Annotated in this window: 74 protein-coding genes and 1 pseudogene (2 of these 75 running past the window's edge); 68 read left to right on the top strand and 7 right to left on the bottom strand. The window is 43.2% G+C overall.

The annotated features are described in order from the left end of the window. The 5 genes from frlB to frlD form a co-directional block, all read left to right on the top strand. A protein-coding gene (gene frlB, locus ACZ07B_RS13190; RefSeq protein ID WP_015251278.1) for a fructosamine deglycase FrlB crosses the window boundary here: on the top strand, positions 1-243 show its 3' end. The gene continues 744 nt to the left of window position 1, outside the view; the window shows 243 of its 987 coding nt (coding positions 745-987); the start codon falls outside the window, past its left edge; its stop codon occupies positions 241-243. 80 nt (positions 244-323) lie between these two features. Further along, positions 324-1,592 (top strand): ABC transporter substrate-binding protein, encoded by a 1,269-nt coding sequence (locus ACZ07B_RS13185; RefSeq protein WP_464877302.1) that lies wholly within the window; start codon positions 324-326, stop codon positions 1,590-1,592. Between the two features lie 57 nt (positions 1,593-1,649). Further along, entirely contained in the window at positions 1,650-2,528 is an 879-nt protein-coding gene (locus ACZ07B_RS13180) for a carbohydrate ABC transporter permease (RefSeq protein ID WP_014477910.1), read from the top strand. Between the two features lie 3 nt (positions 2,529-2,531). Next, a complete protein-coding gene (locus ACZ07B_RS13175; RefSeq protein WP_014477909.1) occupies positions 2,532-3,434 on the top strand; it encodes a carbohydrate ABC transporter permease in 903 nt (300 codons plus the stop codon). A 13-nt stretch (positions 3,435-3,447) separates the two neighbouring features. Then, on the top strand, positions 3,448-4,302 hold the full coding sequence (gene frlD, locus ACZ07B_RS13170; RefSeq protein WP_406900938.1) for a fructosamine kinase FrlD: 855 nt from the start codon (positions 3,448-3,450) through the stop codon (positions 4,300-4,302). A 24-nt stretch (positions 4,303-4,326) separates the two neighbouring features. Here frlD and frlR read toward each other — a convergent pair whose 3' ends face one another. After that, a complete protein-coding gene (gene frlR / locus ACZ07B_RS13165; RefSeq protein WP_217002927.1) occupies positions 4,327-5,055 on the bottom strand; it encodes a transcriptional regulator FrlR in 729 nt (242 codons plus the stop codon). A gap of 181 nt (positions 5,056-5,236) precedes the next feature. Between frlR and ACZ07B_RS13160 the strand changes: the two genes are divergently transcribed. Further along, positions 5,237-6,340 carry an ABC transporter ATP-binding protein gene (locus tag ACZ07B_RS13160; RefSeq protein ID WP_216995492.1) on the top strand — a complete coding sequence of 368 codons (1,104 nt, stop codon included), beginning with the start codon at positions 5,237-5,239 and terminating at the stop codon, positions 6,338-6,340. A 33-nt stretch (positions 6,341-6,373) separates the two neighbouring features. On the opposite strand, the gene ACZ07B_RS13155 is transcribed toward ACZ07B_RS13160, so the two are convergent. After that, a complete protein-coding gene (locus tag ACZ07B_RS13155; protein WP_042974677.1) occupies positions 6,374-7,240 on the bottom strand; it encodes an endonuclease I family protein in 867 nt (288 codons plus the stop codon). Between the two features lie 132 nt (positions 7,241-7,372). Continuing rightward, positions 7,373-7,442, bottom strand: a pseudogene (locus ACZ07B_RS13150) (hypothetical protein); the annotation flags it as partial. A gap of 244 nt (positions 7,443-7,686) precedes the next feature. Between ACZ07B_RS13150 and allC the strand changes: the two are divergent. From allC to pucE, 7 genes are all read left to right on the top strand, one after another. Continuing rightward, entirely contained in the window at positions 7,687-8,925 is a 1,239-nt protein-coding gene (gene allC / locus ACZ07B_RS13145) for an allantoate deiminase (protein WP_014477903.1), read from the top strand. A 16-nt stretch (positions 8,926-8,941) separates the two neighbouring features. Then, positions 8,942-10,192, top strand: coding sequence for a (S)-ureidoglycine--glyoxylate transaminase (pucG, locus tag ACZ07B_RS13140; protein WP_024571888.1), 1,251 nt, complete (start codon positions 8,942-8,944; stop codon positions 10,190-10,192). A 226-nt stretch (positions 10,193-10,418) separates the two neighbouring features. Continuing rightward, positions 10,419-11,411 (top strand): XdhC family protein, encoded by a 993-nt coding sequence (locus ACZ07B_RS13135; protein WP_464877301.1) that lies wholly within the window; start codon positions 10,419-10,421, stop codon positions 11,409-11,411. Beyond that, a complete protein-coding gene (gene pucB, locus ACZ07B_RS13130; RefSeq protein ID WP_216995490.1) occupies positions 11,408-12,025 on the top strand; it encodes a xanthine dehydrogenase accessory protein PucB in 618 nt (205 codons plus the stop codon). The genes ACZ07B_RS13135 and pucB overlap by 4 nt, the downstream gene beginning before the upstream one ends. Further along, the gene (gene pucC, locus ACZ07B_RS13125; protein WP_464877300.1) at positions 12,022-12,855 is read left to right on the top strand and encodes a xanthine dehydrogenase subunit C; all 834 of its coding nucleotides are present in this window, start codon (positions 12,022-12,024) and stop codon (positions 12,853-12,855) included. The genes pucB and pucC overlap by 4 nt, the downstream gene beginning before the upstream one ends. Beyond that, positions 12,856-15,099 carry a xanthine dehydrogenase subunit D gene (gene pucD, locus ACZ07B_RS13120; RefSeq protein WP_464877299.1) on the top strand — a complete coding sequence of 748 codons (2,244 nt, stop codon included), beginning with the start codon at positions 12,856-12,858 and terminating at the stop codon, positions 15,097-15,099. It begins immediately after the preceding gene. After that, the gene (gene pucE, locus ACZ07B_RS13115) at positions 15,090-15,611 is read left to right on the top strand and encodes a xanthine dehydrogenase subunit E (RefSeq protein WP_464877298.1); all 522 of its coding nucleotides are present in this window, start codon (positions 15,090-15,092) and stop codon (positions 15,609-15,611) included. The genes pucD and pucE overlap by 10 nt, the downstream gene beginning before the upstream one ends. An 11-nt stretch (positions 15,612-15,622) precedes the next feature. Here pucE and ACZ07B_RS13110 read toward each other — a convergent pair whose 3' ends face one another. The 4 genes from ACZ07B_RS13110 to ACZ07B_RS13095 all read right to left on the bottom strand — a co-directional run bounded on the left by ACZ07B_RS13110 (position 15,623) and on the right by ACZ07B_RS13095 (position 18,815). After that, positions 15,623-17,083, bottom strand: a complete 1,461-nt coding sequence (locus ACZ07B_RS13110; RefSeq protein ID WP_464877297.1) for a recombinase family protein — start codon at positions 17,081-17,083, stop codon at positions 15,623-15,625. After that, entirely contained in the window at positions 17,080-17,586 is a 507-nt protein-coding gene (locus ACZ07B_RS13105; RefSeq protein WP_342412323.1) for an ImmA/IrrE family metallo-endopeptidase, read from the bottom strand. Before ACZ07B_RS13105 ends, ACZ07B_RS13110 begins: the two co-directional genes overlap by 4 nt. A gap of 107 nt (positions 17,587-17,693) precedes the next feature. Continuing rightward, a complete protein-coding gene (locus ACZ07B_RS13100) occupies positions 17,694-18,356 on the bottom strand; it encodes a hypothetical protein (protein ID WP_464877296.1) in 663 nt (220 codons plus the stop codon). A 42-nt stretch (positions 18,357-18,398) separates the two neighbouring features. Continuing rightward, the gene (locus tag ACZ07B_RS13095; protein ID WP_464877295.1) at positions 18,399-18,815 is read right to left on the bottom strand and encodes a helix-turn-helix domain-containing protein; all 417 of its coding nucleotides are present in this window, start codon (positions 18,813-18,815) and stop codon (positions 18,399-18,401) included. Positions 18,816-18,937: 122 nt separating this feature from the next. Here ACZ07B_RS13095 and ACZ07B_RS13090 point away from each other — a divergent pair, with 122 nt between their 5' ends. From ACZ07B_RS13090 to ACZ07B_RS12820, 55 genes are all read left to right on the top strand, one after another. After that, a complete protein-coding gene (locus ACZ07B_RS13090; RefSeq protein ID WP_342412326.1) occupies positions 18,938-19,171 on the top strand; it encodes a helix-turn-helix transcriptional regulator in 234 nt (77 codons plus the stop codon). Between the two features lie 31 nt (positions 19,172-19,202). After that, positions 19,203-19,370, top strand: coding sequence for a hypothetical protein (locus tag ACZ07B_RS13085; protein WP_342412327.1), 168 nt, complete (start codon positions 19,203-19,205; stop codon positions 19,368-19,370). A 91-nt stretch (positions 19,371-19,461) separates the two neighbouring features. Continuing rightward, the gene (locus ACZ07B_RS13080) at positions 19,462-19,728 is read left to right on the top strand and encodes a helix-turn-helix domain-containing protein (protein WP_342412328.1); all 267 of its coding nucleotides are present in this window, start codon (positions 19,462-19,464) and stop codon (positions 19,726-19,728) included. A 1-nt stretch (position 19,729) separates the two neighbouring features. Further along, positions 19,730-19,960, top strand: coding sequence for a hypothetical protein (locus ACZ07B_RS13075; RefSeq protein WP_464877294.1), 231 nt, complete (start codon positions 19,730-19,732; stop codon positions 19,958-19,960). Continuing rightward, positions 19,961-20,125, top strand: coding sequence for a hypothetical protein (locus ACZ07B_RS13070; protein ID WP_342412330.1), 165 nt, complete (start codon positions 19,961-19,963; stop codon positions 20,123-20,125). 409 nt (positions 20,126-20,534) lie between these two features. Next, positions 20,535-20,720, top strand: a complete 186-nt coding sequence (locus ACZ07B_RS13065) for a hypothetical protein (protein WP_342412331.1) — start codon at positions 20,535-20,537, stop codon at positions 20,718-20,720. Beyond that, positions 20,717-22,705, top strand: a complete 1,989-nt coding sequence (locus ACZ07B_RS13060) for a hypothetical protein (RefSeq protein ID WP_464877293.1) — start codon at positions 20,717-20,719, stop codon at positions 22,703-22,705. The genes ACZ07B_RS13065 and ACZ07B_RS13060 overlap by 4 nt, the downstream gene beginning before the upstream one ends. Further along, positions 22,702-22,953, top strand: coding sequence for a hypothetical protein (locus tag ACZ07B_RS13055; protein ID WP_010330164.1), 252 nt, complete (start codon positions 22,702-22,704; stop codon positions 22,951-22,953). Before ACZ07B_RS13060 ends, ACZ07B_RS13055 begins: the two co-directional genes overlap by 4 nt. Then, the gene (bet, locus tag ACZ07B_RS13050; RefSeq protein ID WP_044430512.1) at positions 22,946-23,686 is read left to right on the top strand and encodes a phage recombination protein Bet; all 741 of its coding nucleotides are present in this window, start codon (positions 22,946-22,948) and stop codon (positions 23,684-23,686) included. Before ACZ07B_RS13055 ends, bet begins: the two co-directional genes overlap by 8 nt. Next, positions 23,683-24,384, top strand: coding sequence for an MBL fold metallo-hydrolase (locus ACZ07B_RS13045; protein ID WP_464877292.1), 702 nt, complete (start codon positions 23,683-23,685; stop codon positions 24,382-24,384). Before bet ends, ACZ07B_RS13045 begins: the two co-directional genes overlap by 4 nt. Positions 24,385-24,590: 206 nt before the next feature. Further along, positions 24,591-25,400 carry a DnaD domain-containing protein gene (locus ACZ07B_RS13040; protein ID WP_464877291.1) on the top strand — a complete coding sequence of 270 codons (810 nt, stop codon included), beginning with the start codon at positions 24,591-24,593 and terminating at the stop codon, positions 25,398-25,400. Between the two features lie 73 nt (positions 25,401-25,473). Further along, positions 25,474-26,169 (top strand): ATP-binding protein, encoded by a 696-nt coding sequence (locus ACZ07B_RS13035; RefSeq protein ID WP_464877405.1) that lies wholly within the window; start codon positions 25,474-25,476, stop codon positions 26,167-26,169. A gap of 11 nt (positions 26,170-26,180) precedes the next feature. Next, positions 26,181-26,363, top strand: a complete 183-nt coding sequence (locus ACZ07B_RS13030) for a hypothetical protein (RefSeq protein WP_464877290.1) — start codon at positions 26,181-26,183, stop codon at positions 26,361-26,363. 31 nt (positions 26,364-26,394) lie between these two features. Beyond that, positions 26,395-26,589: a Fur-regulated basic protein FbpA gene (locus ACZ07B_RS13025; RefSeq protein ID WP_464877289.1), complete on the top strand. Its 195-nt coding sequence runs from the start codon at positions 26,395-26,397 to the stop codon at positions 26,587-26,589. A gap of 100 nt (positions 26,590-26,689) precedes the next feature. Further along, on the top strand, positions 26,690-27,145 hold the full coding sequence (locus ACZ07B_RS13020; RefSeq protein ID WP_019713086.1) for a RusA family crossover junction endodeoxyribonuclease: 456 nt from the start codon (positions 26,690-26,692) through the stop codon (positions 27,143-27,145). Beyond that, positions 27,118-27,810 carry a hypothetical protein gene (locus ACZ07B_RS13015; RefSeq protein ID WP_225494314.1) on the top strand — a complete coding sequence of 231 codons (693 nt, stop codon included), beginning with the start codon at positions 27,118-27,120 and terminating at the stop codon, positions 27,808-27,810. The genes ACZ07B_RS13020 and ACZ07B_RS13015 overlap by 28 nt, the downstream gene beginning before the upstream one ends. 108 nt (positions 27,811-27,918) lie before the next feature. Beyond that, positions 27,919-28,122, top strand: a complete 204-nt coding sequence (locus tag ACZ07B_RS13010; RefSeq protein WP_225494313.1) for a hypothetical protein — start codon at positions 27,919-27,921, stop codon at positions 28,120-28,122. A gap of 69 nt (positions 28,123-28,191) precedes the next feature. Then, complete coding sequence (locus tag ACZ07B_RS13005) at positions 28,192-28,395, top strand: XtrA/YqaO family protein (protein ID WP_017696757.1); 204 nt, start codon at positions 28,192-28,194, stop codon at positions 28,393-28,395. A gap of 40 nt (positions 28,396-28,435) precedes the next feature. Further along, the gene (locus ACZ07B_RS13000) at positions 28,436-28,915 is read left to right on the top strand and encodes a hypothetical protein (protein WP_464877288.1); all 480 of its coding nucleotides are present in this window, start codon (positions 28,436-28,438) and stop codon (positions 28,913-28,915) included. Between the two features lie 17 nt (positions 28,916-28,932). Beyond that, the gene (locus tag ACZ07B_RS12995; protein WP_017696759.1) at positions 28,933-29,220 is read left to right on the top strand and encodes a hypothetical protein; all 288 of its coding nucleotides are present in this window, start codon (positions 28,933-28,935) and stop codon (positions 29,218-29,220) included. After that, entirely contained in the window at positions 29,217-29,489 is a 273-nt protein-coding gene (locus ACZ07B_RS12990; protein ID WP_464877287.1) for a hypothetical protein, read from the top strand. The genes ACZ07B_RS12995 and ACZ07B_RS12990 overlap by 4 nt, the downstream gene beginning before the upstream one ends. A 32-nt stretch (positions 29,490-29,521) precedes the next feature. Further along, positions 29,522-30,142: a hypothetical protein gene (locus ACZ07B_RS12985; protein WP_464877286.1), complete on the top strand. Its 621-nt coding sequence runs from the start codon at positions 29,522-29,524 to the stop codon at positions 30,140-30,142. Next, positions 30,139-30,339 carry a hypothetical protein gene (locus tag ACZ07B_RS12980; protein ID WP_464877285.1) on the top strand — a complete coding sequence of 67 codons (201 nt, stop codon included), beginning with the start codon at positions 30,139-30,141 and terminating at the stop codon, positions 30,337-30,339. Before ACZ07B_RS12985 ends, ACZ07B_RS12980 begins: the two co-directional genes overlap by 4 nt. 11 nt (positions 30,340-30,350) lie before the next feature. After that, positions 30,351-30,749 carry a hypothetical protein gene (locus ACZ07B_RS12975; protein ID WP_464877284.1) on the top strand — a complete coding sequence of 133 codons (399 nt, stop codon included), beginning with the start codon at positions 30,351-30,353 and terminating at the stop codon, positions 30,747-30,749. Positions 30,750-30,830: 81 nt separating this feature from the next. Next, positions 30,831-31,217 (top strand): ArpU family phage packaging/lysis transcriptional regulator, encoded by a 387-nt coding sequence (locus ACZ07B_RS12970; RefSeq protein WP_326214751.1) that lies wholly within the window; start codon positions 30,831-30,833, stop codon positions 31,215-31,217. A gap of 70 nt (positions 31,218-31,287) precedes the next feature. Then, positions 31,288-32,049, top strand: a complete 762-nt coding sequence (locus tag ACZ07B_RS12965) for a hypothetical protein (RefSeq protein WP_343311247.1) — start codon at positions 31,288-31,290, stop codon at positions 32,047-32,049. Then, positions 32,021-32,506, top strand: a complete 486-nt coding sequence (locus ACZ07B_RS12960; protein WP_464877283.1) for a hypothetical protein — start codon at positions 32,021-32,023, stop codon at positions 32,504-32,506. The genes ACZ07B_RS12965 and ACZ07B_RS12960 overlap by 29 nt, the downstream gene beginning before the upstream one ends. Positions 32,507-32,543: 37 nt before the next feature. Then, positions 32,544-32,711: a hypothetical protein gene (locus tag ACZ07B_RS12955; RefSeq protein WP_010330145.1), complete on the top strand. Its 168-nt coding sequence runs from the start codon at positions 32,544-32,546 to the stop codon at positions 32,709-32,711. A 94-nt stretch (positions 32,712-32,805) separates the two neighbouring features. Next, positions 32,806-33,150, top strand: coding sequence for a structural protein (locus ACZ07B_RS12950; RefSeq protein WP_464877282.1), 345 nt, complete (start codon positions 32,806-32,808; stop codon positions 33,148-33,150). A gap of 65 nt (positions 33,151-33,215) precedes the next feature. Continuing rightward, positions 33,216-33,692 (top strand): hypothetical protein, encoded by a 477-nt coding sequence (locus tag ACZ07B_RS12945; protein WP_464877281.1) that lies wholly within the window; start codon positions 33,216-33,218, stop codon positions 33,690-33,692. A 55-nt stretch (positions 33,693-33,747) separates the two neighbouring features. Continuing rightward, the gene (locus ACZ07B_RS12940; RefSeq protein WP_019712756.1) at positions 33,748-34,269 is read left to right on the top strand and encodes a ParB N-terminal domain-containing protein; all 522 of its coding nucleotides are present in this window, start codon (positions 33,748-33,750) and stop codon (positions 34,267-34,269) included. Positions 34,270-34,279: 10 nt separating this feature from the next. Next, positions 34,280-35,299: a DNA cytosine methyltransferase gene (locus ACZ07B_RS12935; protein WP_464877280.1), complete on the top strand. Its 1,020-nt coding sequence runs from the start codon at positions 34,280-34,282 to the stop codon at positions 35,297-35,299. A 135-nt stretch (positions 35,300-35,434) separates the two neighbouring features. Then, complete coding sequence (locus ACZ07B_RS12930; RefSeq protein WP_044430449.1) at positions 35,435-35,683, top strand: hypothetical protein; 249 nt, start codon at positions 35,435-35,437, stop codon at positions 35,681-35,683. 47 nt (positions 35,684-35,730) lie between these two features. After that, complete coding sequence (gene terS, locus ACZ07B_RS12925; protein ID WP_464877279.1) at positions 35,731-36,621, top strand: phage terminase small subunit; 891 nt, start codon at positions 35,731-35,733, stop codon at positions 36,619-36,621. Next, entirely contained in the window at positions 36,618-37,925 is a 1,308-nt protein-coding gene (locus ACZ07B_RS12920; RefSeq protein ID WP_464877278.1) for a PBSX family phage terminase large subunit, read from the top strand. Before terS ends, ACZ07B_RS12920 begins: the two co-directional genes overlap by 4 nt. Positions 37,926-37,929: 4 nt before the next feature. After that, positions 37,930-39,462: a phage portal protein gene (locus ACZ07B_RS12915; protein ID WP_044430443.1), complete on the top strand. Its 1,533-nt coding sequence runs from the start codon at positions 37,930-37,932 to the stop codon at positions 39,460-39,462. Next, positions 39,459-40,376, top strand: a complete 918-nt coding sequence (locus ACZ07B_RS12910) for a phage head morphogenesis protein (RefSeq protein ID WP_464877277.1) — start codon at positions 39,459-39,461, stop codon at positions 40,374-40,376. Before ACZ07B_RS12915 ends, ACZ07B_RS12910 begins: the two co-directional genes overlap by 4 nt. A 34-nt stretch (positions 40,377-40,410) precedes the next feature. After that, positions 40,411-40,614 carry a hypothetical protein gene (locus ACZ07B_RS12905; RefSeq protein WP_342412351.1) on the top strand — a complete coding sequence of 68 codons (204 nt, stop codon included), beginning with the start codon at positions 40,411-40,413 and terminating at the stop codon, positions 40,612-40,614. Positions 40,615-40,681: 67 nt separating this feature from the next. Then, positions 40,682-41,863 carry an XkdF-like putative serine protease domain-containing protein gene (locus ACZ07B_RS12900; protein WP_464877276.1) on the top strand — a complete coding sequence of 394 codons (1,182 nt, stop codon included), beginning with the start codon at positions 40,682-40,684 and terminating at the stop codon, positions 41,861-41,863. Between the two features lie 31 nt (positions 41,864-41,894). Further along, a complete protein-coding gene (locus ACZ07B_RS12895) occupies positions 41,895-42,830 on the top strand; it encodes a phage major capsid protein (RefSeq protein ID WP_217020819.1) in 936 nt (311 codons plus the stop codon). Positions 42,831-42,840: 10 nt separating this feature from the next. Next, the gene (locus tag ACZ07B_RS12890; RefSeq protein ID WP_464877275.1) at positions 42,841-43,158 is read left to right on the top strand and encodes a YqbF domain-containing protein; all 318 of its coding nucleotides are present in this window, start codon (positions 42,841-42,843) and stop codon (positions 43,156-43,158) included. A gap of 5 nt (positions 43,159-43,163) precedes the next feature. Continuing rightward, positions 43,164-43,556, top strand: coding sequence for a protein YqbG (yqbG, locus tag ACZ07B_RS12885; protein ID WP_464877274.1), 393 nt, complete (start codon positions 43,164-43,166; stop codon positions 43,554-43,556). Continuing rightward, positions 43,553-43,915 (top strand): YqbH/XkdH family protein, encoded by a 363-nt coding sequence (locus ACZ07B_RS12880; RefSeq protein ID WP_264240445.1) that lies wholly within the window; start codon positions 43,553-43,555, stop codon positions 43,913-43,915. The genes yqbG and ACZ07B_RS12880 overlap by 4 nt, the downstream gene beginning before the upstream one ends. Next, complete coding sequence (locus ACZ07B_RS12875; protein WP_048655172.1) at positions 43,912-44,415, top strand: HK97 gp10 family phage protein; 504 nt, start codon at positions 43,912-43,914, stop codon at positions 44,413-44,415. The genes ACZ07B_RS12880 and ACZ07B_RS12875 overlap by 4 nt, the downstream gene beginning before the upstream one ends. A 12-nt stretch (positions 44,416-44,427) precedes the next feature. Beyond that, the gene (locus ACZ07B_RS12870) at positions 44,428-44,865 is read left to right on the top strand and encodes a phage tail terminator family protein (protein WP_464877273.1); all 438 of its coding nucleotides are present in this window, start codon (positions 44,428-44,430) and stop codon (positions 44,863-44,865) included. Beyond that, a complete protein-coding gene (locus tag ACZ07B_RS12865; protein WP_464877272.1) occupies positions 44,862-45,053 on the top strand; it encodes a hypothetical protein in 192 nt (63 codons plus the stop codon). Before ACZ07B_RS12870 ends, ACZ07B_RS12865 begins: the two co-directional genes overlap by 4 nt. After that, a complete protein-coding gene (locus tag ACZ07B_RS12860) occupies positions 45,054-46,454 on the top strand; it encodes a phage tail sheath family protein (protein WP_464877271.1) in 1,401 nt (466 codons plus the stop codon). A 1-nt stretch (position 46,455) separates the two neighbouring features. Next, positions 46,456-46,899, top strand: a complete 444-nt coding sequence (locus ACZ07B_RS12855) for a phage tail tube protein (protein ID WP_019712741.1) — start codon at positions 46,456-46,458, stop codon at positions 46,897-46,899. Positions 46,900-47,522: 623 nt separating this feature from the next. Further along, complete coding sequence (locus ACZ07B_RS12850; RefSeq protein ID WP_464877270.1) at positions 47,523-47,972, top strand: phage tail assembly chaperone; 450 nt, start codon at positions 47,523-47,525, stop codon at positions 47,970-47,972. 41 nt (positions 47,973-48,013) lie between these two features. Beyond that, the gene (locus ACZ07B_RS12845) at positions 48,014-48,151 is read left to right on the top strand and encodes a hypothetical protein (protein ID WP_180960774.1); all 138 of its coding nucleotides are present in this window, start codon (positions 48,014-48,016) and stop codon (positions 48,149-48,151) included. Between the two features lie 2 nt (positions 48,152-48,153). Next, positions 48,154-53,490 (top strand): phage tail tape measure protein, encoded by a 5,337-nt coding sequence (locus ACZ07B_RS12840; RefSeq protein WP_464877269.1) that lies wholly within the window; start codon positions 48,154-48,156, stop codon positions 53,488-53,490. Continuing rightward, on the top strand, positions 53,483-54,142 hold the full coding sequence (locus ACZ07B_RS12835) for a LysM peptidoglycan-binding domain-containing protein (protein WP_101514127.1): 660 nt from the start codon (positions 53,483-53,485) through the stop codon (positions 54,140-54,142). Before ACZ07B_RS12840 ends, ACZ07B_RS12835 begins: the two co-directional genes overlap by 8 nt. A 12-nt stretch (positions 54,143-54,154) precedes the next feature. Then, positions 54,155-55,135: an XkdQ/YqbQ family protein gene (locus tag ACZ07B_RS12830; RefSeq protein WP_464877268.1), complete on the top strand. Its 981-nt coding sequence runs from the start codon at positions 54,155-54,157 to the stop codon at positions 55,133-55,135. Next, positions 55,132-55,398 carry a DUF2577 family protein gene (locus ACZ07B_RS12825; RefSeq protein WP_010330118.1) on the top strand — a complete coding sequence of 89 codons (267 nt, stop codon included), beginning with the start codon at positions 55,132-55,134 and terminating at the stop codon, positions 55,396-55,398. The genes ACZ07B_RS12830 and ACZ07B_RS12825 overlap by 4 nt, the downstream gene beginning before the upstream one ends. 12 nt (positions 55,399-55,410) lie before the next feature. Further along, positions 55,411-55,671, top strand: the 5' portion of a protein-coding gene (locus ACZ07B_RS12820) for a DUF2634 domain-containing protein (protein ID WP_464877267.1). It continues 165 nt past the right edge of the window; 261 of the gene's 426 nt are visible here — the first part of the coding sequence; the start codon lies at positions 55,411-55,413; its stop codon lies beyond the right edge, outside the window.

The following is a 55,671-nucleotide window of genomic DNA, read 5'->3' as shown; positions in this document are numbered from 1 at the left end:
CTCGGTTTAGATGAAACAAGACCTCTTGAAGAGCGGGCGCTTACCTTCTCGAAAAAGTATGGCAAAAAGCTCACTGTGCTTGATGCTGCATCTTACGACTTCACTGCAATTGACGATTCAGTTAAAGGCTATCTTGCTCCGCTCGTTCTCAATCGTGTGCTGAGAAGCTATGCAGACGAGCTGGCAGAGGCGAGAAATCATCCTTTATCTCATAGAAGATACATGTGGAAAGTTGAGTATTGATCTGAAAATGAGGAACCATTATGCATTAGACTATAATGTTATATAACATTATAGTCTAATGTCCAGAGGAGGCCAACCCTTTGAAGAAAATGTTGTTGTTCTTGATCATTGCAGCTGTCAGTATGTTCACCATTGCAGGCTGTTCGAGCCAAAGCAGTTCAGCGGACGGAAAGGTGACATTGAAATTTTTCCACAGATGGCCGAAGGAGCCGGAAAAAAGTTATTTTGAAGAGGTTGTTAAGGAATTTGAAAAAGAACACCCAGATATCGATATTCAAATTGAAGCCGTTTTAAATGACTCCTATAAAGATAAAATTAAGGTCATGCTGGGAACCACCAGCCCTCCTGACATTTACTTCTCTTGGAGCGATGAGTTTGCTTTTAAATTTATCAGAGGCAATAAAGCACTTGATCTCTCGTCCTACTACAAAAATGACACCGATTGGTCATCACAGCTCGTTCAATCGCAAATTACACCATTTACTTATGAAAACAAGCAATATGGCGTACCGTGGCAAATGGACGCTAAATCATTCTTCTATAATAAAGACATTTTCCAAAAGCTGAATCTTGATCCCCCGAAGACGTGGGATGAATTAATCGATGTGTCAAAAAAGCTGAAAGAACATGGCTACACACCGATCAGCTTTGGAACAAAGGCGACTTGGACAATCTCGCACTATATCGGCACGCTTAATCAGCGGATGGTCGATGAAAAAACACGGGAAAAGGACTATAACGCCAAAACGGGTGAATTTACTGATGAAGGCTACGTAAAAGCACTTGAAAAGCTTCAAGAGCTGATGCCTTACTTTAATAAACATGTAAACTCCGTCGACCACGAATATGTGAGACAGCAATTTAAGAGCGGAAAGTCGGCGATGATATATGCGGAAACAGCGGAAATCAAGCTGGTTGAACCGGTTAATCTCGGGATGTTCCCATTTCCTGAAATCAGCGGGAAAAAAGGATCTTCAGAAGCGTTAACGGGAGCGCCGGAAGGATTCATGATTTCCTCAAGAACAAAACATCCGAAGGAAGCGATGGAATTTTTGCAGTTCTTGACGTCGAAAAAAATGGGCGAAAAGCTCGTGAAAGATGTCGGGAAATACAGTGCAGTGCAAGGTACGGCTACTGAAGAAAATGCAACAGCTATTCAGCGTGAAGCCGTTCAGCATATCGTTGATGCCAAATCAATGGTTCCATGGTTTGATATGGATGTCGATGTTGAAGTCGCAGATGCGTACCTAACAGGCGTCCAGCAAATGCTTGGCGGCGACATGACACCGCAGCAGGTGATGAAAGCCGTTCAAAAGGCAGCAAAGCAGGTGAGGGCGTCAGCTGAATAAATCAAAGAAAAGGTGAAGCTTCGCACCTTTTCTTTTTATAAAGGAGATGAGATACCCTTGGTCAATCAGAATAAAATAATCCCCTATTTGTTTTTGGTGCCCGCTCTCGTTTTTTTACTTTTCGTTTATATCCCGATTTTTGAGAATGTATTCCTCAGCCTGTTTCAGTGGAGCTCATTTTCTCCGGAAAAAACGTTTATCGGCTTAAAAAACTATGTTGAATTATTTCATGATCCTGTCTTCTATCAGGCACTTACCAATAATGTGCTTTATGCAGTGATCTCAATTGTATGCCAGGTATTTGGCGGTTTGATTTTGGCGGCGGTGCTTGAGGATAAGCTGGTCAGAAAATGGTCGCCGTTTTTTCGTACCGTTTTCTTTTTGCCGGTTGTCATCTCAATGACTGTGATCGCGCTTTTGTTTGATTTTATTTACAATCCGGAGACAGGGCTTTTGAATCAGCTGCTTCAGGCCATCGGTCTTGATCAGCTGACGAGGGCCTGGCTCGGGGATGACAGCACAGCTATGCTTTCTGTCATTTTTGTGTCCCAGTGGCAATCTGTCGGTTATATTGCGATGCTGTACATTGTGTCGATTCAAAAAATACCGGATGAACTGTATGAAGCGGCCCGGCTTGACGGCGCGGGTAAAATTCAGCAGTTTTTTCATATTACTGTTCCCCAGACGAAAGAGATGTCTTTTGTTGCGGTGGTCATGACGCTGACCGGGGCCTTTACGGTCTTTAATGAGCCGTACATTTTGACAGGCGGCGGGCCGGGAAACGCGTCAGAAGTCTTGAGCACGTTTTTATATAAAAGCGCCTTTACAAAGGATATGATGGGCTACGCCTCAGCGATTGCCACTGTCGTGTTAATCATTACGCTTGCATTATCGCTCATGCAAATGAAGTTCTTTAAAACCGGAAAGGAGGAGTAACTGATGCTGCCTCAGAAGAAGACAGATTCGTTCAGGTTGGAGCCTGTGCCTGACCAGCACATTGAGGTGAAAAGAAAGCCTAGACGAAAATGGTATATCGGAGAAACGTCTGTGTGGGTTTTTCTGTTTCTATATCTGATTGCGATTGCCTATCCGCTTCTCTGGATGGTGATGAGCGCCTTTAAAAACTCTGACGATATTTTTGAGCACAGCTGGTCGCTGCCGTCTTCGTGGCATCCGGAAAATTTTGTTTCCGCCTGGAACCAGGGGATTTCTTCTTATTTTATGAACAGTGTCATCGTTACGGCGCTGACGTGTGTGATCACTGTCTTTATCAGTGCATGGGCAGCGTATGGCCTTTCCCGGTTTGAGTTTAAAGGAAAAGGATTCTTCTTGGTGCTATGTCTCGGCGGATTGATGCTGACGCCGCAGGTCAGTCTTGTGCCGCTTTATTCTATTATTCAGTCGCTTGGCCTGTACAATACGTATTGGGCGTTAATCCTGCCGTATGCGGCTTATCGGATCCCATTCACCATCATTTTGATCCGCTCTTATTTTCTTTCTATTTCCAAAGAATTGGAGGAGGCGGCCTATTTGGATGGGTGTACAAGTTTTGGAGTATTTTTCAGAATTTTCTTACCAATGAGCGTGCCGATTTTGGTGACATCCGGCATTTTGACAGCTTACCATACATGGAATGAGTTTATGTTTGCGATTATTTTCATAGATGATGAGAATTTGCGGACCATTCCAGCCGGGCTGATGCAGTTCAGAGACGCGCTGCAGACAGACTGGGGTGTCCTGCTGGCGGGGTTAACGATTTCAGCCGCGCCGATTATTATTCTATTTTTATTGATGCAGAAATATTTTGTCCGCGGGATTGCAAGCGGCAGTGTAAAAGGATAAAGGAGGAAGCGCTATGAAATTGATTGCGGTTGGAGATAACGTTGTAGATTATTATCAGGACCAAGAAACATTCTACCCGGGAGGAAATGCCCTAAACGTCGCTGTGCTTGCCAAGCGGCTCGGGCATGAGTCTTCCTATATCGGAATCGTCGGCAATGACGAAGCCGCGGCACATCTGTTGAACGTTCTCAAGCTGGAGCAGGTCAATGCAGATTATATCCGCCAGGCGCACGGGGAAAACGGGATGGCGATTGTCACCCTTGATGAACAGGGGGACCGCATTTTTGTCAGGTCAAATAAAGGCGGCATTCAGTCCCGGCTTCGGCTCGTGTTCCAGGAGAAAGATATAGCCTTTATCAGCGGACATGATCTGCTGCATACGAGCGTGTACAGCAGGCTTGAGAACGATCTTCCGCAGCTGTGCGGGCTTGTCCCGGTCTCATTTGATTTTTCAACCAATCGGGAGGATAATTATTTGAGGAGGGTCTGTCCTTATGTGACGTATGCGTTTTTTTCAGGAAGCGATTTGAGTGAGTCGGAATGCGGCGAGCTTGCCAAAACAGCTCATGGGTACGGAGCCAAAATGGTTTGTATGACCCGAGGGGGCCAAGGAGCAATCCTGTCTGCGGGTGATCGAATCTATCATCAGCCGATTGTGGAAACTGATATAATAGATACACTTGGAGCGGGAGATTCTTTTATAGCAGGCTTTTTGACTGCCTTTTGCGTGAAGCAGGATATAACGTACGCTTTGCGCCAGGCCGCCGAAACGGCTGCGAAAACATGCGGTGTGTACGGAGCTTTCGGCTATGGCTATCCTTATCGCTTGGAGGACGGGGGAAGCAGTGAAAAAACGAGAATACTATAAGCAGTGTCTCGTTTTTTATGCCTGTTATGTGTAGGGGCTGTTGATGGTAAAAGTGACACGGTTTGTGTGCATCAAAAACAATGAGCAATAGATTGGCTGGTCGTTTGATGTAAAAGCCGTTTTATCAATTTCAAACAGCGCATCCCCGATATCGCAATCCAGGTATTTGCTTTCCTCCTGTTGGGCATATACAACGTTTAATAGCTTCGTATTGTGCGTGGGTACAACTTTGTATTGCTGTTTCAAAATATCATGCATGGAGACGCCGTCAGCAATAAAGGTATCAATGCCGGGAAACAAATCAAGCGGATAATGCGTCACTTCAAAGGTGAGAGGCTGATCATCATTATATAAAATCCGTTTTAATTCAACCACAGGGCTCTCGGGTTGGATTTGAAGCTTTTCGGCGATGGGTTTTGACGCTGGAATGATGTCATGGGACAGCACATGATGCTTCGGTTTTTTGCCGGTTGATTCCATAAATTCCGAGTAGCCGTTTACAGCGATCAGCTCTCGTTTTAATTTAGGGCTTTTAACGAACGTTCCCTTTCCCTGCTGCCTGATCAGATAGCCTTCATCGACTAAATCGAGAATGGCTTTCCTGACGGTGATGCGGCTGACGTTATACTTGCTGCAAAGTTCGTTTTCGGTAGGCAGCTTGGCGGTTGGGGAATACACGCCCTTTTTGATGTCATCAGTGATGATTTGTTTTAGCTGAATGTATAAAGGTGTAGAACTTCCGTTGTTTAACAAAGGGTAGCCTCCTTTTAACCTATTATTTATATTATAATGTATTATGACGTTATAATACAAATTTACATTTTTTATTTTAGAGATATAGCAAAAATGGGAATCGATTACTCTAAAAATAACAGAAAGACCAAGTTGTTTCCAGTGACGAAATAACGGGTCAAAAGATAGGGGGACTTTTCTGATGGCTTCATTAACATTTGAACACGTCAAAAAATCATATCACTCACAATTAACCGTGAAGGACTTTGATTTAGATGTAAAGGATAAGGAGCTTTTGGTGCTGGTGGGGCCGTCAGGATGCGGAAAATCAACAACGCTGCGGATGGTGGCTGGATTAGAAAGCATTTCTGAAGGAAATCTTCTTATTGATGGGGAGCGGGTCAATGATCTTCCGCCGAAAGAACGTGATATTGCGATGGTATTCCAAAACTATGCGCTTTATCCGCATATGACGGTTTTTGATAATATGGCGTTTGGATTAAAGCTCAGAAAGATGGCGAAACAGGAAATTGCCGAGCGGGTTCATGCGGCAGCTAGAATTTTAGAAATTGAACATTTGCTGAAGAGAAAACCGAAGGCGCTCTCCGGCGGGCAGCGGCAAAGGGTGGCGCTTGGCAGATCGATTGTGAGGGAGCCGAAGGTCTTTTTAATGGACGAGCCGCTTTCTAATCTGGATGCAAAACTAAGAGTGACGATGCGGACAGAAATCAGCAAGCTGCACCAGCGATTAGAGGCAACGATCATTTATGTCACGCATGACCAGACCGAAGCAATGACTATGGGAGATCGGATTGTCGTCATGAATGAAGGGGAAATTCAGCAAGTGGCAAAACCTCATGACATTTATCATTACCCTGCCAATTTGTTTGTCGCAGGCTTCATTGGCTCTCCTGGGATGAACTTTTTGAAAGGCATCATAGAACAGCAGCATGGCGAGCTGTTTTTCACAAATTCTTCGATCCGGCTTCATATTCCTGAGGAAAAAGCAAAGCGGCTGAAGGAAAAGGGATATGCCGGAGAACAGATGATTGCCGGTGTACGGCCGGAGCACATCACACAAATGACAGGAAATGAACAGTTGTTTGATTCAGTGTTTCAAGCGAAGGTGGAGGTGAATGAAAATCTGGGCTCGGAGCTCATAGTGCATGTCATGGCTGGGGACGAGCGGCTCAAGGTCCGTCTGGACGGAAACACGCGAATCGATGCAGGCGATTTAATCCAGCTCTCAGTGAAAATGGACCACGTCGTCTTTTTCGATGCGGAAACGGAAGAGGCTGTGTATTAGAAAAAGGTGCTCCTAAAAAGGAGCACCTTTTTCTTACGGCCAAATCTCATCCGCCCATTCAGGGTGGTCGATAAATGGATTGCGGTTGTGCTGATATTTTTCATAAATGATTTCATTTCTTTTCCGCTCGCGGTCGTCAACCGGATCCTGCTTATTCCATTCGAGCAGGACAGATTGTTTGCCATGATAAGGAGCTGAGCCGTTGCCTGTCTTATCATTAAGCTCAAGATCAGGATAGCCGTCATCACCCTCGTAACGGACAGCCATGTAAAACAGCATGCGGGCAACATCGCCTTTCACATCATCGCGGGGCTCCCATGAATCGCCGTCATAATAATTTCCGGGTGCCTTCGCATATTCAGTGCCGCCATTGTCAAAATCCATATTTCCTCTGGCGCTGTTAACTTGAACATCAGCCGGGCGCAAATGATGAATATCAGTACCAGGTCCCTTGCTCGTACCAAAATCGCCATGGGATTTCGCCCAGACATGCTCGCGGTTCCAATCGCCGACATTCCCGCCGTTCAGGTTTTTGGACCGCGATTCTTTCGTATAGAGCAGGATGACGTTATTCGGATTTCTCGGATCTTCATCCGTTTCTTTCAGCGCGTTCCACACTTCGCTGTAGGACAGCATCGTGTGTCCGCTGATAATACGGTGCAGGGTGCTTTTTAGCGAGTCTCCTGTTTTACCTTCAGCCCCTTCATAATAGGTATCTGTGTCAGCATAGGGTGCAGCGGGGGCGGCTAATGAGAGAAGGCTTCCTGTTCCTGAAGGGGAAGACGCCAATCGGTCATTGAGGCTTAATGCGGTTTGCGCGCTTGCTGAAGCTGCCGGCGCAAGCCATCCGGAAATCAGTAATACACAGACGAGCGGCAGAAACCATGCTTTTTTTGTCATCACTTGCCCTCCTTTTATCAGATCATGTCTATTATCTAAAATTGAAATAAAGGATAGAAGTGTCATTTTGTATATTTTTCATTAAAATTGTAAATTAGTCCCTTTGGAGGAGGCGGAAATCTCCTGTTCCTATATCTTTAGGTCCTGTTTTTTGCGAGCTGCCGGCATTTCCGTTTTCATCCGTTCCGCAAACATCGCCTCTCCGGCAAGCTTAGCTTGTTCATATGAAAGGCATTTTGACCCGCTCTTTCACTCTTGTTGGCTCTCTTCCTTACCGTGTTTTCTTTTGACCTTTACATCAAAATAGTTGTGACATGTAGGGTGAATCTGGTTGCTGGATGGATACTGTGACTAAAAAATAAACGTTTTTTTGGTTAATCTGTCAATGAACTATCATGTTGCTCCTTCTATAATGAAGTCACCATAGCGGCCAGAGGGGGGAGTACATGGAAAAGCAGAAGCTTTCAGTAAAAAACAGCATCACAGATTATATTGAATGGCTCGCCCAATACGGTGCGTCTGCGGATGGCGGCGTAACGAGGCTTTTATACACAAAAGAGTGGATGGACGCACAGCTTGCTGTGAAAACGGAAATGTCTTCTTTCGGGCTTGATACAAGATTCGACGATGTCGGCAATGTGTTTGGAAGGCTTTCGGGCACCCAGTCTCCGGATGAAGTCATTGTAACCGGTTCACATATCGATACTGTCATCAATGGGGGAAAATACGACGGCGCCTATGGTGTTCTGGCGGCAATGCTTGCGATAAAGCGGCTCAAAGAGACATATGGAGCGCCGAAAAAAACACTCGAAGCGGTATCCTTATGTGAGGAGGAGGGCAGCCGTTTTCCAATGACCTATTGGGGATCAGGGAATATGACGGGTGTTTTTTCATTACAGGATGGAGCAGAGCCAAGAGACGAATCAGGAGTCTCGCTGCAACATGCGATGCATGAGAACGGTTTTGGCAAAGGTGTGTTTCAGGCAGCATATCGGACAGATATCAGCGCTTTTGTTGAGCTCCATATTGAACAGGGACAGACATTGGAAATGTCAGGACGGGATCTCGGGATTGTGACAAGCATTGCGGGGCAGAGGCGATATCTCGTCACGCTGGAGGGGGAATGCAATCACGCGGGAACTACCTCCATGAAATGGCGCAAGGACCCGCTCGCAGCCAGCAGCCGTATCATTCATGAGCTGCTGCTGCGGTCGGAGGAGCTGCCGGAGGAGCTCCGTCTGACATGCGGAAAAATAACGGCAGAGCCCAATGTAGCCAATGTCATACCGGGCCGCGTCCAGTTTTCAATCGATATTCGCCATCAGCATCAGCATGTGCTGGAACAGTTTCATCAAGACATGGTTGCTTTGATCAACGGCATTTGCCTACAAAAAGGAATTCGCGCCGTGATTGATGAATATATGCGGATAGAGCCTGTGCCGATGGACGAAAGGCTGAAGGCTGCGGCTTTTGAAACAGCATTAGAAAACGGCTTCAGCTGTGAGGAAATGGTGAGCGGAGCAGGGCATGACGCGCAAATGATCGGAAGGCGCTATCCTGCTTGTATGCTGTTTGTGCCGAGCCGAGGCGGCGTCAGCCACTCACCGAAGGAATATACGTCAGCCAGACAGCTTGAGATCGGCGTCCGCGCACTGACTGATTTATTATATAAACTGGCTTACTGATAAAGGAGGAATGGCTGTGTCAGGCAGAAGAGAATTATGCACCCCATTAAGAACGATTATGACGCCGGGGCCTGTTGAGGTTGATCCGCGTGTATTAAGAGTAATGAGCACCCCGGTTGTCGGCCAATTTGATCCGGCGTTTACAGGTATTATGAATGAAACGATGGAGATGCTTCGGGAGCTGTTCCAAACAAAAAACCGCTGGGCATACCCGATTGACGGCACTTCACGGGCGGGAATTGAAGCAGTGCTGGCTAGTGTGATAGAGCCGGAAGATGATGTGCTCATTCCCATTTACGGCCGTTTCGGTTATTTGCTGACTGAAATCGCCGAGCGATATGGGGCAAATGTTCATATGCTGGAGTGCGAATGGGGAACGGTTTTTGACCCAGAGGACATCATACGGGAGATAAAAAAGGTGAAGCCGAAAATTGTGGCCATGGTGCATGGAGAAACATCGACAGGACGGATTCACCCGCTGAAAGCCATCGGCGAAGCCTGCCGCACCGAGGATGCATTGTTTATCGTCGATGCAGTCGCAACGATTGGGGGCTGCGAGGTAAAAGTCGATGAATGGAAGATTGACGCTGCCATCGGCGGAACGCAAAAATGTTTGTCTGTGCCTTCAGGAATGGCGCCGATTACATATAATGAGCGGGTGGCGGACGTGATTGCAGCTCGCAAAAAGGTGGAACGCGGGATTGCGACACAAGCTGACAGGGCAGCACTTTCGGGAAATCGGCCAATCACAAGCAACTACTTTGATTTGAGCCAGCTTGAGGATTATTGGAGCGAAAGACGGCTCAATCATCATACAGAAGCGACGACGATGCTGTACGCCTTACGTGAGGGAGTCAGACTGGTGCTTGAAGAAGGTCTTGAGACGCGTTTCGAGCGGCATCGGCACCATGAAGCCGCATTAGCAGCAGGGATAAAGGCAATGGGGCTAAGATTGTTTGGAGATGACAGCTGCAAAATGCCTGTTGTTACCTGTGTCGAAATTCCCGGCGGCATTGACGGCGAGTCTGTCCGTGACATGCTGTTGGCACAATTCGGCATTGAAATCGCCAGCTCATTCGGCCCGCTTGCAGGGAAGATCTGGAGAATCGGCACGATGGGGTACAGCTGCAGAAAAGAAAACGTGCTATTCGTGCTTGCCGGGTTAGAGGCTGTGCTTCTTAGACATAACGCAGGAATCGAAGCAGGAAAAGCGCTCCAAGCAGCGCTGGATGTGTATGAAAACGCTGACCGCCAGGCAGCGGTGTAAAGAAAAGCTTGCGGAACTCCGCAAGCTTTTTAGATATGATTTCGTGTTTTCTCCAATCTGATTTTCTTCGTTTGACTCTTTTTACAAATCCTCTTTCTATGTGTTTCATTTTCTGACAAATCATGAGTCATTTTTTATTCCATCGTCTATTCTTTATACAAGTTACCTATAAAATCACGCTGAACTAGTTGTTTCTCACGGCAATTTTCGAGAGGAGGATGCGGCATTGGGGAATTTTCACACGATGTTAGATGCGCTCCTGGAAGACCAGGAGGAGGCTGTACTGGCGACAATTGTTCAAGTTGAAGGCTCCGCGTATCGAAAAGCAGGCGCCTCTATGCTCTTTAAGAAAAAAGGCAGACGGATTGGCTTGCTGAGCGGCGGGTGTGTGGAAGAAGATGTATTCCAAAGAATCAGTGCGCTGGGCGAACAGCTCACATCAACGCTGATTCCCTACGACATGCGGTCGGAGGATGATCTTTCTTGGGGCATGGGAGCCGGGTGCAATGGCATTATTCATGTTCATGCGGAGCGAATCACTCAGGGAAAAAGGCGGCACTATGAGAAAGTGAGGGACAGCCTTCATTCAGGCAAAGCTGTCACTTCCGTTACAAAGATTGGATCCTCCCATTATTTATTTCTGACGGAGAACGGGCATTTTGGGAACTGGCCGGACGCGCCTCTGCAAGATATTCAACGTACTGTTTCAACGCTTCATTTACCGCATTTCGATCAAACCACTAACATGTTTATTCAGCGAATTGAACCGAAGCCGCGTCTCATTCTGTTTGGGGCGGGACCGGATACTGTACCGCTGGCCAATTTGGCGGCTGACACAGGGTTTTCTGTTATCGTGACGGATTGGCGGTCCGCTTATTGTACATCCTCTCTTTTTCCAAAAGCGGATCAGCTGATCACCGCTTTTCCGGAACAAATGCTTAGCGAATTTCAATTTTTTCCGCATGATGCAGCTGTTGTGGCAACCCATCATTATCAGCACGATCAAACGATCATCAACTTCTTATTTTCTCAAAACCTCCATTATATTGGACTGTTGGGTTCGGCAAACCGCACGAAACGACTGCTGAACGGAAAACATCCTCCGTCTCACTTTTACAGTCCGGTCGGGCTTGAAATCGGTGCGGAAGGTCCCGAGGAAATTGCGGTAAGTGTAGTTGCAGAAATTATTCAAATAAGAAAACGGCTGGCGGTTGTATGAGAAACCCCTATCTGATCGGCGTGTTTCTCGCTGCCGGCAAAAGCAGAAGAATGGGTCAAAACAAGCTGGCTTTGCCGCTAAAAGGAGAAAACATAGGCTCACTTTCTTTGAAAACTGCTCTGTCGTCCCGCCTTGATCACGTGCTGGTCGTCGAGCGGACAGAACATGCTTCCCTTGAGTGGATAGGGACGCCGTATCACGCTCCGCCTTTTCAAAAACGCTGGAGCCTGCACATTTGCCAAGACGCAGAAAAGGGTCAGGGGCATTCAGTCAGCAGCGGGGTGAGAAAAGCAGAAAGCATGGGGGCGGACGGCGTTGTCATTTTGTTAGCCGACCAGCCTCAGCTTTCCGTCGATCATCTTAATGCCCTTATGGCACTGGCTCCTGAGTCATTTGCCGTGTCATCGTTTTTAGGGGCGTTCACCCCGCCAATCTACTTCTCGTCGGCTTGTTTTCCTTATGTAAAGGGGTTAAAGGGAGATGAAGGGGCTCGCAGGCTCCTGAAAAGCGGACAGCTTGGAGCAGGAGCGGTTTTGGAGGCAAAGGATAGCGGTGAGTTGGACGATATTGATACACCCGAGGAATATGACATGGTAAGGAGGGCGATGGCTTGAACGGCCAAGTGACAAAAGCAAGGATGAATATTCAATTATGGAGGCCGACAGCGCTTGATGAGGCCTATTCGCTTTTAGAGAAGCTTGCTCCGGATGTGTGTGCCGCTTCGGGAAGCACGCTGCTTCAGCTTCAGTGGGACAAAGGAACTCTACCGAAACAGCACCTTGTCAGCCTTGAAGGGATTGACGAGATGCGAGGGATCAGCGCCAGTGACACCCACGTGTCGATCGGGGCGCTCACATCACTGAATGAATGCAGAAAGAACCCTTTGATCAAGAGCGCGCTTGGCTGTTTCAGTGACGCTGCTTCCACTGTCGCCGCACCGGGAATCCGCAGCCGTGCCACGATTGGCGGCAACATAGCGAGTAAAATCGGTGATTTCATTCCGCTTCTGCTTGTGCTTGATGCTGATCTTATCGTATATCAAAAGAAGTCAATCAGGCTGCCGCTTGGCGCTTGGCTCAGTGAGGAAGACTTTAGAACGGCTATCGTCACGCGTGTCATCATCCCGCGGGCGGAGGGAGAGCGTGTATTTTATCACAAGCTTGGAAGGCGTCAGGCTTTTACAGGAGCGGTTGCTGTTGCAGCTGGACGTTTTTTGAAAGACGGCGGCATTCGCCTCGCCGCTGGCCATACCGATATCACTCCTAGGAGATTATTGGACAGCGAAGCGAAATGGATGGCACCAGGGTGGGACTCGCATGATCTGTACAAAACACTTATCCATGAGCTGCCGTTTTCCTCAGATGCTTTTATGTCAGCGGCATACAGAAAAAAAGCCGCTGCCAACGTCATCATGGCAGAGCTGATGGCTGAGGGAGGGGAATAAATGATCATCAACAAACCGTCAAGAGTCAGGCCGGATGGAAGGGGTAAGGTCACAGGGGAATTGAAATATATGACCGATCTCAGCTTTCCAGGAATGCTGTATGGCAAGGTGCTGAGAAGTGCTTATCCTCATGCAGAGATTGTGTCGGTTTGCACCATGAAAGCTGAGAAAATGGAAGGCGTGCAAGCCGTCGTCACACATAAAGACGTTCCCGGCTTAAACCGATTTGGCATTATCATCCCTGATCAGCCGGTTTTATGTGAGGACAGAGTGCGGTATGTCGGGGATGCGATCGCCGCAGTTGCTGCGGAAACGGAAGAAATCGCGGAAGCGGCGCTGGAGCTGATTCGAGTTGAGTATAAAGAGCTGGAAGTCATGGATTCACCAGAAAAAGCGCTTCGGCCGAATGCGCAAAGACTGCATGAGGACGGGAATATCCTGCACCGCGCGTTTTTTTCAAACGGCGATGTGGAAGAAGGGTTTCAAGCATCTGACACAGTCCTTGAAGAAACCTATGAGCTGCCGCGGCAGATGCATACGTATATGGAAACGGAGGGAGGCGTAGCCGTTCCGGAAGACGACGGGGGTTTTACGATGTATGCAGGAACCCAGCACGGCTATAAAGACCGTTTCCAGCTTGCCCGTATTTTTGACATTCCTGAAGAGAAGATCAGGATTGTGTCAAGTCCGATGGGCGGCTCGTTCGGAGGGAAGGATGAGCTGAATATTCAGCCGTATGCCGCGCTTTTGTCACTGAAAAGCGGACGTCCTGTCAAAATCCATCAGACACGAAAGGAATCTGTACGTTCTGGCATTAAGCGCCATCCGATGAAGATTACGATAAAAACGGGTGCGGATCATTCGGGAAATCTATTGGCGCATGACGTGAAAATTGTGGCGGACACAGGCGCATATGCTACGCTCGGACCGGCTGTTCTTGATTTTTCTGTCGAGCATGCCGCGGGGCCGTACCGTATTCCGAATATCCGGACTGAAGGAATATCAGTATTTACGAACAACGGGGTGGCAGGGGAATTTCGGGGCTTTGGCGGCAACCAAATCACATTTGCACTCGAAACCCATCTCGATCGTCTCAGCGGCATGCTCGGCATCGACCCGCTCGAGCTGAGAAGAAAAAATATCAGAAAACCGCATGACTTGGGGCCGCTTGAGCATCGAATTGCACCAACTGACGGAGCGGCGCAGGTGTTGAATGCCATATCTAAATCTCCCATTCTTACAAGAACCAGCCGGAACTGCGGGTATCTGCAAAGAGGCACGGGAGCGGCAATTACAATGCACGGCGGCGGGCTGGGCTATGGCCGAATGGATGCGGCAGGAGGCCGTTTGTCCCTTTCGAGTGAAGGCAAAATCACAGCATCGTTCGGATTTGAAGAATGCGGACAGGGGATTCTAGCAGCGATTGAACATATTGTCATGAAGGAGCTGGGTTGTGCCGCAGAAGATATTTCCATTGTTATTGGGGATACCGCAAAAGTGCCGAAGTCAGGCTCCTCCACAGCATCCCGCGGCACAAGCATGGTGTGGCACGCGATCCAGCGTTTGAAGAAGCCATTTCTAGCCCAGTTGAAAAAACGGGCGGAAGAATGGAACGGCTGTTCAGCGGAAAACCTTATTCCCGGCGCTGCAGGCTTGCGTGACAAAAACACAAAGGCGCTCGTGGTGACGTATAAGGAGCTGGCTGAAAAAGGCCCTTTGGCAGAGGAAACGGCATTTGACTTTCCAACAACGCCTGATCCTGTCGTAGTACCAGGCAGTCATTTCTTGTATTCTTTCGGTGCAGCTGCCGTTGAAGTGGAGGTGGATCTATTAACAGGCGAGGTCAAAGTGATAGATTGTGAGCACGCCATTGCGGCAGGTCCGGTTGTCAGTCCGCAGGGTTACCGGGGCCAAATTGAAGGCGGCGCCGCCATGGCGCTCGGCTATACGCTGATGGAGGAAGCGAAAATGACGGACGGCCGTTATGCCGCGGAAAATCTCGATCACTATTTGATTCCCGGAGTCAAAGACGTTCCTAACATGAAGGTGATCGCAATAGAAGAACTAATGAAGGGAGACGCATATGGACCGAGGGGAGTCGGAGAAATAGGGACGATTGCCCTTACTCCTGCCATTGTAAAGGCCGTATATGATGCCGTTGGATGCTGGATAAACAAGCTGCCGATTTCAAGAGAAGAGCTGCTGGAAGCGATAGACAGAAAGGGGCTGAAGCAATGGACGTAAAAGAGGCTGGATCACTCCCTGTAAAAAAGGGACAGTACCGAATGACCGTAAATGGGCAGGAGCGTGAGGTGACAGCCATTCCCACGGCACGTCTGAGTGATTTGCTTAGAAAGGAATTTCAGCTGACCGGGACAAAGGTGTCCTGCGGAATCGGCCGCTGCGGAGCTTGCTCCATCCTAATTGACGGGAAGCTTGCCAATGCGTGCATGACGATGGCCTATCAAGCAGACGGCCATTCCATCACAACCATCGAGGGGCTTCAAAAAGAAGAGCTGGATATGTGTCAAACCGCTTTCCTGGAAGAAGGCGGCTTCCAATGCGGCTACTGTACGCCGGGAATGATCATTGCGCTTAAAGCATTGTTCGAGGAAAACCCGCATTCCACAGATAAAGACATAGAAGAAGGACTGGCGGGGAATTTGTGCCGATGTACCGGTTACGGGGGTATAATAAGGTCGGCTTGCAGGATCAGAAAAGAATTCAACAGGGAAAAAATGAAGTCCGGCTCTTAAAGCCGGACTCATTAATCTGAGAAGTTTATTTCTAAAATTGTGAGACGATCAAGAGGTTTTCCTTCATTAACTTTCTCAACTACTATACTAGACACTGTATTTTGCAAAAGCTGCTTTTTTTCGCTGTCTGTCAAATTGCTCCATGACTCTATTAAATCAGTGATCATTTCTTGTATAGCTTGTCTATCTACTTTAACGTTCGGCGTTATTTCTTCAAGGGCCTTCAATTCCTCTTTTAGCTGTTTTTCCTTCTTATTTTCCTCATTCATTCTATCTTTGAATTCTTCATCATTTAACAATTCATTAGCCCAAGCATATTGCCATTTCTTTTTTCGGGTAAGTAGTTTATCTAAATCATCCTGAATTTTTTTCTGTTTCTTTTCATTAGAGAATTGTTCTTCAAGATTTTCAATTTCGTTTTCTTCTACGTCCTCTATACTTGTAAATTGGAATTGAGCAGCTTTTAAATATTTTATAAAATTATGTTCAACAATCCTTTCAGAGACCATGGGCAAGTCACACTCTTTTAGATAAACTTTTCTGCACATATAATTTTTTCTGCGGTCAGTTCCTTTTCTTGTGGTTGTAACGCCTTTGAGTGGAGATCCGCAGCGAGAACAAGTTAGAATACCTGAATAGATAAAGTCACTGGATACTTGTTTACCATGAAAACTATTTCTTTTTTTCCTGATTTTTTGAGCTTCTTCGAAGGTTTCTTTTGAAATAATAGCAGGAAAGGCTCCTTCAACTTCAAAGGCGTTTTCTTTATTAACACGGACACCCCATCGTAAAGTACCTGCATATAATGGATTTTTGAGAACATACCTAACACGAGCGTCTTGCCACAAGTGTCCATTCTTTGTTAACATGTGGTTTTTATTTAGGTGAATAGCAACATTCCGATCACTTAAACCATTTATATATAAGTGAAACATTTCGCGTACAGTTTTAGCTTCATCTTCGTTTATTACTAATTCTTTATTAATTAAGTCATATCCAAAAGGTGCAGCGCTGCCATGCCAACCACCTTCTGAAGCTTTTTGTGTCAAACCAAAAGACACCCGTTCTGATAAATTCTCACGTTCCCATTGAGCAAGGGCAGCAACTAAAGTAAGAAATAATCGACCGATAGCTGTGGTTGTGTCATATACTTCAGTGGCACTTTTAAACTTGCAATTGTATTTATCAAATACTTTTAAAAGTTCATGAAGATCAACAACCGATCGAGTTAGACGATCCAACCTATATACCAGGACGACATCAATCAATCCTTTTTTTACATCCGCAATCATACGTATTAGCTGTTCACGCTTCATATCCTTAGCAGATATACCTTCATCTACATAATAGCCGGCTATATCCCACCCTTGAGACATTACAAATGCAGTCAGCCGTTCCTTTTGAGCTGAAAGAGAATAACCTTCCTCCACCTGTTCATTTGTACTAACCCTCATATATATTGCAGTCCTCATGAGTGAATCAGCCCCCTTTTGTAAATCAATTCATTGGCATAAATTTTATTGAAAAATCTAGTTAGTCTCTTGTAGGCAAATGAATATGAAACATTAAAAGTTTTGGCCACAGTAACAGTAGCACTATTTATATCTTTAGGTAATTGCATTTCCTGAAGCATGAAGGTAGGAATAGAAAAATGGTACATAAAACTGTTGGCTTTCCATTCCTGATAAATTCTAAAAGGATTAGGCATATTCAGTTGGTTTCCAGCTTGTTGAAGAAGATGGCCAACTTCATGACAAAATACAGGCCACCGTTTTTCCTTTTTTAATCTAAGATCAAGAATGACTATTTTTTCTTTTCCCTTTTGCATAGCTCTAGAAGAAACAAGTCCGTGCATTACAGTAACACCAAGTTTTTCTGATACATTTTCTACAGTCAATTCGTATGGATCAGAAATCCCTATTTTTGAATAAATTCCGGTAACATTGTCTTCTAAATGGCTATAAGTATATATCATTAGATCTATTTCCTCCTTGTGTAGTGAACAAAGATGCATAAAAATAAGAACGTGTGTTCCTTTATAGACGAAAAAGAAAAGCCCCCTAAAGAGCTTAAATACTATATTTAGTTTATATCTAATTTAATAGTCTTTTCGTTTGTTATAGTTTTATATGATTCGCTATCATAAGTGTCTCCCAGAACAAGAGTCAAAGAATTTATCTCTTCTGGATCCCCGTCGTATATAATTCCTATTGTGTACTCATCTTTAGCATTCCCGTAGATATCATGTGGCCCATTCTCCATAAGATTATTTTTATCTACTTCTATTTGTTCCTTTGTGTTTGGGATGACCGTAGTAATACCTTTCCATTTTACAAGTGCATCTCCTGTATTTTCAGCTGTAACAGTTATTTGAATGTAACTTAACGGTTCATCAAGCTGTTTGGCGACTTTCAGTTCATACATCTGGAGAGTATCGCTAGGAATATTTGTGCGAGTTAACACTTTTATATCGTCTATTGTCACTTTAAGAGGTGAAATATCGATATGTTTATCTGGATTCTTTATTTTATTTAATTCAACAATTTCCCCGGTATCTTCTTTGTACTTTTGACCGGGTTCAGTTAAAGAACGGTTGTTTCCTGTTTGATATGTATCTTCCTGATTTTCGTCTGTTGTGTCTGCTTTATTGCTTGACTCGTTTGACGAATTAGAAGAGCTGCACGCAGCTAAGTATAAACTCATCATAAATACTAAAAGTAATAGGATTCTTTTTTTGAAAAGCAAAAGTAATTGTCCCCCTCAAATTGAATACTCTCTATGTCTAAGTTATTTTTCTTTCTGTTTTCTTTTTTTGAAGAGTTCATATACTAATTCAAACTCTTTTAATAACTCATCGAGATCCTCAGGCTTTTCATGAAAGAAGAGACCGTCTTGAGACTTGGCCCAATCATATATCTTTTTCTGGTTGGGTGTCAGACTTTCTAATTCAATATCTTTTTCTTTTTTTGATTGATTACTTTCAATATACCCTGCAACGACCATTAATTCTTCATAGTCACAGTTATAAGCTTTGGAAATCATTCGAAGAGTCTCCGGAGTGGGTTTTATAGGTTTTCCGGATCGAGGGTCGCGTCCCTTTTCAATCTTATCAAGGTACGTGTGACTTATCCCAATACGTTTGGCAGCTTCTCTTATAGAAAGGCTACCCCTTAGTTCCCTTAGATAATTGCCAAGATTATTCATATTTTCATCACCTGTAATACATAGTTTACATCAGGAAAATAGATTTTAAAATAAAATACATGTAAATCATAGTTGACATGTTGTAAACCAAGTGTTACAGTAGTGACAAGGAGGTGTTATACATGGTTAACAAAGTAAGGGAAGTTAGACAAAAAATTGGTATGTCTGTTTCTGATTTGGCGAGAAAAGTTAATACAAGTCGCCAAAGCATCACAAAAATTGAATTACATGGCCAAGAGCCTTCAGGCTATATGATGCTTCGTATAGCACATGCTTTAAATAAAGATCCCCGAGAAATTTTTTTTGAAGTTGATGTAACACATGGTTTACAAGATGATAATGAAAACTCAGCCTGATTCTAATAACTACAGTGGAGGAGGTGAAACTGTGTCACCTATTGATAATTCTCAAGTTACTGAAGAAATAGTGATGGGTTGCAAAATTACTTATAGCACTAATAAAGAACACACCTTAAAACAATGGACTAAATTCATTCGAAAGACAGTAGGACCACGAGTCATAGAAAAAATGCAAGCTGAGCAAAAAGCAATTTAACTGTAGTTTTCTTCCACCTAAGAGTACAACATGTTCCGGTTTAAAACTGTTCCATTTCAGAACACGTTCCATTTTGGAACATTGGAAGGGGGTGAACAAGTTGAAATTAGGAGCACTACTAAGAATCGCCCGGGAACGAGCAGGTCTATCACAAGAACATCTTGCAGAATTACTTCACCGTTCCCGCAGCTGCATATCGAAATTTGAAAATGATAAAAAATCCTTAGATGTTCCTACATACGTTCGATGGATGGAGGCGACTAATGCAAAAGAAGCTATGATCGCCACCCTGTGCGGCATTGATCCCACAACTGTCGCACAGAGCATCCAAAACATCATGAGTCTATTTGGAGGTTGAAATGAGAAAAAAATTGTTTCCGAGAATTAAACACGATGGAATTAGACGAGAGTTAATTTGTTTAGAAGTTTTGGTGCCTATGGTTATGAAAGCTGTTGAGGAAGAAGATACGGAATCTATGCTTCTTAATTTAGAAAACATGAAGCGTTCTATTGGTCAAATAGAAAGGTATCAAAAAATTGAAGTTGTGGAGTATCCAGAGACATTAAAAAAAATGAAAGGATTGATTTAAATGTCATTTGTATTATCTGCAAGCCGTTTGATGAAAGCATCTGAGGTTGTGAAACATTGTCGAGAAGTAAAGAGAAATCCAGCTCTTATTCTTATGGCAAATGCCCAAGCAAAAGAAGCCATAGAGAAAATAAAAAAGCAGCAAGCTCCTACACTCACTGCTTAATTAGGAAAAAATAAACGTTCAAAAAGTATTATAACGCTCTTTTAAGAGCACGGCAAGCTTGTTCTTGTCGTCAGGCCAGAGGAGAACTTTTTTATCCATCCATTCCTCTTTTAATACCACCACTCTCCCTGGTCTGACGATGCGCACAAGCATCAGAAAGGAGGATTTAAGTGTTATACCTGATTATTCCGCCAAGGCAATGCCCAAATTGCGGAAAGATTGAAAAACAGTCTCGCAAAATTTATTGCAGTAAATGTGAACACAAAATTCCTGACAGTGTTCAGGAATTGCTTCAAAAAACAGAAAAAGCCCACTATGCAGAGTGAGCTTCGAAGGTGGTACTAAATTTGGTTAACAATAGTTTACTGTATCACCTTCCAAAAATCAAATCTTTGGAGGTCTTTGACAAATGAATGAAGTTTTTTACACTGAACCGTTTAGCGATCATCGTCGCGATCAAATTAATCTTGCCACTGTAGGTGGATCAATTTCCTTTGATCTAAGGGGGAATGCATGCTTTCACTTCCCAACAGCTGAGGCGAGAAATGAGTATCTTTCTCTCAAGTCTAAAGAGAAAGGATGTGAAGCCAAATGAAGAAGGAAATTAAACTGCTCAAATTAGAACTGCGTAATTTTAAGGGAATTAAACATTTTACTCTTGATACTCAAGGTGAGAACGTCAAGGTCTACGGTGATAATGCAACAGGAAAAACAACTTTGTTTGATGCTTTTATTTGGCTCTTATTCGATAAGGACAGCCAAAACAAAAAAGATTTTCAGATTAAAACTCTAACAAAAGAAAACAAGCCTATTAGCGGACTGGATCATGAAGTCAGCGGCTTGTTTTTGATCGATGGAGCTGAATTGTCTCTGAAAAAGGTGTACTCCGAGAAGTGGACAAGAAAGCGGAGTAGTGCTGAAGCAGTATTCTCTGGACATACCACTGACTATTTTATTAACGAAGTGCCATCAAAGAAAAAAGAGTTTAATGATCGAGTCAGCTCAATTATTGCAGAAGACAAATTTAAACTCATTACTTCTCCATCATTCTTCAATGAGCAATTGAAATGGCAAGACAGACGGAAGATTCTACTTGAGATTAGCGGCGATGTAACAGCCGAGGAAGTATTCAGTAAAAACCCTTCTGTGGCTGCCCTGGAAAGCATCTTAAAGAAACGGTCGCTTGAAGAGCATAGAAAGGTGATCGCGGGAAAACAGCGTGAAATAAATAAACAGCTCGATGCAATACCGGTAAGAATCGATGAAATCCAGCGCACAGTCGAAGATACATCTGGTCTAGATGAACAAGAATTACATGACGAGATAAATTTTCTTCAAAAAGAAGTTGAGTCATTGGAGGAGAAACTTCGTTCAGCTCGTAATGGTGAAGCTATTTCTGAGAAGAGGAAAGTAATTCTCCAGCTGCAGAATGATCTTCAGGAAATCAAAAATGATCATCAGGATAAAGAATACAAAAAGATCAATGAGATTAAAGAGCAGCTATACCCTGTGAAAAGCAGGATTGATGAAATTTTAATGGAGATTAAATCGAATCAGCAGCAGTTATTACTTGAAAAAGACAATTTGGATCGATTAAATACGGAAATCGAGTCGCTGCGCCAGAGTTGGTGCGACAAGAATGAGGAGACGTTTGATCAACATCAAACTGAATGCCCTACATGCGGCCAAGAATTACCGAAAGAAAAAATCGATCAAGCCATTGAAAAATTCAATTTTCATAAAAGCCAAGCTTTAGCTGAAATCAATGAAAAAGGCAAGTCGGTTAAGAGTCAAAAAGAAAAGTCTGAGGATGCTATTCAGGAATTAGAGTCTGCAATATCTAATTTACAGGATGCCTATAAGAGTGAAGAAGAAACTTTATTATCACTTGAAAAAGAATTGGAGTGCGCACAAAACAATAGATTGGATATTTCAGCGGATCCAATTTATCAAAATAAACAAGCTGAAATCGAGACCATCCAGAAGGAGATTCAGGACTTAGAATCTTCCACGGATCAAGCCGTTCAATTGATTAAGGATGATATCACCAGTAAAAAACAAGAGATTCTGCTGCTTCAAAAAGATCAAGCGAAAATTGAGCACGTAAGGCATGTTAATGATCGAGTAAGACAGCTTGAGCAAGAACAAAAAGAGTTAGCAGAACAATATGAACAGCTACAACATCAACTCTATTTGACTGAGGAATTTGTTCGCACTAAGGTGAATCTCCTCGAAGAAAAGATAAACAGTAAGTTTAAATATGCTCGCTTCAAACTCTTCAAGGATCAGATCAACGGAGGACTTGAAGAGACGTGTGAAACCCTTTATGAAGGTGTGCCGTATTCGTCCGGCTTAAATAATGCTGCACGCATTAATGTTGGACTGGACATTATTAACACACTTAATGCTTACTACGGAATCACTGCTCCTATTTTCGTTGATAACTCTGAAGCAGTGACGAAATTGATCAACACAAATTCACAGATCCTCAGCCTGATTGTTTCCGAGAAAGATAAACAGCTGCGGATTGAATTAGATGATAGCTCGCTCATTCCAGTAGATTGTGAGGTAAGTGAATGAGTGAAATTGTCACAGTAACAGTTGTTAGGAGTAAAGGTTGGGAAGATCTACGCCGTGAAACCTTGCTTATAAATGGCAAAGAAATCATGCATGTGGGTCCGCTTTCTGAATGTCCAGAGGACGCGATTTTAGAAAGAGATTTAGTAGGACCCTCCGACTTTGCTGATCTGCTTGAAGATTTCTTGATTGAGCATAAAGGAAAAAAAGTGAAATTTGTGTACGAAGACGAGGAGGATTCAAATGAGTGAACAAAATGAATTAATGACTAAGCCCGTTGAGTTTTCAGTAAACGGTGAATCCGTGAAGCTTACAGGAAAAACAGTAAAGAATTTTTTGGTTCGTGGAAACTCCGATGTAACTGATCAAGAAGCGGCAATGTTTATAAATCTTTGCAAGTATCAAAAACTCAATCCGTTTTTAAATGAAGCTTACCTTGTGAAATTTAAAGGCTCACCGGCTCAAATGATTGTTGGTAAAGAAGCATTTATGAAGCGTGCAGAGAATAACGAGCAGTTTGAAGGGTTTAAAGCTGGGATTATCGTTGAGCGTGAAGGAGATATGGTTGAAATAGAGGGTGCAATCAAGCTTCCTAAGGATAATCTAATTGGAGGATGGGCTGACGTTTACCGTGCGGATAGGAAGCAACCAATTTCAGTGCGTATAAGCCTGGATGAATTCAGCAAAGGACAATCCACGTGGAAGACAATGCCCTTAAATATGATTCGAAAAACAGCAATAGTAAATGCCCTGCGTGAAGCTTTCCCTAATAACTTAGGGAATCTATACACAGAGGAAGAGGAGCAGGCTAACGATGATATACCAGCTGAAGAACGGGTGCGCCGTGAGGTAAATGAAAAAGCGAATGCAGAGGTTATCGATATCGAACCAATTCCGGATCCACAAACAGAACAGCCGGAGCCCCAACCAACAAAAAAAGATGAGAAGCCCTCAGTCTTTGAATCGGACGGGCCAGACTTTTGATTGAAATTACAGCCCTGTCATCGAGCAGTAAGGGGAATTGCTATCGGGTTACCGATGGTAAGACCCCGCTTCTGTTGGAATGTGGTATCAACTTTAAACAAATGCAGAAGGGGTTTCAATATAAAATGTCTCAATTCGCTGGCTGCCTTGTTTCTCATGAGCATGGGGATCACTGCAAAGCAATTAAGGATGTTCTGAAAGCCGGCATTGATTGTTACATGTCTCCTGGGACGGCCGGAGCAATTGGCATTTCTCATCACAGAATAAAGCCTGTGCGCGCTAAACAGCCGTTTAAAGTTGGTTCTTGGTCTATTATGCCCTTTGACGTGCAGCACGATGTGGCGGAGCCGTATGGCTTTCTGTTGGCTAATAAGGATGGTGACAAGCTTCTGTTTGCCACTGATACCTATTACATCAAATATAAGTTTCCAGGACTCACTCACATTATGGTGGAATGCAATTACTCGAATGAAATACTGAACGAAAACATCGAAAGCGGCCGTACACCGCCATTTATGAAAAGACGACTCTTACAGTCGCACTTCAGTTTAGAAAACGTAAAAGAGTTTTTGAAGGCAAATGACTTGAGCAGGGTTCAGGAAATTTGGTTACTGCATCTTTCTGAATCAAATAGCGACGAGGAGCTTTTTAAAGAAGACATCATGAAATTGACTGGAAAGGTTGTTTATATACCATGACTGACAATGACTTAATTGCGGTTCCTTACCCATATTGTTTTGTGTCATTAGCGATGAATGTTGCTCCAGATATGCGTAAGGATACTTTGTCAATGTACATTTCAGCATATTTCAAGAAATATGAGCCTCATTTATTGGTAGTAGCTATAAAAGGAAAATACGCTATTTGCCGACGTGTATAGCATTTAAAGAAGGAGGGAGGGTGTATGTCTAAAGGATGGATTAAACTGCACAGAGATATACAAGATCACTGGCTTTATGGAGAAAAACGGACCTTTTCAAAATATGAAGCTTGGCTTGATCTAGTAATGCGTGCGAATCACAGGCCAAACAAAATTGTTCTCGGAAATGAACTGATTGAAGTTGAAACAGGTCAGTTAATAACTTCACTCCGGAAGCTAGGTGAGCAATGGTCATGGTCCAATACTAAGGTGAATCATTTTCTGACACTCCTATCAAATGACGGGATGATCACATATAAAAAAGACACAAAAAAAACGCTCATAACCATTGTCAAATATGAACTTTACAGTGGTAACGAGACTAAAAAAAGAACACATAAAGAACACGAAAATGACACGGAAGAAACACAAAAACATACAAACAAGAAGTTAGAGAATTTAAGAATTAAAGAACTAGAAGATAAGGAGCAGCCAGAACAGCAGGAGGATGACCAAATGAATGCATTTGTGTTTTATGAAAACAACTTCGGTGGCACATTGAATAGCTTTACAGGGCAATTAATTGGCGAAATGGTGGATGAATACGGCAATGAAAAGGTCATTGAAGCAATGAAAGTGGCTCTCTCAAACGGAGTGAGAAACATGAATTACGTCAATCGAGTTCTTGTAAATCAGGCATCGAAAGGAGAAAAGCAGAATGCAAAGCATGGCCGACACCTTAAAGTCGTTGGAAAAAGCAAATCCAGCACTAGCAAAGAAACTGAGAGACTCGAAGAGGTTGCAAGAAGAAAAGGTTTATCCGGACAGATACGAGACACTTACTGTGATTTCTGATTCATGCCCTTATGGAAAATGTGATGGTTCAGGGCTTATCTGGGTTATTGATCATCATGAGAAAAGAGAATTCATGAAAGAGTGTCAGTGTAGGGAAGACAAAAAACTTGCGAATAAGTTGTTAAATGCCCAACTGCCTGAAGAGTTTAAAGATGCGACTCTTAAGTCATTTAATATCAATATTTATGAAAAAGCAGAATCAAAAGAAAGGGCAGCAAAAGCAAAACGTGCCGCTATTAATTATGTTCGTAAATTCGATATGATGCGAGACCAAGGCAAGGGTTTATATCTTTTCAGTGAGGAAAAAGGGAGCGGGAAAACGCGACTAGCTGCGAGCATCCTTCATGCAATCACAAAGGTATATGACAAAGAAGATCCTCCTTTAAAGATCCTGTATTCATCAGCAGCTGATTTAATAGGAGAAATCAAAAGTACATTCAATGCAGATTCAAAAGTTAAAAGTACGGATATCATAGACGCTGCTAAAAACGCTGACTTGGTGGTCCTTGATGATATTGGGGTGGAAAAAGTGAGCGAATTTGTTGAAGAAACGTTCACTCGTATTCTTGATTTTCGACTCCAAAACAAAAAGCCGACGATCATCACCAGTAACTTGAGTATTGATGATCTCGATACCATTTATAAAAAAGGTCGTATCAGCAGCAGAGTTGAAAAGTTAGCATTCCCTATCATTATGCCAGATGAAAAGATACGCAAAAAAATAGCTGAACAAGAAAACGAGGCATTACTTCTTGAACTATACGAATAAGGAGAGATACCATGTGCAACATTTGCAATGAAAAAAGAGTGTACGGGCAGCACAAGGATCTGGGAAGGCCGACACATATCATATTCGGACCATGTCCGAAGTGCACCAAAACGGATAATACAAAACGAGATTTAAAGCCTTTAATTGATAGGCTCGATCGAATGATTGCAGAAGCAAAAGCAAAGTCTGCATAAACCAACTTTCTAATAGAGAGGAGCACTTAAAATGCCTTCAAATGTAACGAAGACGGCAATAGATGAGCGGCAAGAGTTTTTAACGAACGAGCTTATCAAATATGGCCAATATGAATCGGAGGACGGACGCGAGCTGGACGAACTATCTTTACCGGATCTGGAGTGGCTGCATATTAACGTTAAATGCAAGTTTGGCCGTGAAATGTCCTTCGAGGAGGGAGATTGATGATCGGCGCTCTCCGCTCCTTATCATTCATTATCATGAACGCAGATTTAATAATGACGGAAATTGAGCAGCTGGAGGCAGCTGACGGGAGGTAACAGTATTGATCAGTTTTACAATTTACGGCGAGCCGGTAGCGCAAGGGAGACCGAGAGCTACTACGCTTAATGGTATGACCAGACTGTATGATCCAAAGAAATCAAGGGACTTTAAGCAATATGTGAAGCTGGCCGCTTCAGATTATCGTCCAGCTAAATTGCTAGAAGGACCACTTGAATTATCTGTAAAGGTTTATAAATCCACATTGAAAAGCTTCAGTAAGAAAAAAACTGCAGAAGCAGAACAAGGGCTGTTAAGGCCGAGCAAAAAGCCAGATGTTGATAACTATATAAAGGGCATCAAGGACGGCTTAAATAAGGTTATTTGGCATGATGACAGCCAAATAGTAGACCTTCATGTCAGCAAGTTTTATAGCCAAAAACCAAGAATTGAAATACAGGTAAAACCACTATCACAAGAGGAGGAACAGCTATGTCTTTCGTTGATTTCAAAGGATTAGTAAAAAAGGTGAATCATAAACCTAAAGGTATCACTGAAGTTGTTGTGGAGGTTTCAACTAAAGAACTTGGAAACAACATTCAAAATTTAGCTGAAATGATTGATAGAGAAGTAGAAACACAACTTGAATCTGAAGTAATTCAATACACAGTAGAAATTAATACTAAAACAGATCGACCTATTACAAATTACACAGTGGATCAAAATGGCATCGTAAATGTCTCTGATCCAGAACCGGAACAACTTGAGGCAGATCTCGGACTTCCTAAAGAAAAGCCTAAAATCGAAGAAAAATCAATGGAAATTGAGCGAGTAATCGTTGATTCTTTCATCACTGAAGGTATGGCTCCCACTCTTGATGGATTCCCTGAAAATATTGCTGAAATTGCGAAACGCCGGATTGAAGGTGAATCATACAGCAAACTGGCGAATGAGCTTGAAATGTCATCTGGTGTCATTGTGGACCTCATTAACGAGTACAGAAAAGAGGTTGCTCCGCTTGCTGTAGCCTGGTGGGATTGGAAGCAAGATCAAGAAGCTGAGGCTGAGCCAATGGAGAAAGATGCACCACCTATCCCTCTCGATGAAAGTGAAGAAGCTGATACATCATCCAAGGATGAAAAAGAGCAAGACAACCAGGATGAGGGCGAACACGGAGCGGCTTAATGGTTAAAAGGCAGCGGCGTTGGTATTTGCTGTTTCGCATGGAGGATGGACGAGCCGTCCACCTCTATGAGCCTTTGAGAAAATACGAGCTGCTCCAGCGGCTTAAAAATGGATGGAGGGTTATTGGTGGTCTCAAGGAGAGAGTATCTTATAAAACGTCTTACGGAAGATTTCAGGATGGTTCCAGGACACGGACCTGACTTTTCCCAGATGACAGATGAAGAACTTGAAAAGCAATTGAGATTTTTAGAATCTGCTTTTGAGATGGCTTGGGAAGAAGAAGAAGAGGGCGAGGAGGAAGAGGATATATAAAAAACCGCAGCACAAAGCCCCGGTTTAGTTAATCTCGACAATTAATTATAACACGGGGAGTGCTGCAAAATGAACCGACCTATTGAACTTGAAAACTTACACCAACTTTCCGTTGGAGACTTGATCGAACGAAACAAAATAAAGCTAGTTATTCTTGACGGTAAGGATGGCTGCGCATATTTAGCAGATACACCTGAGTACGGCATTACAAACGTGCATACTCGAGACAATGAATATATAAGAATCCATTTTGACTATGGATTTAAGAAGTAAAGCGGAGGGGACACCCTCTGCAGTTATTGGGGGAGTGTTTATGGCCATGAAAGGCAAATGTCTCAGTTCAGACATTACACCATTAGACAAAGGGCGAGAATACTTCCTCTTCCCTTTAGGAGATAGCCACTATTATGTATCTAAATTTGACAGTGTAAACGCCCATTGCGGAGCTTATGAAAAGAAACATTTTAAAGTCATCGATGCGGGCTTAGGAAAAGAGCCGCCTGCAGGTAATTATGAGCATCTGGATTCTTCAAAGATTTACAGCGCAGAACTTATTTGGATGAAGCCGACTTATGCTCTCTTAGAACCGCTTGGCACATATTATGTTAGGCCGAAGGCTCCAAGGATGACGCACTGCTATTACTTCCATGATAGAGAGTTAACAAAATACGGAGGGATTTTTCCTCTCCATTGGTTTATAAATTTTCAAGAAGTGGATGAAACTCTGCTTGATCAGATAGAAGAGAAAAAGGAGCTGCCGTCAAATGAATGGCAGCAAATGAGCTTGTTCTGAGATAAGGAGGAGCCAATATGAAAGATAGGATACAGAGAATCGAAAATGAGGTCAGGCAGCATATGGGGCTATCTCTGGCCTCAACGGAGTGGTTGATTGATACGGTTAAACAACAACTGGCCGTCATCGAGGAAAACAAACGGCAGGAAGAAATAGCAGTCAATCAGTTCAAGCAGGCTCAGCAAGATATCCGGCGCCTAAGCGGGGAAAGTAGCAGATATAAAAAGGCTTTACAACAAGTTATCAAGAATCTGCAATTCACAATAACAGCTGCTAAAAATGAATTAGAAGGTGAAAATAGTTGATACGAATTTATGAAAAAAGTGATACGCAGTTTAATAACCTGACTGCTGCCTGGTCTAAAATGACTCACCTTGATAAAAACTTGTTTGAAGTGAGCGCCATCATTCTGGCATCGGATCATCAAGAGGAAGAGGCGGAAAAAGTAGCTGCAGCGTTGAAAGGATCAACAGCATCGAGAACGGAAAAATTCACTTCTGTCATGCCTTGTATCATGGTTTGTTTACTGTGCGAAATACAAGTTCCCTCTGGGAAAAATGGATTGATCGGATAGAAAAAATGAAAACTATAAAGGGAGAGATAAGAGTGATCAAAGTAGCAATTAAAGACAAATTAAAACAAGCAGAATTTGAGGCGTCAGGCTTTACAGCTGAAGAAACAGGCAAGCTGTTGGGACAATTGCTTTTCTACATGAAGAGTGAAGCGGTAAAAAGTGTTGATAGTAAGCAGCCTTTACGTGTTCGTGATTTGAATAACAGAAGTATTTCAGATGGGATTGTTCACAAGACAAATATACATCAGGATCCAAAAGCGGATACTGTCCCAGTTGTTCCAAAGAAAACAGTAGCTCGGGTAGAAACACCCCGGCCGCGCCGTGTTGATTTGCTGAATAGTGAGCGGACATTAACAACGCCGTTGGCCGATTTACTAGGGTCCAATCAGAAATTGGATAACGAACCGAAAAAGTATACTTCGACAAGTGAACGGAGTATTTGTAAGACCAAGTTTTCATGTCCATCTTGTAATTTGAAAAAGGACAAACAAGTCCCTAACGGCTATAGATACACTCCTTGTGAGGATTGTGGAACTTTGGTTCGTATTCGTCCAGCAAACCAAACTTGGGGGGCTTTTGATGACGAGGGTTATCAGTACCACGCTGATTCAATTTATATGCCACGCAAAGAGAGTGTGGAGGGCGTGAAGTGAGTGAGGATAAGGAATTAGATCGATTAAAAAGAAAAATTGATCGGCTAATTAAAAAATGCGATAGAAAAGGATATGAGTTTAATGATTTTGAAATAGGGACTATTAGAAGAATAGCCCACGCTGAAAGTATGAATGAGCTCAATTATTTAGTAGGTATTTCAATACAAATGATTTTTGATGAACACAAGATCAGATAAGGAGATACAAAATGAAAAAGACCATATTTGTTTTAGTTGCTGTTGTCACATTGGGGGTTACGATTTTACCAGAAGGCGCATTGGCTGCGTGGTCAGGCTATCAAACAAGCAAGAAAGTACGAGTGTACACAGACGCTACAACATATTCAAAGAGTGCTACATCGGTAGACTGGAAGGCGCAGAAAACTACACCAGGACGTGTTTATTATTCAGCTATGTTAATCAGAACGGATAATTACAGTAATTCAGGAGCGCAGCGGGGTAATTTTACATCGGGTACACCGTTAAAGAAATTCAGCTTATCAAAAACGCGGCCAGGAACATATCAAGTCGTTATTAATCTATACAGTGATTCAAGCGAAAGAAAATACATCGGTACTGCAAGATCAGCAAAAATTTATATTAAGTGAATTTGATAAACTTCGCGGACATCGAACATGCTGCAGTAGCGGTGTGATCGGTGCCCGCTTCTACTATTTAGGAGGTATCATATGCAAGCAGCACAACAGTTGTCATTTATTCCGGAAGTGAATGAAAAGGAAGTGCGAAACACAGTCATCAAGGAACTGAAAACGTATAGATCACTAAAAATTCAAGCTGAGAATAGAAAAGAGCAGAAGGAGAAGGGAGTCATTGGGTTATTCCCGCAACTACGGAAAAGCACTGAATATAATGAGCTGAAGGTCAAGCAGATGGATAGGGCGCTAAAGCACTGCCTTGATCAAGATGAATACAGCATTATAGAAAAGAAATATTTGTCTCCGGAAAAAATAAAGGATCTTGAAATCATGATAGAACTGGGTCTCAAAAGAGATAAGTTCTACCAGGTGAAAAGACAGGCTATATACAACATCGCGACAGCGCTCGGAATAATCTGAGGGCTGTTTTTTTATGTGTATATTATTACCAAACTTTATGCTATAAACTAAAGGTAAGGGGGTATAGAATATGATGAATGGTTGGCTTATAAAATTTTTAAGACCAGAACATGTGTCTGAGTTTTTAGATGGTTCCCTTTTCTTTATGAACACTGGTTATTTTATTGACTTAGAAAAGAATGGTCAAAATAAAGGGATTGGAGACAAGTATGAAGGTTCTCTATTTAAACTTTTAGATCCTAAAAAAAATATAATACAAATTGAAATTGAAGGTGAGTGCCTTACACTTCCTTTTGAAAGGGCATTTTCGACAGAATCAAGAGAGGGGATTCGGTCATTACTCTTAAATTGCTTTACTTTCATAAAATTTGACGGTTTCACCGAGGATTTTAATAATTTTTACCTTGATTATCATGAAGATATCGGTCATGCCTGCAAAGTCAAACCAAATATTTTGGACAGTTTAGAAAAAGAATTTGAAGGGCGTATACCAGTTTGGATACACAATAGTAAACTCTTTATGGAACGATTTGAAGCTGAAACTGAGAATATTCGTTATAGACATGGACCGGTTGTTTATTTTGATGAATTCTCAGATTACCCATTGTCTTTAGAAGAAGTAAAGAAAGACTTTGCTAATACACTTTTTTGTAAAAGGAAGTTCTATGAAAATCAACGGGAATACAGAATTATACTAAAAAACCCAAAGGAATTAGATAATTTTAAAATTAACATTGGTGATTTAAGAGATTGCGCAAAACCATTAGAAAGTGTCCAAGATTTACGAGGGGCATTCTGGTCAATTGAACAAACTGAGGAGCATTCTGTTTAATGAATGCTCTTTTTTGTTGGGGGATAATGAACCGATAAAATACCGACAAAAAGCCGACAAAATGGGGGATAAAATGGGTACTTTTTTCAATCGCGTTTTGTCATACGATAGAAACAAGAAAACGAACGTGAATAACAGTCCAAAAAGGAGATACCTACGGACGCTGATCTTTTGTACATGGAAATTTGTACAGCTGATTAGTGGCCGTTTTTTTATGGCCAAACCAGGAGACGCACCTTTCCTTTATCAAGTGTGCACCCGGATGTATCGAATGACTATGAAGGTCGTTAGCTTCACAGGAGGAGCGACTGGAGTCTATGCAGTATTGCGCGCGATAGTCACGGGGAACGCAAGCGGTGAGATCCCGCTTGCAAGGAAAGTCTTAAACTGGCTCTCCATTTTCTTTGCTTACCTCCTGGGGGAAATCGGCGGGCCACAAATAAATAAAAGCGAATAGCGTAAGGCGGTGCTTATTCGGCAAGGAGAAATAAAAGATGAAGATGAGAGACGTTTTATCTGCTGACACGAAACAGCAGCTTAAAAAAGTGTTAAGTCCCTCAACAAAGGCAGATGAACCTTTGACGAGAAGGGATTGGGAAGAAATCATGGGAACGAGACGTGACACCTTCAGACGTGTAGGCGGCCGGATCCGGAGAAAGTGAAATGATGGGAACAGCCGTCATGTATCGGGAGTATGGCTGCCGGTGCTTTGGAGAGGGATAGGAGCACAAAAACAAAATAAGGGAGGAAATCGGAATGGCTTCATTAAAGGGAGTAAGCGCCAATCCAACAAAACAGAAACACATTTTAGGAGAGGATAAGATCGTTAGAGTTGCAGTCAAAAATGACAATGACTATATTGCAGGTCCTAACCTTATTCCTCAGCGGAAAGAGAGCGGGAAGTGGAAGACTCTTAACGCGAATTCTCCAAACCCACTTAAGCCCGATCAGAAGGATTATGATGATTGGGGCATCAAGGAGATGTTCGACAACAAAAAAGGCACATATCGCTTTAAAGTTGATGTTGAGCGCTATGATTCCAAAGGAGATCCCGTCAAAACAGAAGGAACATTCTATACTGACGAATTTTATATTAAATAAACACCCTATCTTGAACCCCTAAAATATTGAAAAATCACCTCCGATATATACTGGGGGTGATTTTTATGAGTAAAAGTAAAGAAATAAATGAGTTTGGCGAGATTAAGAGCGTCCTCGTATATTTGGAAGAAGTTAAAAAGGGTGTACATAACAAAAGCTTATCCGAACAAATTGAATTCAAGGAAGAAATCAAAAAGCGGCATGATAAGAAGCAAATACAATTGTTCTTGGGAAAGCTTGAAGACAAGATTGAAATTAAAAAAGCCACAAGTCATTTGATTACTGCATTCTTTGCAATTGTATCTTTAGTAGTAGGGGGTACAATGAGTTTCCTTCTAGGTCTTATAAAAGAGGATGGTTTTGATTTAGCTGCAGCTTCTTTTGTGATTCTCTATATGTGTTTTGTTGCTGGAACAGCATGGTTTATTCTAACAAGAGTAGAGTTCGCAGGGTTTGGGAAAATATGCGGTTATAAAAGATTATTACAAGAGTGTTTAGATGAAATGCCAGATGATAAAAGACATGTTAGAAGAAGAGTATAAACAAGCACCAGACACCTTAATGAATAAGGTGTTTTTTTATTGGAGGCGATACATCATGGATATTAGAACTATACCAGTAGAAAAGATTAACCCTGCTCCCTACAATCCCCGGATCGATCTTCAGCCAGGCGATCCCGATTATGAAAGAATAAAAGCATCTATTGAACGGTTCGGTAATGTAGAGCCGCTTGTTTGGAACGAAAGAACAGGAAACCTTGTAGGTGGACATCAGCGGTTCAAAATACATATGGAGAATAACCCTGCAGAGCTTACTGTTTCGGTGGTGAATCTCGATGATAACGAGGAAAAAGCCTTAAATATTGCACTTAACAAAACAGGCGGCGATTGGGATGAGTACAAACTCGAACAAGTTTTAAGAGAGCTTGAAGAAAATAATTTTGATCTGTCCTTCACCGGCTTTTCAGAAGGCGAACTAGAAAGTATTTTAGAAGATCTGACAGAACATGCAGGGAACGGCGGGAAAGTTACCGATAATCATGAGATTGATCTTGATGATTACGAGGAGGACCAATTTGAACATACCTGTCCTAAATGCGGGTTCTCTTTTAATGAGTAGGTGTTGAACAATGAACAGTTATAGATGGTATCTGTCTGATCTCAAAAATGTTGAGCAAAACGGATTGAAGGTTTTTAGTACGTTTTCATGTGGCGGCGGTTCCTCCATGGGTTATAAGCTTGCTGGATATAACCTTCTAGGAAACTGTGAAATTGATCCGCAAATGATGAAAATCTATAGAAAGAATCACAATCCTAAATACTCGTTTTTAATGGATATCAGGAAATTCAACAAGTTGGACGATCTGCCGGAGGAATTATTCGATTTGGATATTTTTGATGGATCTCCTCCATGCAGCGTATTTTCAATGGCTGGTGATCGTGAGGATGCTTGGGGAAAGGAAAAAGCTTTCAGAGAGGGACAGGCCAAGCAGTCGCTTGATGATTTGTTCTTTGATTACCTGGATGCAGTTGAAAGACTGAAACCAAAAACTTTTGTAGCCGAGAACGTGAAAGGCATGATCATTGGCAAAGCGAAAGGATATGTGAAGCTTGTAATTGAAAGAGCAAAAGAAATAGGTTATGACGTTCAGGTATTTTTGTTGAATGCTGCCACAATGGGAGTCCCGCAAAGAAGAGAGCGGGTCTTTTTTATTGGACGAAGAAAAGATCTGAACTTACCTCAGTTAAAGCTCTCGTTTAATGAGCGGCCTATCCCTTATAAAGAGTTTAGGAGCGGGCGTGGATCCAGATTGAAAGAGACATCAAAATTGTATAGGAGATGGGTGAAGAGAAGACCTTCAGATAGCAACATAGGTGATATAACGAAAAGGACAGAAGGGAAAGAATCTAATTTCAATACGATTTTAGTGAAAAATAGCCTGGTGCCGCCTACACTTGCCAGTGGTTCTGTCTTTGTCAGATATGACGAGCCTTATTATATCTCTGAACGAGACATTATTTTGATGCAGTCATTTCCTCTCGACTATGACTTTATGGACGCTTCAGTGCAGTATGTTTGTGGTATGAGCGTGCCGCCTTTGATGATGAAGAGGATTGCGGAGCAGATTCATAAACAATGGTTTTCATAATAAAAAAAAGAGGGTGCTGCTACACCCTCCCTTTCTAAACAGAGAGAAACTCCCTGTCAAAGAGCGTGATCAAGACGCGGCCGCGTTGTGGGAACATCACGCTCTCATCTCATATTGTAATGGAGGACAGGGAGGATGGCAATAGAAAATAGAAACGTATGTTCCCTTTCTGATGATGAAAAAGAGAATCTCCTTCTCCTGCATAGTGCCGAGTTGTTAGAGAACATCAGTCAATCAAAAGAGAAATACCGAAAGATAATACAAGCAGGTATGGCACAGTGGGTCAAGGGACTCCAAGAAGGACGTATAAAATTGGACACTGTAGCAGACTTGAAATTGCTCATAGAGCTTGATATACAGCTTCAGAAGGATGAGGAAATTTAAAAACAAACTCAAACTTAATTATGAGGTCCGGAGGTGGGTGAGATGTAATGCCGAGACCACGAGATCCTAAACGAGATGAAGCGTTTCGTCTGTGGGAAGAAAGCGGCGGAACCCGCTTACTAAAAGATTTAGCTGAGGAGCTCGGTTGCTCCCCGTCACTTATTCGTAAGTGGAAAAACCAAGATCATTGGGAAGAAAAACTGAATGGTAACGTTACTAAACCAAATGATAGATCCAATGGTAACGTTACTAAACGCCCTGGTGCTCCAAAAGGAAGTAAGAACGCCAAAGGGAATAAGGGAGGAAAAGCGCCGCCTGGCAATCAAAACGCTAAAGGGAATAGAGGCGGCGCAGCTCCTAAAGGAAATAAAAACTCTGTGCGAACTGGTGAGTATGAATCAATCCTATTTGATTTCATGGATGATACAGAAAAAGAGCTGTTTGGCCAGATCGAAACAGACCCGCTCTATCAAATTGATCTAACAATAAGGGAGCTGAGCCTTCGGGAGCGACGGATGATGCAGAGAATAAGCCGCATAGAGAATGGCTTGAATGAAACGCAACGCCGCGTCCTTCAGCAATTGCGAAAAGTAAAAGACATCGTGCCGACCAAGGACCAGAAAACTGGTTTAGTAAAGCACCAGGCACTTATGAATGAGCGCCTTGTCGTTACCGAAATTGAAGAGGTATCTGAGCCGAGTGTAGATAAGATTCTTCGTTTGGAAGAAGCGATGACCCGCGTCACTGATAAGCGGTTAAAAGCAATCCGTCAGAAATACGAAATGATTCGATCAATGGATGAACATGAATTAAAGCTGCGCGGCATTTATCTTTCAAATGAGACGAAGCAAGCAGAGCTTGAAAGACTCACAGCTCGCCCGGTTGATAATTCTGTTCACATTACTATTGAGCGTAAGCATAAGGATGAGAGCCAATGATTAACAAGGAAGTAAATCCACACTTTGAGGATTTTCTTTTTGATTGGAATCAAAAGTTTCAGTTTCTAGTTGGCGGTTATGGATCCTCGAAGAGTTATCATGTGGCGCTCAAGATTGTTCTTAAATTACTGGAAGAGAAGCGGACCGTTCTTGTCGTGAGGGAAGTATACGACACGCACAGGGACTCAACCTTTTCCCTCTTTGATGAAATTATCAATGACCTTGAGATCGATCATATTGTTAGGTGCGTTTCTTCACCAATGCAGATCCGCTTTCCAAACGGAGGCCGGATCATATTTAAAGGGCTGGATAAGCCGGCCAAGCTGAAATCGATCAATAACGTTTCTCTCATATGGATTGAGGAATGTTCTGAGGTGAAGTATGAGGGGTTCAAGGAACTGCTTGGACGTCTGCGTCACCCGACATTGCCTCTTCATATGATTCTTTCAACAAACCCGGTCGGAGAAGATAACTGGACATATAAGCATTTCTTCAAAGATGACCGCCAAAAACGGTTTGTTCTCGATGATAAGGAGCTATACGAAAAGCGGACTGTCGTAATTAATGACACCTATTATCACCACTCAACAGCGGACGATAATTTATTTCTTCCGGAAAGCTACGTGAAGCAGCTCGATGAAATGAAAGAATACGACCCAGACCTTTACCGAATTGCGCGGAAAGGTCATTTCGGCGTGAATGGGGTTCGTGTGCTGCCGCAATTTGAAGAGCGGCCACATGATGAGGTAATGACAGCAATCGCTAATATTAACCGCCCACTTAAACGGGTAGGCATGGACTTTGGTTTTGAGGAGTCGTATAACGCCGTTGTCCGGCTCGCTGTGGACCATGAAAAGAAATATCTCTATATCTATTGGGAGTATTACAAAAACAAAATGACGGACGATCAGACGGCTGAAGAACTCAATGAATTTGTTGAGACTAAGGAATTAATCAAAGCAGATTCTGCGGAGCCCAAAACGATCCGTTATTTTCAACGGCAAGGATTCAACATGGTGGGCGCCCATAAATATAAAGGATCCCGCCTTCAATATACAAAGAAGATCAAACGGTTCAAGAAAATCATTTGTTCTGATCGATGTGAGAATACGATATACGAGCTGAAGCCGCTCACCTACGCTAAAGATAAGCTGGGCCACATCATAGAAGACGAGTTCACCATAGACCCGCATACACTTTCAGCGATATGGTACGCGCTTGATGATTACGAGGTAACCGATCTGAAAGAAGAATCAAAAGGAAGACCTAAACGGTCAAGACCAAGAAGCAGAGATAGGGGGTAAGTGAATGGGTAAATCTACAGTTAAAGCGCGAGTTTTTAAAGCTTCTCCGCCTACTGAAACGACAAAACAGATTTACAAAGATGAATTTGAAGATATGTACGGAGAGAATGTCATACCCCCGCCGTATAACCTTAAAGAGCTTAAACACATCGCAGAGTATTCGACGATTTTACAGCAGTGTGTGGATGCGTACAAGACTAATATAGTGGGCTTCGGCTTCGAGATGAAATACTCAAAGGATATCAATTCTGATGAAGTGGATTCTGCTGAAAAAATGGCAGCTGATAAGGAATGGCAGCAACTTGAAGAATTCATCAAGTATATTCATTTTGATGAATCAGCTGAAACATTACTCGGTTTTTGCATAGAAGACCGGGAAAAGACCGGTAATGGATATATCGAAGTAATTCGAAACGGGAGCGGGAAACCGGCTGGCATTGAACATATGGCATCTGAATATGTCCGAGTTTGCTCTTTATCAGAACCTATTGAGGTTCCATACAATTATTTTGAGTCAGGTACGTTAAAGAAGATCCAGCGTCAAAAGCGCTTCCGGAAATATGTGCAGATCGTCAATGGCAAAAGGGTGTTTTTCAAAGAATACGGAGATCCTCGAATCTTGAATTCTGAAACAGGAGAATATAGCGACAAAACTCCATTTGATAAGCAGGCCAATGAGGTTGTGCATTTTAAAATTGGGAGCGGAGCATACGGGAAGCCTCGATGGATTGGCCACATCGTCAATTTATACGGCGCTCGTAAGGCTGAAGAGTTGAATTTCATGTACTTCAAACAGGGCCGGCACGTTCCTGCTGCTATAACCATTGAAAATGGAATGCTCTCCGAAGACTCATACACGCAGCTGCAGGACTATATGAACGGTCTTGAAGGTGTAGAAAACGCACATAAGTTTCTTTTGCTTGAAGCGGAAGGGATAGCCAAAGGTAAAAACATTGAAGGCGATGAGGAAATCACGCCGGTTAAAGTGGAAATCAAGTCACTGGCTGAAATCCTTCAGCAAGATGCTTTATTCTTGGAATATGACCAAAAGAGCAGGGACAAGCTCCGCTCAGCCTTCCGTCTGCCGCCGCTCTATACTGGGGAAGCCCAGGACTATAACAAGGCGACAGCTGACACGGCCAGAAAGATTACTGAGGAGCAGGTATTTCAGCCGGAAAGAAAATTGATCACTGGTAAGCTAAACGCCTTATTCTTGAATGATCTTGAAATCCACAAAGTGGAGCTGCAGTTAAAAGGACCAGATTTCCGGGATCCTATTGAGATCGCAAAGGTTCTGACTCCTTTTATTAATGCCGGCGCAGTCTCACCGAATGATCTGCGTGATCTTGCTGGCCGTATTCTTGGTAAGACGCTTGAAGAATGGCCAGAGGAAGAGTACAGCAGGCCGATAGGTAAAAATACCGCTGCGCCCCCTTCTGATCCTTTGGCTGCGCTCTTTAAAGCAAAAAGCGGAGCTCCTAACGTGATCGGGTTATTAAAAGATATGCGGGATGTTCTGGAGGATATGAAGCGATGAACAAAACGGATAAGCTGCTGGAAAGTTTAACTGCTTTTATTCAAAAAGCCGAGGAAGATGAGAGAGAGAAGCTCGTGGAGGTCGTACCTGACTTCCCCGGACTTTCTAAGATACCCAGCTTTGTAGAAGAATATGAAAAAGGCATTGCCAGATTGCTCAGACGCCAGCGTAAGAGGTTTGTAGATGGGCTGAATGGTTTTATAGGTAAAGACTCAAAAGAAACGCTGGAAGCCCTTCTGATGTTTTTCACACAGAACTTATTTGCAGAAGATGACTTCGAGGAAGAATTTCAGGAGCTAACCGAGGGATTTCTGCAGCAGACCGTTGAGGAACTGGCGGGAGTGATCATGGATTCGTTGGATCCGGATGTCCCATTTGAAGCTTTATCTACCAGGGCAGCGGATTGGATCAAAGGTTGGTCTGAAAAGCTGGCCAAGATCATGAAGCTGAATACTCATGAGGCAGTGGAAAACGTCCTTGCAGATGCTATAGAAAACGGCTCTTCCATCCAGGACATTGAGCTGACGCTTAAAGACATGCCACAGTTTGATAGGGACCGGGCACGTACCACGGCCATAACTGAAGTGCTTGCAGCTTCCTCTGCCGCGCAGCATGAATCTTATGCACAATCGCCGGCAGTAAAGAAAAAGAAGTGGCGGCATAGTGGAGGGAAGAAAAACAACCCCCGTGAGAATCACATCGATCTTGACGGCACAGTCATTGGAGTTGATGAAGAGTTTCAGATACCAGGTAGCAGCGAGACTTGTATGTTTCCGAGGGATCCTAAACTATCAGCCGGAGAGCGAGTACATTGTCATTGTGTATTATCGCCTGTGGTTGATAAAGAGATTTTAGGGCTGTCAGCAGAGGAAAAAGAGCAACTTAGACGCGAGGCTCTGACAAACCTAAATTGACTCCTTATAATTGTAAATAAGGAGGTGGGAATACATGCATGCATATAAATTTATTAGAGGCGATGAAACGTTTTTTATACTAAGTGATGCGCCTACGAGTGAGGTTAGGAGAATTATTTCCGGTGGGGTTGGAAACGCCCATTACTTAGCAGTTAACAATGCACAATGTAGATTTGAAGGCTATCATTTTCAGTTCACAACAGACATTCTAGGAAATGCAATAACAGTGGCGATTTAAAAGCATACTGAAATGAAAACACTATTCGTTAGGATAGTGTTTTTTATTTTGAAAGGAGGTGAACAACATGCCAAGAGAATTGGTAAACGCAAAAATCACACATGTTTCTTACGTGGACAAGGCTGCTAATCAAAAGCAGTTCTTTTTTATGAAGTCAGAAAAACAGCCGGACTTTCAAAAGGAAGTCAAGGTCCTCACAAAAGAAGCGGACGAGCAAAAACTTGTGTACGGTATCGTATATGAGCCTGATACAGTGGACGCTCACGGCGATTTCATGACAGCTGCAGAAATTGAAAAGGCCGCTCATGGATTCATGAAAGATGCCCGTGAAATTGATAAGCAGCATGACTTTAAGGGCGGTGTTGGCGCGGTGGTTGAATCCTACGTCGCACCTGCAGACTTTGAAATGAATGGGGAAACCATCAAAAAAGGATCATGGGTCCTTGTGACAAAAGCCTCCGAGGAAATATGGGAGGCAATCAAAAAGGGCGAGATCACCGGTTATTCCATGGCTGGCATCGCTGATATCGCAAAACAAAAAGAGCCTGTTTCTCCAGACGAGAAAGGGCTTTTTAATTTTCTCAAAAACTTCTTTGCCGGGAATATCAGCCTTTCTAAAGGCGCTGTACAGGACAAGTATGATGAAGGTCGTAAACGCCGTGAGTTTTGGGCGGCACAAGATGCTTTAAACTCTGCTTTGTTCAAATGGGATTACTCCGAAGGTATGGAGACGGATCCCGAAAAAATCAGAGAAGCCTTGCAAGACTTTGTGAATATCGCCCAGGAAGTGTTGATCTCTAATGACATTTTGAAAGCGATCGGATCAAAGCCTGAAGAACTGCAAAAGGCCGGCCGGAAATTCTCGGCTTCAAACTTACAAGAAATTAAAAGCGCTCATACCGCTCTCGGCAACTTGCTGAGTCAGGTGGAGACAGAAGGAGAGGAAGAAGAAATGAACGCAGAGGATGTAGCAAAATCCATCAAAGAAGCATTAGAGCCAATTCAGAAGCGGCTCACGGAATTAGAAAAAGATGAAGATCCTAAAAAGAAAGATGAGAAAAAAGCAGCAGAGGAAGAAGAGGCTGAAAAAGAAGCTGAGAAGTTGAAAAAAGCTATTACTGATGCTGTTCAACCGCTCGCTGATCGTATTGAAGCGATTGAAAAAAGCCGCGGGATTTCTAAGCAAGATGAAACAACTTCTGAAACTGAAACACAAGTTAATAAATCAATCTGGTCAGGGCTCCTTTAAACCCTGACTCTTTTTATAAGGAGGAAATGAAGTGACAAACCAAGAGGCAATTAGAAAAGCAGAAATGACGCTGTCCAGTTTAAAAAGCGGCGGCTTAATGAATCCTACACAGGCACGTGCATTTATTCGCATGGTTCAAGATACACCAACTATCCTGAAGGATTCTCGTGTTATTCAAATGGATCACGATACTCAGAAAATCGAAAAAATCGGGTTTGGTCAACGTATTTTAAGAGCAGCCCAAGAAGGAAAGGCTCTGGCTGATGATCAAAAATCAGTACCGTCAACAAGTACCGTCAACCTCAGCACAAAAGAAGTAATTGCAGAGATTGATATTACTTATGACACTCTCGAAAATAACATTGAAGGAGAAGGTCTCCAAGATACAATCATGCAAATTCTAGCGGAACGGGCCGCTGTTGATATTGAAGAGCTGATTGTCAATGGAGATACAACTTCATCTGATCCGTTTCTAGCTCAGATAAACGGTATTCGTAAACAAGCAGCTTCCCATATTGTTGACGCAGCGGGCGAAGAATTGTCACGTCAAATCTTTAAACGCGGATACAAAGCTGTTCCGCCTAAATATTTGCGTATTCCGCAGGAGTTCCGCTTCTATACTTCTCCTGGTATTGAGGTTGAGTGGAAAGATCGTGTTGCTGATCGACAAACGAGCTTAGGGGATGCAGCTGTTCAAGGTGGGCTTTCTTCCGCTTTTGGTGTTCCGGTCAAGGGAATTGCGAACATGCAGCCTTATACGATTGGCGAAGCGGATACGACTTCTGATGTTTCTGATATCATCCTTACACATCCGAAGAATATCATTCTCGGCTTCTCTCGTAATATCAGAATTGAAGTAGACAAAGATATTAGAGCGCGTAAATTTATCATCGTCCTGACAGCTAAGCTGGACAGCAAATTCGAAGAGGAAGATGCTGTGGCTAAAATCGTGAAAGTGAAAGAGTAGGTGAGAAGCTATGTATAAAGCTAAACTCATTAAAGGCAAGAACTATCACGTGATGGACAAAGTCTTTAAAATTGGAGAAGAACAGCCGGTTTCAAGAAAATTGTTTCTTTACTTGAAGCAAAACGAAGCCTTCGAAGTAAATGAGGTGCAAGGCGAGAATAATGGCGGTGAAGTACCGATGAATTATACAGAAGCTCAATTGAAAGGTATGCAAAAATCAGAACATGAAACCATTATTTCTAATCTTGGTGGCAATCCGTCTGACTTCAAAAACGCAGACGAAAGAATTGCCTTCATCCTTAATCATCAAGAAAACAGCGGGGAGTGAGCGGCGTGTTAATCACTCCTGCTGACCTAAAGGATTACACTGTTTTTGATTCTGTAAAGGAGCGGCCTGATTCCCGTCTTACTCAGGACATCATAGAAGCTATAGCTGAAATAACCTATCAAGTTGGCCATGATTTTTCTGGCCCAGAATATGATCCGCTCCCTGAAAAGGTTCGGCTGGCTTTATTAAAAATGGCGCAGTATTTCGCGTTAATTAATTCTGATGAGTCAATCACCAAAGGATATACAACCGAGAAGATCGGAGACTATTCATATTCTCTTGGAAACGGCAGCTCTATTCAAAAACCAGACGTCTTCACACTCATTAAAGATTATGTTGAATCATCTGAGCCAAGTTTGGAAGGTACAGAAGTAAAAATGCGGATGAGGTCCATATGAGCTATCGATCTTTATTAACTCATCGATGCGATGTTTATCACCTGCAGGAGAAAGCGGAAAACAAAAAACAATCCTTTGGGGTGCCGGTTGAAGATGTTCAGCCGGCTTTTTCATATCCTGAAGTTCCAGATATAGCTGGCCAGCCGTGTTACTTCACAGAAAAGAACCAATCCATTGTGCAGCAGGAACCGAACACGGCCATATATCAATCATTTCTGGTCCATTTCCCAGCTTCTGCAGATATCCGCTTGAATGACAGGATTATTTGGGATGGCACAGCTTATAAATTACAGAAGCCGCGGAAGATCAAGAATCATCATTGGGAAGTGACGGCAGTCCGGGAGGTGGAATACTTGTGAAAATAAAGGGACTTGATCAGTTCATACAGTCATTAAACCGGGCTTCTCGAGGAGGGCTGCAAAGGAAATATGAGCAGTGGCTTGAAGCTATGGGTTATGAATTTATTGATATCGTACAAGACGAAATCATCAGGACAAAAACAGTAGATACTCGCCGCTTGCTAAATTCCTTTCAACGCGGTGACCAGGACAATATTTTTTCAATGACATCAGGCAGCTTAAAACTGGATGTCGGAACAAATCTGGAATACGCCTCCTATGTGAATGACGGGCACTTTACAATTGATCCGTCTAAAAATCAGGACCGTCGGTGGATCCCCGGCCGCTGGAAGGGTGATCGGTTCGAGTATGATCCCGCCGAAAGAAGTTCCGGAATGCTGCTTAAATTCCAATGGGTGGACGGGTCCGGCTTTTGGGATAATGCTATGGCCATCTTTGAACTAATGTTTGAGAGAAGTCTTGAGCGGAAGCTGCAGCAGTGGATTGATGAAGAATTTTAAGGCGGTGCTTCCATGAATCAAGAAGTGGGCTCAATTATGGGCTACCTATACAAACTGTATCCTGTACAAGTGTATAGTCAAGAAATACCGCAGGACTTTGTTGTCCCATCTCTTTACATTCCACCGGCTTCCACAGTCGATGGGGTGGACACAGTATCTACGTTTCAAAAATCCTATGTTTTAAACGTGAAACTCTTTCACAAAAACGCGCAGGAGGCTCATAACGAGGCGGAAAGGATTGCGGATACACTTAGAAGTAAGAGAGGATTAATTCCGCTCATACGGGAATCTGGTGAAGATACGGGCGAATTTATTCGCTTATCACGTATAGAAATCAGTATCTCAGATGATTATGCGAGCATTGTCTTAAATTGGACGAGTCGCTATTGGTATGAACGAGAACAGCATCCTTCTCTTGAAAACTTTGATTTTACAAGCGGGGTGAAATGATGGCCACTAAAAAAGAGAACGCGGAAAACGCTTTTTATATTAAGAATTTGCGAGAGCACAGTCGAGAGCTCTTTGGGGTAAAGCCCGAGGTGTTTGACGGTGCTCTTTTTCATGTAGAAAAAAACAGCATCACTAAATCAGAAGCGAAGAAGCTGATCACTCAGTTTCTTCAGAAGGAGGTCAAATAGATGAACGGCGGAACATTTACAGTCGGCAAGGAAAAAGAGCGTGCCGGTATTTACTTTAACTTCAAAACGACCGCAGAGGATCGGGTATCAGTAGGCGAACGTGGAACAGTGGCGCTGCCGATAGCATCCAGCTGGGGAGAGGTTAAGAAATTCATTTCTATCTCTTCCATCGAGGATTTGAATAAAAAAGTGGGATTGAACATTGATGATCCTTCATTGTTGCTTCTTCGTGAGGCAATGAAGAAGGCAAGTACAGTCTTACTTTACCGTTTGACGGAGGGGCTGCGTGCTCAAGCAGACATTAGTGAAGGCGTAAAGGCAACCGCTCTTTATGGCGGAACTAAAGGAAATGACATCATTATTAGAATTACAGAAAACGTTATTGATTCTTCAAAAGTGGATGTCACAACCTATCTTGATCAGTCAGAAGTCGATAAGCAAACGGTATCTAAAGCCGAGGAACTGAAAGCAAATAAACTTGTCGAATTTACAGGCAAAGGGGATCTAACAGTTTCGATTCCCCTAACAGGAACAGCTCCGGAGGACGTCAGCGGGGACCTTCCGGCATCTTCCGGAATCCGCTTGTTAGGTGGAACAGACAAGACACCGACAAATGCTGATTACACAGCTTTCTTGGAAGCGGCTGAAACTGAATACTTTGACACAATCGCGCTGCCTGTTGAGGATAACGAGCAATTGAAAGCGACGTTTGTCGCATTCATCAAACGGCTGAGAGACAATCAAGGCTTAAAGGTTCAAGGCGTACTCTCTAATTACAAAGGCGATCACGAAGGTATTATTAATGTCACAGGCGGGGTTCTGCTTGAAGATGGAACGGAGATCACTCCGGAAAAAGCCACTGCTTGGGTTGCCGGCGCCAGCGCGGGAGCGACGTTCAATCAGTCGCTGACGTTCGTAGAATATGCGGGAGCGGTGGATGTCCTAACTCGACTGGATAACGACCAGGTAATTCAGCGGCTGGCGAACGGGGAATTCCTGTTTACTTATGATTCTCGAGACAAATCTGTTTCTGTTGAGAAGGATATTAATTCTCTCACAAGTCTTACAGCTGAGAAGAATAAGATGTTCCAGAAAAACAAAATTGTGCGGGTGCTGGATGCAATTAATAATGACCTGACATCACAATTGAAAGCATTGATTAAGTCCCGTAAAGCGAGCGGCAGAGACGTTCCTGCTACAAATGACGGTCTTCAATTCGTGAAAACATTGATTACTCAATACTTGAGTGTTCTTCAAGATAACGGGGGCATTACCAATTTTGATTCAGAGAATGACATCACAATTGCCCTGAATAGCGATCGTGACGGTTTCCTGATTGATCTTGCTGTGCAGCCGGTTGATGCAGCTGAGAAATTCTACTTTAATGTGGAGGTGAAGTAAGGTGGCTTTTAAAGCGCAGAATACGATATCTGGTAAAGAGGGACGCCTTTTCTTGGACGGTGAGGAACTGGCGTTTATCAAAACATTTGAAGCGAATGTGGAGAAAAATAAATCGGAAGTCAACGTTATGGGGCGCCGCATGACCGGTCATAAAACGACAGGCGCAAACGGAACAGGCACAGCGACATTTTATAAAGTCACATCCCGCTTTGTGCAGCTGATGCTTAATTATGTGAAAAAAGGTGAAGATCCGTATTTCACTCTCCAAGCGGTGCTTGATGATAAATCATCTGGCCGTGGGACCGAGCGGGTTACTCTCTATGATGTGAACTTTGATTCTGCAAAGATTGCGGGACTGGATGTGGATTCCGAAGCATTGGAAGAGGAAGTGCCGTTTACCTTTGAGGACTTTGATCTTCCTGAAAAGCTTAAGGATACGTTTTAATAAATTGAATTCGTTTTGGCGTCCTTAGGAATTTTGTTACTATTTTTATCAATTTTACGTTTGATAACTGTAAAATGGAGTGGAAATAATGTATACTGAATATACATTGATTAAATCAAATTAACCACGCAATAACATTATAGAATTAACATCTAAGATTTTGCGTAAAATAAAAATACCGGAGTGCGCCAACACTCCGGTCTGTACACAAGCTGTCCTTAAGGGAGCTTGCTCGCATATTTTTCATGATAGACTTATCCCTTTAAGTTTCCAACGCTCAAGGGAGAGTCTATTTTTTGTTTTTATAAGTCAACAATGCAACAATTAAAGAACCCAAACTAAATAATGATGATTGGAAACCAATCAATACCATTAGAGCTTGGTAAGCTTCAGTTGACATTATATCACCCCCTTTCTAACGGGGATGCAAACTTCCCTTATGGCGCTTTATGTACGATTTTCATTATACTGGTAAGCGCATCTTTTTGTAAATTCGAATCCTTGTGATTTTTAATCAAGCACATCCTTTTTGCGAATTCGAATCCTTGTGATTTTTATTCGAAGAGAATGTGCTTTTTTTATATCCAAAAAAATTTAATTGTAAATAGAAGGAGCTAATTAACATGAGCGAAAAACAAAACGAAAAAGTATATGATCTTTCATTCTTTATGCCAGGACAAACAATTGAAGCGGAAGAAGTAGAAGTGCCTATTTCAAAGCGATTTGTTGACAAGCAAGGAAAGGTGATTCCGTTTGTATTCAAAGCTATTACCACAGAACGCATTGACGAGCTTGAGAAAGAAAACACCACTTACAAAAATGTAAAAGGACGCGGCCGTGTAAAAGATTTGGACAGCCAACGCTTTTATGCTCGTATTGCCGTAGAAACGACTGTTTACCCGAACTTTAAATCTAAAAAGCTGCGCGAAGCTTACAAAACAGAAGATCCGGTGGAAGTTGCAAAACGTGTTCTTTCCGTCGGCGGTGAATATGCAAACTGGCTGAACAAAGCAATTGAGATCAATGGTTTTGAGGATGATCCCGAAGACCTTGAAGAAGCAGCAAAAAACTAATAAAGGGCGGGGATAAAGAGACCGTGTATCTTTATTACGCTATGCACGAGCTCAAATATGCCCCGTCAGAATTACAAGAACTATATGAGGCGCCGAGAGAATTCAAGGCGCTCTTATATGGTTTGATCAGTTACAAGCTTGAGCTGTTAGAAAAGGAAGCGAAGAAGGGAGGTAATTAACTATGGCTAAACTAACAGCTACGTTTGATTTACAAGATAAGATCACCAGAAAGCTTCGAAAGATACAAGGGAATGCAGAGAGACTTCAGAGGGCCGCTAATGGTCCTCTTATTTTTGATGCTGAAGATCGAACAGAGCGGGTTATGAGACGAATTGACCGATCAGCAAGCCGCTTGACTGGGCGGGCTCGATCAATTGAAGTCGGTTTAGATGATCGGGTTTCAAATGGTTTGCGTTCTATACGCCAGCAAACAGAGGATCTTACTGAGGGTAGCCATGAGGTGACGGTTTCCGTTAATGATCAAGCTACACCACGGTTTCGCTTAATTCGTGGAGGTCTCTCTGATTTGAATCGCTCGCACGCTGAACCAACTGTTTCAGTTCGTGATCATGCGTCAAACCAATTAGATGAGATCCGGCGCCATGTGTCCGATGTAGACAGCGAACATGCTGAGCCCACTGTTTCTATTAAAGACAAAGCTTCAGCGGTTCTGGATGCAATTGAGGCAAAATTAGACGGCCTGAAAAACGCTACTGTCACCCTGGCAGTTGGCGGCGGACTGTCGGCTGGTGCAATTATGGGTAGCGGGAAAAGCGCTATGTCCCAAGACGCTTATGTTTCAGCGACTTCGAAAGTCAGCAAAAAAGACGCTGCTAGAATGACAGACCAGATCTATTATGACAACAAAGCAGGAGGATCCCGGGAAGAAGTCAGCTTATCTCTGAGAACCTTGTCTCAACAGACAGGAGCATCTAAAAAAGCCCTGGCTGAATTGACAGAGTCATCTAGTAAGATCGCACAGCTTATGAATGCTGATCAGGCGGAAGTGGACCGGGCCTTCAGCTCAATGTATAACAACTTGAAAATGTCCGGGAAAGACAGCGGGGATTTAATCGCGTATGTGTACCGGAACGCCGGTGACCAGGCCGACGATTTGCTGGACACGATGAATGAATACAGTTCCACTTTTAAAGACATGAAACTCACAGGCGGCCAGATCGCTAATGCCATGATTAAAGGAACAAAGGGCGGGGCGAGAAACTTCGACAACCTCGCTGACAGTATGCGTGAATTTAACATTCGCCGTACTGAAATGTCTGATAGTCAAGTGGACGCGTTCAAATCGCTATTCGGAGCCAAAGAAACAGAGAAAATGTTCAAAGGGTTTAAAGATGGTTCAATCAGTGGCCAAGAAAGCTTATTTAAGGTTGCTGATGCCTTATCAAAAGTCAAAGACAGGACTAAGCGGGCATCTATCGCCACGGAGCTAATAGGAACACAATATGAGGACCTGAAACAGCCGATTTTAGATATGGCTGAAGGCATTGGCACAAGTGCAAAAACAACAGGTGAACTGGAACGCAGCTTCTCTCAGCTTCGGGATAACAACCCAATGACGCCGATTAATGACGCCATACGGGATTTTGAAAGCATATCTAAGGATATGGGAACCTCACTGCTGACCGGTTTGGGTCCGGCCTTCGATAAGATCGATTCATTCTTAAACAGTAAGGAAGGCCAAGAGAAACTCAAAGAGATCAAAAAAGATATTACTGATCTTGGCGAGGCCATAGGTGACAAGCTGAATGTGGCCATTGAGTGGACGGTGAATCATTGGGACGATTTAAAAACAGCCTTTAAAGTTGTGGTTCCTCCTTTAATTGGATTGATTGCATATTTGAAAATCCTACGGCCGCTCTTGAAAGGAATCGGAACTGTCGGAAGCGACGCAGCGGGAGTAATTCGGAGGTTAATTCCCAACCGTGTTCCCGGCGGTGATCCTAATACACGAAGCGGAAGACGAAATGGACAGGCTGTTCGTAATACAGGGAGAAGAGGCGGACGTTCTGGAACCGCTTCGAGTCCAACGAGTCTACCTCGGAGCGGCGGCTTAACTTGTTGCTCTTGTAGTGGTATTGGCGGAAATGACCGCAGCCGTAAAGGTAGAGGGAGAAATGCTTCAGGCCGGCGAGGGAATCCAACCAGTGTGAACCCTTCTAATAGATCTATTACTGTGTCATCTGAACAGCTAGAAAGAAGGCGTTCAGGAAGAACGGCAGCAAATGCAGGGGGCGGTTCGAGAGCTTCAGTAAAAACCACCAGATCAGAACTACGCGCAGCAGGCCGAGCGACGGGCGATGCCTCGAAGTTCGGGAAAGTTTTAAGTCCGCTGAAAAGTGTCGGTAAATTTGCGAAAGGTATCCCTCTTTTGGGAACTGCATTAGCGGCAACTGATTTGCTCGGGATGAACAAAGAAAATGCAGGTGAGAAAGTTGGTTCTTTCGCCGGGAATCTTGGTGGAGCTGCTGCAGGAGGAGCCGCGGGAGCAGCCATTGGTTCTGTTGTACCCGTTGTCGGTACTGCTGTCGGCGGAGTTGTCGGTAGTATTGCAGGCGGTATCGGGGGTTCTGATTTAGGATCATCTGTTGGCAAATGGTTTGATGATGGCGGCGCTTCTAAAGCATGGGATGGGATTGTAGACGGTGCAGGAAATGCCGTCGATTGGATCGAGGATACGTGGTCTGATCTCTCAGATTGGTTTATGGATAACGTCTGGAATCCAGTTAGTGATTGGGCCGGCGATAAGATTGATAAGATCACTGACAAATTCGAGGATGCTAAGAAATGGCTGACTGATACCTGGAATGACGTGTCATCCTGGTTTGTGGATAACGTGTGGACACCTATTTATAACACGGCAGTTCCGATCATTAATTTAGTAGTAGGTGCCTTTTTATTTGCTTGGGATGGTATCAAAGCTCTCTGGAAGATTGTCTCAACTTGGTTCATGGATAATGTTTGGAATCCATTAGTTGACGGTGTCACTGACGCTGCTGATTGGATTTGGACAAAAATTAATGACGCTTGGACTTGGATCTCAGATACATGGTCCACTGTCTCAACTTGGTTCATGGATAATGTCTGGAATCCGATTAGTGATGCAGTTGCAACTGTGGCTGGCTGGATACAAGAACATATAGATTATGCGCGAATCTGGATCCAATTAAAGTGGCTTCAGGTGGCAACTTGGTTTTATGACAACGTCTGGAACCCAATCAGTACAGCTGTTAGTAACGTAGCAAATTGGATTTGGACGAAGATCAATGAAGCATGGACATTTATTTCGGATTTATGGTCTACAGTCTCAACTTGGTTTATGGAAAATGTGTGGACGCCGGTAAGTGATGCTGTCACTAATGCAGCAAACTGGATCTGGACAAAGCTTAACGAAGCATGGACGTGGATTTCTGACAAGTGGAGTGCTGTTTCAGCTTGGTTTAGTGAAAATGTGTGGAATCCAATTGTTTCAAAAGTGGAGGATGCCAAAAAATCCATTTCAGAAAAATTTGAGTCAGCTAAAAAAGCTGTTAAAGATGCCTGGAATGGTATTTCTGAATGGTTTAGTGAAAATGTAGGAGATCCCCTTGGAAAGATAGCTGACGGAATTAAGAAGAAGTTTGAAGATACCTTCTGGTGGGTCATTAAGCTAAAAGGGTTAGCTGACGCTGGAGGGGAGATCATAGGCAATATCATAGGGAGAGGTGAAGAAGCTACTGGATTAACAACAAAGAAATCCGGTAAGTCTTCATCTGGTAAAAATACTAGCGGTGGCGGAGGAATTGCTGGTCTTGTTCAGTCGCAATCATCAGCACCAACAAGTATTTTCCCTAAACAAAAAAGCGTTCTTGAAAAGAATGCGACGGGCGGTTATATTACGAAACCAACTATTTCTTGGATTGGTGAAGCAGGTAAGGAGTTTGTGATCCCTGTTGATAACAACAAGGGTCGCGGTAAAATGCTTCTTTCTCAGGCCGCTTCTAAACTAGGAATGAGCGTTGTTGATGACATGGCTTCTGCTTCATCAGCAGGTGGAGAAACAGCTGTTTCACCTCTAGCTGGCGGAGCAACAGTTTCCGCTACAGTGTCTCCTACCGTTGATACATCGAGCCTTAATGAACAGGCATCTACTTTCGGCCAACAGTTCACGCAGGGCTTTGATCAGGGTATTGAGGATAAAGTCGTTTCAATGGATGCTTGGAAACAGAAAAACGTTGGCCAGCCTATGAATAATTTGATCTCCTACTCTCCGAATTACGGAAAACAAGTGGTCAATGGCTATGCCAACGGCCAGAATAGTACAGCCACCGGCACAGATGGCTTCCTGCAGACGAAAGTCAAAACACCATTCCAGAACACAGTGAATAAATCCTCTTCATGGGGAACTGGAACGATCAAAGGGTTTGCTTCCGGTCAAAATAGTTCACAAACTGGCACTGATCAGTATGTAAATACTCATGTGAATAAGCCGTTTTTGAAGTCTAAAGAATCCTCAAACGGCTGGGGAAGCGGTATGATCGGTAATTTTGTTACAGGTATGACTTCAAAGGGCAGTGAGGTCCATGAGGCAGCCAAGGAACTAGCAAAAAAAGTCGAGAAAGCTTTCCGTGAAGAGTTAGATATTCATTCACCTTCACGTGTCATGATGAGCTTGGGGCGTTTTGCCTCTGTTGGTGTTGTAAAAGGTCTGGATTCTGTCGATGTGAAAAAATATGCTGAAAAACAAGCTGGATCACTGGCAGCTGCTTATTCCGGAATGGGTGCAGTAGGCGGAAACGTGAAACAGTGGCTTATGGCTGCAATGATGGCCACAAAAACACCATTAAGTTGGCTTCCAGGATTGATGACAATTGCAAAGTTTGAATCAGGGGGCAACCCTAACGCCATTAACCTGTGGGATAGTAACGCGAAGGCAGGCAATCCATCCCAAGGGCTCATGCAGACAGTACCAACCACTTTTAACGCACATAAAGCGCCAGGCATGGGTAACATTAGAAACCCGATTCATAACGCTGCTGCCGCAATCGGCTACATCAAAAGCAGATATGGCTCTATTGACAATGTACCTGGTATTAAAAGCATGAGACGCGGTGGACCGTATGTTGGTTACGCTAACGGCGGACTCATTACCAAAGAGCAGATTGCACGTGTTGGTGAAGGAAATAAACGTGAATGGATCATTCCGGAGGAACGGGGCATACGTGGCCGCTATCTGTTGGCTCAAGCAGCTAAAGCTCTCGGAATGGAAGTCACGGATCCTGCACAAAAAGGCCAAACTGAATTATCATCTGGCCAGGTAACTGCTGCCACGACAAGCAGCCAACAAACAACTGTTACTGCTGCAGGAGGTAAAGAGGTCGTTATTCAGATTAACGGCGACCAACATTTTTACAATGATCAAGACGTGAACAGTCTGGTCTCAAAAATTAAGCAGGCCCTTGTCGCTGAGCTTGAACAGGATATTAACATCGGTACGAAGGGAGTCGTCGCGTTTGACTAGATCTGTTTATGAATTCTGGATTTCACAAGGGAAGGACAAGCTGCGGCTTCCTGTCCTTCCTGAACAAATTGATATATCAAACACAATTCAAAATGAATCAGTAAAAGTGGCCAGTTTTGGGGAGATCACTTTTATAGATAAACCGGGAGCGAAAGAGATTTCGTTCTCTTCTTTTTTTCCAAAGAAACACAGTCCGCTTGCTGAGTATAAGGGATTTCCTTCTCCTGAAAATGCTATCGCTAAGATTGAGAAATGGGCAAAAGCGAAAAAGCCGGTTCAATTTTTGATTACTGGCACGAAAATAAACTTCACCTGCAGCATTGAGGGCTTTTCTTATAGTGAGGGTCAAAAAGACATAGGTGATCGTGATTATGAAATCAAACTGAAGGAATACAAAACCGCTTCGCCGCGGAAGATCAAGCAGAAGAAAAAGACGAAGAAGAAACGGCCATCTAAATCAGCTCCTAAAACATATACGGTTAAAAAAGGCGATACACTGTGGGACCTTGCCGGCAAGTTTTATGGAGACAGTACAAAATGGCGCAAGATTTGGAACGTAAATAAAAAGGCTATGATCAAACGAAGCAAACGGAATATCAGGCAGCCAGGACACTGGATCTTTCCTGGTCAAAAATTAAAGATACCGCAATAAGCAGGTGATGACATGATAGAACTTTTCGTCATTAAAGAAACGGAATGGCTTGAGCTGGTAACTGAAAGTGTTTCCCTCGAAGGGCAACGGTATCAGGCGCCGCGATCGATCACGGCCAAAATCATTACGAAACAGGGAACCCATTCATATTACAGCGTATCTGAAGGGGATACAGTTTTATTTAAGTGGAAGGGCAAAGAACTGTTCCGGGGCATTGTGTTTTCTCGCAATCCGGAAGAACACGGGCTGACCTTTACGGCTTATGATATGCTGCAATATCTGGTCAAAAACAAGGATGTTTATGTTTTCTCTAATAAGCGTGCAGACGAGATCATAAAACGTCTGGCAAGAGACTTTCAGATTCCCACAACGTCTATTGCAAACACAGGTCATACAATTAAATCACTTGTGTTCAAAGACGATACGAGCCTTTATGACATGATTCTGAAAGCCTTGAAACAAACGAAAAGCCAAACCGGAAGGAATTATCAATTATATTCTGCGAAGGGAAAGCTTGGCCTTCGCGCTTGGCCTGATCCGTCGGAAGTATGGGTGCTGGAGACGGGTGTGAACATCACCGGCTATCAATACAGCACTTCAATTAATGACACGGCCACAAAAGTAAAGCTCCGCCGGCAGAAAGACAATAAAACATACACAGCCACCGCAAGCGACAGCGCAGGCATAAGCAAATACGGCGTCCTTCAGTATGTTGAAACAGTATCAGATAACATTAACCAAGCACAGCTGCAGCAGCGTGCGAAAGTTAAACAGGCACAGAAGAAAGGCGTCAAAAAAGAACTCAAAAGTATTCAAGCAATTGGGATTCCAGATCTTCAGAGTGGTTTGCCCGTCTATATTTCAATTCCGGAAGTCGGGGTTAAGAAAACATACTGGATTGATACAGATAAACACGAATTTAAAGGATCGACACACACGATGACCATTGATGTGGTTGAGAAAAATTCTATTCCTGATGGTGTTTCCTCATGAGATTAAGTGAAGCAATCAAACATTTGGCTGTCGGTGCAGTTGATTCTGAGTCACCGGTGGATATTATGCCGGCTGAAGTGGTTTCCGTTTCTCCTGTTGAAATTAAACTCAATGAAAATGAAAAGCTAATTATTCCGTCTGATTTGATTATTATTCCTAAGCGGCTGCGCGCTGGAGGAGATGAAGAATTAAAGATGGGTGAGAATGTGATGGTTGTCTCCTTAAAAGGCGGACAATCATTTTTTATTCTCGACAAAATATAGGGGGTGCCTGAGTTGGCCCTTTCGCCAGAAATTGAATTTGATGATATTGAAGATGACAGCGAAGTCATAGAGACCTCGCAAACCTACAAAATAGATTTTGAAAATGGCCGTATCACAAATGAAATGATTACTGGCCTTGAAGCAATCAGGCAGTTTGTATATTTATCTCTTCATACTGAGCGATACGCCTATTCTGTTTTCAGCCATGATATTGGAAATGAGCTTCAAGACATCTTGGCAGATAATGAAACAACAGACGAATATAAGAAAATG

Source organism: Bacillus sp. 9.4 (genome assembly GCF_055486415.1).
This window is presented reverse-complemented; position numbering and strand designations above follow the sequence as displayed.

Bases quoted from the DNA above. Each gene is read 5' to 3' on its own strand.
- ACZ07B_RS13175 (WP_014477909.1), top strand. From the start codon at position 2,532: ATGCTGCCTCAGAAGAAGACAGATTCGTTCAGGTTGGAGCCTGTGCCT.
- frlD (WP_406900938.1), top strand. From the start codon at position 3,448: ATGAAATTGATTGCGGTTGGAGATAACGTTGTAGATTATTATCAGGAC.
- ACZ07B_RS13160 (WP_216995492.1), top strand. From the start codon at position 5,237: ATGGCTTCATTAACATTTGAACACGTCAAAAAATCATATCACTCACAA.
- ACZ07B_RS13155 (WP_042974677.1), bottom strand. From the start codon at position 7,240: ATGACAAAAAAAGCATGGTTTCTGCCGCTCGTCTGTGTATTACTGATT.
- allC (WP_014477903.1), top strand. From the start codon at position 7,687: ATGGAAAAGCAGAAGCTTTCAGTAAAAAACAGCATCACAGATTATATT.
- pucB (WP_216995490.1), top strand. From the start codon at position 11,408: ATGAGAAACCCCTATCTGATCGGCGTGTTTCTCGCTGCCGGCAAAAGC.
- pucD (WP_464877299.1), top strand. From the start codon at position 12,856: ATGATCATCAACAAACCGTCAAGAGTCAGGCCGGATGGAAGGGGTAAG.
- pucE (WP_464877298.1), top strand. From the start codon at position 15,090: ATGGACGTAAAAGAGGCTGGATCACTCCCTGTAAAAAAGGGACAGTAC.
- ACZ07B_RS13110 (WP_464877297.1), bottom strand. From the start codon at position 17,083: ATGAGGACTGCAATATATATGAGGGTTAGTACAAATGAACAGGTGGAG.
- ACZ07B_RS13105 (WP_342412323.1), bottom strand. From the start codon at position 17,586: ATGATATATACTTATAGCCATTTAGAAGACAATGTTACCGGAATTTAT.
- ACZ07B_RS13095 (WP_464877295.1), bottom strand. From the start codon at position 18,815: ATGAATAATCTTGGCAATTATCTAAGGGAACTAAGGGGTAGCCTTTCT.
- ACZ07B_RS13090 (WP_342412326.1), top strand. From the start codon at position 18,938: ATGGTTAACAAAGTAAGGGAAGTTAGACAAAAAATTGGTATGTCTGTT.
- ACZ07B_RS13075 (WP_464877294.1), top strand. From the start codon at position 19,730: ATGAGAAAAAAATTGTTTCCGAGAATTAAACACGATGGAATTAGACGA.
- ACZ07B_RS13070 (WP_342412330.1), top strand. From the start codon at position 19,961: ATGTCATTTGTATTATCTGCAAGCCGTTTGATGAAAGCATCTGAGGTT.
- ACZ07B_RS13065 (WP_342412331.1), top strand. From the start codon at position 20,535: ATGAATGAAGTTTTTTACACTGAACCGTTTAGCGATCATCGTCGCGAT.
- ACZ07B_RS13060 (WP_464877293.1), top strand. From the start codon at position 20,717: ATGAAGAAGGAAATTAAACTGCTCAAATTAGAACTGCGTAATTTTAAG.
- ACZ07B_RS13055 (WP_010330164.1), top strand. From the start codon at position 22,702: ATGAGTGAAATTGTCACAGTAACAGTTGTTAGGAGTAAAGGTTGGGAA.
- bet (WP_044430512.1), top strand. From the start codon at position 22,946: ATGAGTGAACAAAATGAATTAATGACTAAGCCCGTTGAGTTTTCAGTA.
- ACZ07B_RS13040 (WP_464877291.1), top strand. From the start codon at position 24,591: ATGTCTAAAGGATGGATTAAACTGCACAGAGATATACAAGATCACTGG.
- ACZ07B_RS13035 (WP_464877405.1), top strand. From the start codon at position 25,474: ATGAAAGAGTGTCAGTGTAGGGAAGACAAAAAACTTGCGAATAAGTTG.
- ACZ07B_RS13030 (WP_464877290.1), top strand. From the start codon at position 26,181: ATGTGCAACATTTGCAATGAAAAAAGAGTGTACGGGCAGCACAAGGAT.
- ACZ07B_RS13025 (WP_464877289.1), top strand. From the start codon at position 26,395: ATGCCTTCAAATGTAACGAAGACGGCAATAGATGAGCGGCAAGAGTTT.
- ACZ07B_RS13015 (WP_225494314.1), top strand. From the start codon at position 27,118: ATGTCTTTCGTTGATTTCAAAGGATTAGTAAAAAAGGTGAATCATAAA.
- ACZ07B_RS13010 (WP_225494313.1), top strand. From the start codon at position 27,919: ATGGATGGAGGGTTATTGGTGGTCTCAAGGAGAGAGTATCTTATAAAA.
- ACZ07B_RS13005 (WP_017696757.1), top strand. From the start codon at position 28,192: ATGAACCGACCTATTGAACTTGAAAACTTACACCAACTTTCCGTTGGA.
- ACZ07B_RS13000 (WP_464877288.1), top strand. From the start codon at position 28,436: ATGGCCATGAAAGGCAAATGTCTCAGTTCAGACATTACACCATTAGAC.
- ACZ07B_RS12995 (WP_017696759.1), top strand. From the start codon at position 28,933: ATGAAAGATAGGATACAGAGAATCGAAAATGAGGTCAGGCAGCATATG.
- ACZ07B_RS12975 (WP_464877284.1), top strand. From the start codon at position 30,351: ATGAAAAAGACCATATTTGTTTTAGTTGCTGTTGTCACATTGGGGGTT.
- ACZ07B_RS12970 (WP_326214751.1), top strand. From the start codon at position 30,831: ATGCAAGCAGCACAACAGTTGTCATTTATTCCGGAAGTGAATGAAAAG.
- ACZ07B_RS12965 (WP_343311247.1), top strand. From the start codon at position 31,288: ATGATGAATGGTTGGCTTATAAAATTTTTAAGACCAGAACATGTGTCT.
- ACZ07B_RS12955 (WP_010330145.1), top strand. From the start codon at position 32,544: ATGAAGATGAGAGACGTTTTATCTGCTGACACGAAACAGCAGCTTAAA.
- ACZ07B_RS12950 (WP_464877282.1), top strand. From the start codon at position 32,806: ATGGCTTCATTAAAGGGAGTAAGCGCCAATCCAACAAAACAGAAACAC.
- ACZ07B_RS12945 (WP_464877281.1), top strand. From the start codon at position 33,216: ATGAGTAAAAGTAAAGAAATAAATGAGTTTGGCGAGATTAAGAGCGTC.
- ACZ07B_RS12940 (WP_019712756.1), top strand. From the start codon at position 33,748: ATGGATATTAGAACTATACCAGTAGAAAAGATTAACCCTGCTCCCTAC.
- ACZ07B_RS12935 (WP_464877280.1), top strand. From the start codon at position 34,280: ATGAACAGTTATAGATGGTATCTGTCTGATCTCAAAAATGTTGAGCAA.
- ACZ07B_RS12930 (WP_044430449.1), top strand. From the start codon at position 35,435: ATGGCAATAGAAAATAGAAACGTATGTTCCCTTTCTGATGATGAAAAA.
- terS (WP_464877279.1), top strand. From the start codon at position 35,731: ATGCCGAGACCACGAGATCCTAAACGAGATGAAGCGTTTCGTCTGTGG.
- ACZ07B_RS12920 (WP_464877278.1), top strand. From the start codon at position 36,618: ATGATTAACAAGGAAGTAAATCCACACTTTGAGGATTTTCTTTTTGAT.
- ACZ07B_RS12915 (WP_044430443.1), top strand. From the start codon at position 37,930: ATGGGTAAATCTACAGTTAAAGCGCGAGTTTTTAAAGCTTCTCCGCCT.
- ACZ07B_RS12910 (WP_464877277.1), top strand. From the start codon at position 39,459: ATGAACAAAACGGATAAGCTGCTGGAAAGTTTAACTGCTTTTATTCAA.
- ACZ07B_RS12905 (WP_342412351.1), top strand. From the start codon at position 40,411: ATGCATGCATATAAATTTATTAGAGGCGATGAAACGTTTTTTATACTA.
- ACZ07B_RS12900 (WP_464877276.1), top strand. From the start codon at position 40,682: ATGCCAAGAGAATTGGTAAACGCAAAAATCACACATGTTTCTTACGTG.
- ACZ07B_RS12890 (WP_464877275.1), top strand. From the start codon at position 42,841: ATGTATAAAGCTAAACTCATTAAAGGCAAGAACTATCACGTGATGGAC.
- ACZ07B_RS12880 (WP_264240445.1), top strand. From the start codon at position 43,553: ATGAGCTATCGATCTTTATTAACTCATCGATGCGATGTTTATCACCTG.
- ACZ07B_RS12870 (WP_464877273.1), top strand. From the start codon at position 44,428: ATGAATCAAGAAGTGGGCTCAATTATGGGCTACCTATACAAACTGTAT.
- ACZ07B_RS12865 (WP_464877272.1), top strand. From the start codon at position 44,862: ATGATGGCCACTAAAAAAGAGAACGCGGAAAACGCTTTTTATATTAAG.
- ACZ07B_RS12860 (WP_464877271.1), top strand. From the start codon at position 45,054: ATGAACGGCGGAACATTTACAGTCGGCAAGGAAAAAGAGCGTGCCGGT.
- ACZ07B_RS12850 (WP_464877270.1), top strand. From the start codon at position 47,523: ATGAGCGAAAAACAAAACGAAAAAGTATATGATCTTTCATTCTTTATG.
- ACZ07B_RS12845 (WP_180960774.1), top strand. From the start codon at position 48,014: ATGCACGAGCTCAAATATGCCCCGTCAGAATTACAAGAACTATATGAG.
- ACZ07B_RS12840 (WP_464877269.1), top strand. From the start codon at position 48,154: ATGGCTAAACTAACAGCTACGTTTGATTTACAAGATAAGATCACCAGA.
- ACZ07B_RS12830 (WP_464877268.1), top strand. From the start codon at position 54,155: ATGATAGAACTTTTCGTCATTAAAGAAACGGAATGGCTTGAGCTGGTA.
- ACZ07B_RS12825 (WP_010330118.1), top strand. From the start codon at position 55,132: ATGAGATTAAGTGAAGCAATCAAACATTTGGCTGTCGGTGCAGTTGAT.